57 protein-coding genes and 2 tRNA genes (1 of these 59 only partly in view) are annotated in these 55,421 nt (G+C 69.8%); 24 read left to right on the top strand and 35 right to left on the bottom strand.

Annotated features, from left to right (window positions below; all coding sequences use genetic code 11):
- On the top strand, positions 1-1,684 hold the 3' portion of the coding sequence (locus ACBR40_RS39325) for a hypothetical protein (RefSeq protein ID WP_344212560.1). It extends 26 nt beyond the left edge of the window; only the last 1,684 of its 1,710 coding nucleotides appear in the window; its start codon lies beyond the left edge, outside the window; it ends in the stop codon at positions 1,682-1,684.
- 17 nt (positions 1,685-1,701) lie between these two features.
- Here ACBR40_RS39325 and ACBR40_RS39320 read toward each other — a convergent pair whose 3' ends face one another.
- On the bottom strand, positions 1,702-3,633 hold the full coding sequence (locus tag ACBR40_RS39320; protein WP_371251988.1) for a Xaa-Pro dipeptidyl-peptidase: 1,932 nt from the start codon (positions 3,631-3,633) through the stop codon (positions 1,702-1,704).
- A 152-nt stretch (positions 3,634-3,785) separates the two neighbouring features.
- Here ACBR40_RS39320 and ACBR40_RS39315 point away from each other — a divergent pair, with 152 nt between their 5' ends.
- Entirely contained in the window at positions 3,786-4,445 is a 660-nt protein-coding gene (locus ACBR40_RS39315) for a FadR/GntR family transcriptional regulator (protein ID WP_344212564.1), read from the top strand.
- 12 nt (positions 4,446-4,457) lie between these two features.
- Here ACBR40_RS39315 and ACBR40_RS39310 read toward each other — a convergent pair whose 3' ends face one another.
- Positions 4,458-5,144, bottom strand: coding sequence for an LPXTG cell wall anchor domain-containing protein (locus ACBR40_RS39310; RefSeq protein WP_371251987.1), 687 nt, complete (start codon positions 5,142-5,144; stop codon positions 4,458-4,460).
- Positions 5,145-5,242: 98 nt separating this feature from the next.
- Here ACBR40_RS39310 and ACBR40_RS39305 point away from each other — a divergent pair, with 98 nt between their 5' ends.
- The gene (locus ACBR40_RS39305) at positions 5,243-5,488 is read left to right on the top strand and encodes a hypothetical protein (RefSeq protein WP_344212568.1); all 246 of its coding nucleotides are present in this window, start codon (positions 5,243-5,245) and stop codon (positions 5,486-5,488) included.
- A 4-nt stretch (positions 5,489-5,492) separates the two neighbouring features.
- Here the strand turns inward: ACBR40_RS39305 and ACBR40_RS39300 are convergent, their stop codons facing one another.
- The 8 genes from ACBR40_RS39300 to ACBR40_RS39265 all read right to left on the bottom strand — a co-directional run bounded on the left by ACBR40_RS39300 (position 5,493) and on the right by ACBR40_RS39265 (position 14,893).
- The gene (locus ACBR40_RS39300) at positions 5,493-6,143 is read right to left on the bottom strand and encodes a class I SAM-dependent methyltransferase (RefSeq protein ID WP_371251986.1); all 651 of its coding nucleotides are present in this window, start codon (positions 6,141-6,143) and stop codon (positions 5,493-5,495) included.
- Between the two features lie 14 nt (positions 6,144-6,157).
- The gene (locus ACBR40_RS39295) at positions 6,158-6,439 is read right to left on the bottom strand and encodes a metal-sensitive transcriptional regulator (protein ID WP_344212572.1); all 282 of its coding nucleotides are present in this window, start codon (positions 6,437-6,439) and stop codon (positions 6,158-6,160) included.
- Between the two features lie 73 nt (positions 6,440-6,512).
- On the bottom strand, positions 6,513-7,073 hold the full coding sequence (locus tag ACBR40_RS39290; protein WP_371251985.1) for a nuclear transport factor 2 family protein: 561 nt from the start codon (positions 7,071-7,073) through the stop codon (positions 6,513-6,515).
- 345 nt (positions 7,074-7,418) lie between these two features.
- Complete coding sequence (nirD, locus tag ACBR40_RS39285) at positions 7,419-7,745, bottom strand: nitrite reductase small subunit NirD (protein ID WP_364444019.1); 327 nt, start codon at positions 7,743-7,745, stop codon at positions 7,419-7,421.
- Positions 7,742-10,171, bottom strand: a complete 2,430-nt coding sequence (gene nirB / locus ACBR40_RS39280; RefSeq protein WP_371251984.1) for a nitrite reductase large subunit NirB — start codon at positions 10,169-10,171, stop codon at positions 7,742-7,744. The genes nirD and nirB overlap by 4 nt, the downstream gene beginning before the upstream one ends.
- Positions 10,168-11,562, bottom strand: a complete 1,395-nt coding sequence (locus ACBR40_RS39275; protein WP_364444015.1) for an FAD-dependent oxidoreductase — start codon at positions 11,560-11,562, stop codon at positions 10,168-10,170. The genes nirB and ACBR40_RS39275 overlap by 4 nt, the downstream gene beginning before the upstream one ends.
- Positions 11,559-13,580 (bottom strand): molybdopterin oxidoreductase family protein, encoded by a 2,022-nt coding sequence (locus ACBR40_RS39270; RefSeq protein ID WP_371251983.1) that lies wholly within the window; start codon positions 13,578-13,580, stop codon positions 11,559-11,561. The genes ACBR40_RS39275 and ACBR40_RS39270 overlap by 4 nt, the downstream gene beginning before the upstream one ends.
- Before the next feature lie 2 nt (positions 13,581-13,582).
- Positions 13,583-14,893, bottom strand: coding sequence for an MFS transporter (locus ACBR40_RS39265; RefSeq protein ID WP_344212584.1), 1,311 nt, complete (start codon positions 14,891-14,893; stop codon positions 13,583-13,585).
- Between the two features lie 202 nt (positions 14,894-15,095).
- Between ACBR40_RS39265 and ACBR40_RS39260 the strand changes: the two genes are divergently transcribed.
- The gene (locus ACBR40_RS39260; protein WP_344212586.1) at positions 15,096-15,386 is read left to right on the top strand and encodes a hypothetical protein; all 291 of its coding nucleotides are present in this window, start codon (positions 15,096-15,098) and stop codon (positions 15,384-15,386) included.
- Positions 15,387-15,435: 49 nt separating this feature from the next.
- Here ACBR40_RS39260 and ACBR40_RS39255 read toward each other — a convergent pair whose 3' ends face one another.
- From ACBR40_RS39255 to ACBR40_RS39245, 3 genes are all read right to left on the bottom strand, one after another.
- The gene (locus ACBR40_RS39255; protein ID WP_371251982.1) at positions 15,436-15,921 is read right to left on the bottom strand and encodes an N-acetyltransferase family protein; all 486 of its coding nucleotides are present in this window, start codon (positions 15,919-15,921) and stop codon (positions 15,436-15,438) included.
- Between the two features lie 49 nt (positions 15,922-15,970).
- Positions 15,971-16,948, bottom strand: a complete 978-nt coding sequence (locus ACBR40_RS39250; RefSeq protein WP_371251981.1) for an aldo/keto reductase — start codon at positions 16,946-16,948, stop codon at positions 15,971-15,973.
- Between the two features lie 95 nt (positions 16,949-17,043).
- Positions 17,044-18,981, bottom strand: coding sequence for a hypothetical protein (locus ACBR40_RS39245; protein ID WP_371251980.1), 1,938 nt, complete (start codon positions 18,979-18,981; stop codon positions 17,044-17,046).
- A 109-nt stretch (positions 18,982-19,090) separates the two neighbouring features.
- Between ACBR40_RS39245 and ACBR40_RS39240 the strand changes: the two genes are divergently transcribed.
- Together ACBR40_RS39240 and ACBR40_RS39235 are read left to right on the top strand one after the other, a co-directional pair.
- Entirely contained in the window at positions 19,091-19,258 is a 168-nt protein-coding gene (locus ACBR40_RS39240) for a hypothetical protein (RefSeq protein WP_371251979.1), read from the top strand.
- 92 nt (positions 19,259-19,350) lie between these two features.
- Positions 19,351-19,650, top strand: coding sequence for a hypothetical protein (locus ACBR40_RS39235; protein ID WP_371251978.1), 300 nt, complete (start codon positions 19,351-19,353; stop codon positions 19,648-19,650).
- A gap of 371 nt (positions 19,651-20,021) precedes the next feature.
- Here the strand turns inward: ACBR40_RS39235 and ACBR40_RS39230 are convergent, their stop codons facing one another.
- Positions 20,022-20,408, bottom strand: a complete 387-nt coding sequence (locus tag ACBR40_RS39230) for a DUF5997 family protein (RefSeq protein WP_344212600.1) — start codon at positions 20,406-20,408, stop codon at positions 20,022-20,024.
- Between the two features lie 54 nt (positions 20,409-20,462).
- Between ACBR40_RS39230 and ACBR40_RS39225 the strand changes: the two genes are divergently transcribed.
- Positions 20,463-21,203, top strand: coding sequence for a LysR family substrate-binding domain-containing protein (locus ACBR40_RS39225; RefSeq protein ID WP_371251977.1), 741 nt, complete (start codon positions 20,463-20,465; stop codon positions 21,201-21,203).
- 105 nt (positions 21,204-21,308) lie between these two features.
- On the opposite strand, the gene ACBR40_RS39220 is transcribed toward ACBR40_RS39225, so the two are convergent.
- The 10 genes from ACBR40_RS39220 to ACBR40_RS39175 all read right to left on the bottom strand — a co-directional run bounded on the left by ACBR40_RS39220 (position 21,309) and on the right by ACBR40_RS39175 (position 27,632).
- Positions 21,309-21,665, bottom strand: coding sequence for a hypothetical protein (locus ACBR40_RS39220; protein ID WP_371251976.1), 357 nt, complete (start codon positions 21,663-21,665; stop codon positions 21,309-21,311).
- A 189-nt stretch (positions 21,666-21,854) separates the two neighbouring features.
- Positions 21,855-21,992, bottom strand: a tRNA-OTHER gene (locus ACBR40_RS39215).
- Between the two features lie 108 nt (positions 21,993-22,100).
- A complete protein-coding gene (locus ACBR40_RS39210; protein ID WP_344212606.1) occupies positions 22,101-22,832 on the bottom strand; it encodes a hypothetical protein in 732 nt (243 codons plus the stop codon).
- Between the two features lie 102 nt (positions 22,833-22,934).
- The gene (locus ACBR40_RS39205; RefSeq protein ID WP_371251975.1) at positions 22,935-23,372 is read right to left on the bottom strand and encodes a hypothetical protein; all 438 of its coding nucleotides are present in this window, start codon (positions 23,370-23,372) and stop codon (positions 22,935-22,937) included.
- Positions 23,373-23,375: 3 nt separating this feature from the next.
- A complete protein-coding gene (locus tag ACBR40_RS39200) occupies positions 23,376-23,585 on the bottom strand; it encodes a hypothetical protein (protein ID WP_344212610.1) in 210 nt (69 codons plus the stop codon).
- Positions 23,586-23,746: 161 nt separating this feature from the next.
- Positions 23,747-24,928 carry an FAD-dependent oxidoreductase gene (locus ACBR40_RS39195; RefSeq protein WP_344212612.1) on the bottom strand — a complete coding sequence of 394 codons (1,182 nt, stop codon included), beginning with the start codon at positions 24,926-24,928 and terminating at the stop codon, positions 23,747-23,749.
- 81 nt (positions 24,929-25,009) lie between these two features.
- Complete coding sequence (locus ACBR40_RS39190; protein ID WP_371251974.1) at positions 25,010-25,954, bottom strand: RNA polymerase sigma-70 factor; 945 nt, start codon at positions 25,952-25,954, stop codon at positions 25,010-25,012.
- Positions 25,955-26,084: 130 nt separating this feature from the next.
- A complete protein-coding gene (locus tag ACBR40_RS39185; protein WP_371251973.1) occupies positions 26,085-26,324 on the bottom strand; it encodes a hypothetical protein in 240 nt (79 codons plus the stop codon).
- 56 nt (positions 26,325-26,380) lie between these two features.
- On the bottom strand, positions 26,381-26,920 hold the full coding sequence (locus ACBR40_RS39180) for a hypothetical protein (RefSeq protein WP_371251972.1): 540 nt from the start codon (positions 26,918-26,920) through the stop codon (positions 26,381-26,383).
- Positions 26,921-27,179: 259 nt separating this feature from the next.
- Positions 27,180-27,632, bottom strand: a complete 453-nt coding sequence (locus ACBR40_RS39175; protein WP_371251971.1) for a hypothetical protein — start codon at positions 27,630-27,632, stop codon at positions 27,180-27,182.
- A gap of 141 nt (positions 27,633-27,773) precedes the next feature.
- On the opposite strand from ACBR40_RS39175, the gene ACBR40_RS39170 reads away from it, so the two are divergent.
- On the top strand, positions 27,774-28,442 hold the full coding sequence (locus ACBR40_RS39170) for a hypothetical protein (protein ID WP_371251970.1): 669 nt from the start codon (positions 27,774-27,776) through the stop codon (positions 28,440-28,442).
- 341 nt (positions 28,443-28,783) lie between these two features.
- On the opposite strand, the gene ACBR40_RS39165 is transcribed toward ACBR40_RS39170, so the two are convergent.
- Positions 28,784-30,340: an alpha/beta hydrolase gene (locus tag ACBR40_RS39165; RefSeq protein ID WP_371251969.1), complete on the bottom strand. Its 1,557-nt coding sequence runs from the start codon at positions 30,338-30,340 to the stop codon at positions 28,784-28,786.
- Positions 30,341-30,529: 189 nt separating this feature from the next.
- Between ACBR40_RS39165 and ACBR40_RS39160 the strand changes: the two genes are divergently transcribed.
- The 3 genes from ACBR40_RS39160 (at position 30,530) to ACBR40_RS39150 (ending at position 33,241) form a co-directional block, all read left to right on the top strand.
- Positions 30,530-31,705 (top strand): sensor histidine kinase, encoded by a 1,176-nt coding sequence (locus tag ACBR40_RS39160; protein WP_371251968.1) that lies wholly within the window; start codon positions 30,530-30,532, stop codon positions 31,703-31,705.
- Positions 31,702-32,373 (top strand): response regulator, encoded by a 672-nt coding sequence (locus tag ACBR40_RS39155; RefSeq protein WP_371251967.1) that lies wholly within the window; start codon positions 31,702-31,704, stop codon positions 32,371-32,373. Before ACBR40_RS39160 ends, ACBR40_RS39155 begins: the two co-directional genes overlap by 4 nt.
- 478 nt (positions 32,374-32,851) lie before the next feature.
- A complete protein-coding gene (locus tag ACBR40_RS39150) occupies positions 32,852-33,241 on the top strand; it encodes a hypothetical protein (RefSeq protein ID WP_371251966.1) in 390 nt (129 codons plus the stop codon).
- 1,064 nt (positions 33,242-34,305) lie between these two features.
- On the opposite strand, the gene ACBR40_RS39145 is transcribed toward ACBR40_RS39150, so the two are convergent.
- Positions 34,306-35,601: a hypothetical protein gene (locus ACBR40_RS39145; protein ID WP_371251965.1), complete on the bottom strand. Its 1,296-nt coding sequence runs from the start codon at positions 35,599-35,601 to the stop codon at positions 34,306-34,308.
- Positions 35,602-35,931: 330 nt separating this feature from the next.
- Positions 35,932-37,221, bottom strand: coding sequence for a hypothetical protein (locus ACBR40_RS39140; RefSeq protein ID WP_371251964.1), 1,290 nt, complete (start codon positions 37,219-37,221; stop codon positions 35,932-35,934).
- 346 nt (positions 37,222-37,567) lie between these two features.
- Between ACBR40_RS39140 and ACBR40_RS39135 the strand changes: the two genes are divergently transcribed.
- Together ACBR40_RS39135 and ACBR40_RS39130 are read left to right on the top strand one after the other, a co-directional pair.
- The gene (locus tag ACBR40_RS39135) at positions 37,568-37,852 is read left to right on the top strand and encodes a hypothetical protein (RefSeq protein ID WP_371251963.1); all 285 of its coding nucleotides are present in this window, start codon (positions 37,568-37,570) and stop codon (positions 37,850-37,852) included.
- Positions 37,853-38,139: 287 nt separating this feature from the next.
- Complete coding sequence (locus ACBR40_RS39130) at positions 38,140-38,832, top strand: GntR family transcriptional regulator (protein ID WP_371251962.1); 693 nt, start codon at positions 38,140-38,142, stop codon at positions 38,830-38,832.
- A gap of 12 nt (positions 38,833-38,844) precedes the next feature.
- Here ACBR40_RS39130 and ACBR40_RS39125 read toward each other — a convergent pair whose 3' ends face one another.
- Positions 38,845-39,237 carry a hypothetical protein gene (locus tag ACBR40_RS39125; protein WP_371251961.1) on the bottom strand — a complete coding sequence of 131 codons (393 nt, stop codon included), beginning with the start codon at positions 39,235-39,237 and terminating at the stop codon, positions 38,845-38,847.
- 189 nt (positions 39,238-39,426) lie between these two features.
- On the opposite strand from ACBR40_RS39125, the gene ACBR40_RS39120 reads away from it, so the two are divergent.
- From ACBR40_RS39120 to ACBR40_RS39095, 6 genes are all read left to right on the top strand, one after another.
- On the top strand, positions 39,427-39,852 hold the full coding sequence (locus ACBR40_RS39120) for a plasmid replication, integration and excision activator (RefSeq protein ID WP_371251960.1): 426 nt from the start codon (positions 39,427-39,429) through the stop codon (positions 39,850-39,852).
- The gene (locus ACBR40_RS39115) at positions 39,853-40,119 is read left to right on the top strand and encodes a hypothetical protein (protein WP_371251959.1); all 267 of its coding nucleotides are present in this window, start codon (positions 39,853-39,855) and stop codon (positions 40,117-40,119) included.
- A complete protein-coding gene (locus ACBR40_RS39110; protein ID WP_371251958.1) occupies positions 40,116-40,448 on the top strand; it encodes a hypothetical protein in 333 nt (110 codons plus the stop codon). The genes ACBR40_RS39115 and ACBR40_RS39110 overlap by 4 nt, the downstream gene beginning before the upstream one ends.
- 87 nt (positions 40,449-40,535) lie before the next feature.
- The gene (locus ACBR40_RS39105; protein WP_371251957.1) at positions 40,536-41,954 is read left to right on the top strand and encodes an FtsK/SpoIIIE domain-containing protein; all 1,419 of its coding nucleotides are present in this window, start codon (positions 40,536-40,538) and stop codon (positions 41,952-41,954) included.
- Positions 41,951-43,561 carry a replication initiator gene (locus ACBR40_RS39100; protein WP_371251956.1) on the top strand — a complete coding sequence of 537 codons (1,611 nt, stop codon included), beginning with the start codon at positions 41,951-41,953 and terminating at the stop codon, positions 43,559-43,561. Before ACBR40_RS39105 ends, ACBR40_RS39100 begins: the two co-directional genes overlap by 4 nt.
- On the top strand, positions 43,561-44,721 hold the full coding sequence (locus tag ACBR40_RS39095) for a tyrosine-type recombinase/integrase (protein ID WP_371251955.1): 1,161 nt from the start codon (positions 43,561-43,563) through the stop codon (positions 44,719-44,721). Before ACBR40_RS39100 ends, ACBR40_RS39095 begins: the two co-directional genes overlap by 1 nt.
- A 57-nt stretch (positions 44,722-44,778) precedes the next feature.
- Here ACBR40_RS39095 and ACBR40_RS39090 read toward each other — a convergent pair.
- The 7 genes from ACBR40_RS39090 to ACBR40_RS39060 form a co-directional block, all read right to left on the bottom strand.
- Positions 44,779-44,853 (bottom strand) — tRNA-Val (locus ACBR40_RS39090).
- Positions 44,854-44,870: 17 nt separating this feature from the next.
- The gene (locus ACBR40_RS39085) at positions 44,871-45,839 is read right to left on the bottom strand and encodes an ROK family protein (protein ID WP_371251954.1); all 969 of its coding nucleotides are present in this window, start codon (positions 45,837-45,839) and stop codon (positions 44,871-44,873) included.
- 55 nt (positions 45,840-45,894) lie between these two features.
- The gene (locus ACBR40_RS39080) at positions 45,895-46,215 is read right to left on the bottom strand and encodes a hypothetical protein (protein ID WP_344212634.1); all 321 of its coding nucleotides are present in this window, start codon (positions 46,213-46,215) and stop codon (positions 45,895-45,897) included.
- A gap of 62 nt (positions 46,216-46,277) precedes the next feature.
- Positions 46,278-46,742: a peroxiredoxin gene (locus ACBR40_RS39075; protein WP_344212636.1), complete on the bottom strand. Its 465-nt coding sequence runs from the start codon at positions 46,740-46,742 to the stop codon at positions 46,278-46,280.
- A gap of 58 nt (positions 46,743-46,800) precedes the next feature.
- Positions 46,801-47,229 (bottom strand): DUF3052 domain-containing protein, encoded by a 429-nt coding sequence (locus ACBR40_RS39070; protein WP_329573581.1) that lies wholly within the window; start codon positions 47,227-47,229, stop codon positions 46,801-46,803.
- Positions 47,230-47,346: 117 nt separating this feature from the next.
- Positions 47,347-47,754 (bottom strand): secondary thiamine-phosphate synthase enzyme YjbQ, encoded by a 408-nt coding sequence (locus tag ACBR40_RS39065; protein WP_344212639.1) that lies wholly within the window; start codon positions 47,752-47,754, stop codon positions 47,347-47,349.
- 9 nt (positions 47,755-47,763) lie between these two features.
- A complete protein-coding gene (locus ACBR40_RS39060) occupies positions 47,764-47,946 on the bottom strand; it encodes a DUF1918 domain-containing protein (RefSeq protein ID WP_371251953.1) in 183 nt (60 codons plus the stop codon).
- A gap of 119 nt (positions 47,947-48,065) precedes the next feature.
- On the opposite strand from ACBR40_RS39060, the gene ACBR40_RS39055 reads away from it, so the two are divergent.
- From ACBR40_RS39055 to ACBR40_RS39035, 5 genes are all read left to right on the top strand, one after another.
- A complete protein-coding gene (locus ACBR40_RS39055) occupies positions 48,066-49,586 on the top strand; it encodes an ATP-binding protein (RefSeq protein ID WP_371251952.1) in 1,521 nt (506 codons plus the stop codon).
- Complete coding sequence (locus ACBR40_RS39050; RefSeq protein ID WP_329573573.1) at positions 49,583-50,239, top strand: response regulator transcription factor; 657 nt, start codon at positions 49,583-49,585, stop codon at positions 50,237-50,239. The genes ACBR40_RS39055 and ACBR40_RS39050 overlap by 4 nt, the downstream gene beginning before the upstream one ends.
- Before the next feature lie 357 nt (positions 50,240-50,596).
- Positions 50,597-53,344: a pyruvate dehydrogenase (acetyl-transferring), homodimeric type gene (gene aceE / locus ACBR40_RS39045; RefSeq protein WP_344212646.1), complete on the top strand. Its 2,748-nt coding sequence runs from the start codon at positions 50,597-50,599 to the stop codon at positions 53,342-53,344.
- Positions 53,345-53,517: 173 nt separating this feature from the next.
- The gene (locus tag ACBR40_RS39040) at positions 53,518-55,023 is read left to right on the top strand and encodes an alpha/beta hydrolase (protein WP_344212648.1); all 1,506 of its coding nucleotides are present in this window, start codon (positions 53,518-53,520) and stop codon (positions 55,021-55,023) included.
- A 10-nt stretch (positions 55,024-55,033) separates the two neighbouring features.
- The coding region (locus tag ACBR40_RS39035; RefSeq protein WP_371251951.1) for a maleylpyruvate isomerase family mycothiol-dependent enzyme at positions 55,034-55,421 on the top strand (388 nt) is incomplete at its 3' end.

Genomic DNA, 55,421 nt, shown 5'->3' with positions numbered 1-55,421 from the left:
GCGGCAGGCCATCCGTGACCTGTGCGACCAGCACGGGGCGCGCCTGTACGACTACTGCCGCACCGAGCTGGCCGAGGGCGACGCCGAGCAGGCGGTCGCCGGCGCGCTGCTGACGGCTCACCTGTACGCCGAGCGCGCGGGCGACCCGGCACTCAACCGGCCCTGGATGTACGCGCTGGCCCGCGCCCACCGCGCCGTCGTCGCCAAACCGGCGAGCATCGGCTCCTGGTCCCGCCCCGGCCGCATGTCGGAGCTGCTGCCCGAGGCCCTGCTGTCGCTGGAGCGGCCGCAGCGCGAGCTGCTGGACCTGTCCGTACGGCACGGCCTGGCCGACGCCGAGCTCGCCACGATCTTCGAGCTGGACGCGGCCGAGGTGCGCGCGATCGTGACCCGGGCCGCGGCCGGCCTGGAGGAGTGGTTCGCCGCGATCCTCGCCGCGCGCGGCCCCGACGGCTGCCCCGACCTGACCGCGCGGGTGTCGGCGTGGGTGGCCGCGCCCGGCCGCCGGGCCAGGGCGAGGCTCGGCCGCCACATCCAGTCCTGTGCGACCTGCCGGGCCGCGCCCAGGACCGTGACGGCGGCGGCGCTGCTGCGCCGGCTGCCGATCGCCACCGTGCCCGGCACCCTCGCTGACCGGCTGGCGTCCGCGCAGCCGCTGCCCGGAGAGGGTCCCCTCTGGCGGGCGGACGGCTTCCCCGTGCAGGCACGCACACTGGTGGAGACCGGTTCGGCGGAGACTGGCCGCTGGGCCGGCGCTCCACCGGTCGCCGACGCCACGCCGTCCGTCCCCGTCGCCGACCCCACGACGGCGACGCAGGGAAAGCCCTGGTCGGCGGCGGGCGCGGCCGCCGCCGACCAGGAGCTCCCCGCCGCTCCCGCGGCCCGCGGGCGGCATCCGTTCGCGCCGCAGAGCCGGACCAGGGCCTTCCGCGGGGGCGCGTACACCGACAAGCTCGTCTACAGCACCACGCTCAAGGGCGAGAGCAACGGCCACGCCCGGTCCCCCGACGCGATCATCCGCTACGGCGGCATCACGATGAGCGGCGAGCCGGACGGCGCGGGCAAGCAGTGGCAGGACTACTGGAAGGAGCCGCCGGGCGACGATCCGGAGGCGGGCGCCCCGATCCGGGCGGTGTCCCGGCTGGCGCTCGTCCTCGGCGTGGGCCTGCTGGCGGCCGGCCTGGTGTGGGCGCTGCTGAACGCCCGCGACCATCCGGCCGTGGTCACCAAGGCGGCGGCGCAGACGAACGTGCTGCTGGAGCGGCCGTCGAAGTGGGTGGCCGAGGTCACCGCGCCGACGGCGGAGCCGGTCCCCGCCGGAGGTTCCGGGCTGAGCAGCGTGCCGAGGACGGCTGAGCTGCCCAGGCCGGCGCCGCCGGTGGCGCGGCTGACGCCGGCGTCGATCTCGCTGGGCGCGGCCCGTGCCGGGTCGTTCGCGCTGGCGTGCACGGGCCGCTGCACGATCACCTCGGTCAGCGCCACGTCCGGCCTGTCGGTCTCCGGGCGCAACTTCCGCGTTCGCGAGGCCGCCGACTGCGGCGACCGGAACCGCAAAGGCCGGATCCTGGTCCGCTGGACCGGGACGGCCACCGGCGACGGCGTGCGCACCGGCGGCACGGCCACCGCGCGGGGCACGCTGGCCCTCGCCGTGAGCTGGACCACCGGCCGGGGCCCCTGCGAGTAGGGGCCCCGGGGGCGGGTCTAGAAGAAGGTGAACCCCTCCTCGGGCTGCGGCAGCTCGACGCGGTCAGGTCCGTGGAACCTGGCCTTGTCCTGCGGCACGTCCGCGAGCGGCGTCCCGAGCACGAACGGCACGGAGACGGAGCTCCGCGACAGGTCGACGGTGACGGTGGCGCCGGTCCCGCTCTCCGCGGTGTAGGTGGAGTCGGTGCCGGCGATCACCAGGCCGATCCTGTGGCCCTTCCTGAAGGTGTAGTCCTGCGGCAGCGTCAGCCACTTGACGGTGCCGTACGTGCCGGCCGGCAGCGGCTTCGCCTGGCTGAGCGAGTCACGGTTCTGCACGTCGATCCAGCCGCGGGCGACGATCTCCAGCGGGCGGGTGGCGACGTTCGTGACGACCTTGCGGTAGCAGCCGTCGTCGGCCGCGGTGCTCTCGCCCCAGCAGTCCTCCTCGGTGAGCGTGGTGATGCCCTGGCCGCGCCGCCAGTCGACGCGGGCGCTCTCGCCGAAGTCGACGAGCAGGGCGGTCAGGTTGGCGGTCGGCTTGTCCAGCTTGACCCGCAGGTCGGCGGTGGGCGTGCCGGACAGGCGCAGGTCCAGCGGGAGCGCGCCGGTCGTGAACGCGACCCGGCCCGGGTGGGCGGTGCCGACGTCGGCCACCATGTCGTTCTCGCTCATGGCGACGTCGGTGAAGGTCGCGGTGCTGTTCCTGGCGGCCGGGCGCAGGCCGAGCGAGCCGTCGGCGGCGGGCCGCAGCGACGCCTTGAGCGCGAGCGGCGCGGGCCAGTCGCGCTGCGTGATCCACTGGGCCGGGCCGATCTCCACGTCGGCGCGGGGCTCCTGCGCGATGCCGTTGCGCACGCCGTGCAGGTAGTGGTCGAACCAGCGGTGCAGGGTGTCCACCCAGAGCCCGCGCCGGCCCTCGAAGTCGAACGGGTCCACGTGCTGGGTCTGGCCGACCCAGATCTTGCGCGGCACGCCCCGGTCGGCGAGCGCCTTCCACCAGGTGGAGAAGTTGTCCGGCCGGACGTTGAGGTCGTTGACCGTGTGCACGGCGAACACGCTGGCCCGGACCTTCGAGGCGTCGCCGAGCAGGCCCTTGATGTAGTCGCGTTCGGCCCAGAACGCGTTGTAGTCGCCGGTGGCGTCGCCGTCCTCGGCGTCCATCCGGTCGCGGACCGCCTGGCACTTGGCCTCGGGGTCGGTGTCGACGTAGTTGGCGAGCCAGGAGGCGTAGTCGTAGTTGTAGATCACACCGTTCGAGCGCTGGTACTTGTACCAGGAGCTGATGGCCGAGATCGGCACGATCGTCTTCAGCCCGGCCACGCCGGTGGCGGCGACGGCGTTGGCCAGCGTGCCGTCGTACGACTTGCCGATCATGGCGGCGCTACCGGTGGTCCAGTCGGCGACGGCGGGGCTGCCGTCGGCCCTGGTGGCCTTGGCGCGGCCGTTCAGCCAGTCGATGACGGCCTTGCCGCCCAGCACGTCGGCCCTGCCGCCGACGTCGGGGCAGCCGTCGGACTTGGTGGTGCCGAGCATGTCGACGTTGAGCACGGCGTAGCCGCGGGGGACGAAGTAGTTGTCGTAGAAGAGCGGGAACTTCATGACGTTGCCCGCCGCGTCGTAGACCTTGCGCTCGCCTTCGTTGCCGCGGCCGGAGTTGTCGTAGTAGGGGCTCTCGTCGATGATCACCGGCACCTTGAGTCCGGGGCCGGACTCCTTGGGGCGGATGATGTCCACGCGTACCTTGTCGAGCGCGCCGTCGGCGTCGCTGTCGACGGGGGACTCGACGTACACGTGCTCGCGGACGGCGTCGGCGTAGGAGAAGACGGGTTGGGTGCGGCCGTTCTCGACGGTGATGGTCGGAGTGGCGGCGCGCGCGGGGAGCGCCGTGACGGTCGTGGTCGCCAGGGTGGCCGCGACGGCCACGAGGGCCGGACGTAAGGATGACACGCATGACCTCCAGAGGAGCATCCGGGACAAAACGCAATCTCTCAGACAGCCGGTGACGGTGACAAGATTTGACTCGCGGAGGTCGGGGCCGGATGCCCGGCGGGCGTACGGCTTAGGGTGAGAGTCCCCACCTGAAGGAGAAGAGGGGGCACATGCGCAACGTGGCGCGGACCTCGCTCGTCGACGCGGCGATCGGCGAGCTCCGCCGGGAGATCGCCGACGGCACCTGGCCGGTCGGGACGAAGATCCCGTCCGAGAGCCAGCTCGCCCAGAGCCTCGGCATGAGCCGCCTGTCGGTGCGCGAGGCGGTGCGCGTCCTCGTCCACGCCGGGCTCCTGCACACGCGGCAGGGCGACGGCACGTACGTCACCGCGACCGACGAGTCCAGGGTCGCGCTGCGCCGCCGCCTCGACACGGCGGCCGCCATGGACATCATCGACGTACGCCGCGGCCTCGACCTCGTGGCCGCCCGCCTGGCCGCCGGCCGCCGCACCGACGAGGACCTGCTCGCGCTGCGCGAGATCCTCGCCCGCAGGGCCGCCGCCGCCCGGGCCGGCGACCTCGACGGCTTCGCCGACGCCGACGTGGAGTTCCACGTACGGGTGGCCGACGCCGCCCACAACCCGCTCCTCGCCGACCTCTACCGGGGCATGAGCGACGCGCTGCGCGACAGCGTCCGCGACCAGGAGGAGGCGGCGCTGACGCCGGACACCTCGCACGAGGAGCTGCTGGGCGCGATCGAGGACGGCGACCCGGGGCGCGCGGTCGCCGTCTCGATCGCCATCCTCGACCAGCAGGCCCGCGAGCTCTGACGCGTCAGGGGCTCAGCCGGAGATCACGATGGTCTCGGCGGAGGGATCGCGCGGCGGCTCCTCGTCCTCGGTCTCCCGCCGCCTGACCAGCCACCACCCCGCGCCCGCGAGCGCCGCTCCCCCGGCCGCCGCGAGCGGCAGCGTCCACGCCGGCACCCCGGTGTCCTCCGCCACCCTGGACGGAGGGGGCGAAGGGGGCGGAGCGGACGCCGCGGCCGTGGCCCGCGCGACCGGCGCCGGCTCCGCGGGCAGGTCGGGGAAGCCCGGCGGCCGCACCGCGCCCCAGTAGTCCACCCCCTGCGCCACGAACCCCTCGATCGACTCCTCGCGCACCGGCTCGGCCTTCAGCCCGCCGGGCACGGACACCGTCCCGGCAAGGTACGGCGCGAACATCCCCTGCAGCCCCTCGATCTTCCAGTCGCCCTCCGGCAGCACCACGGAGGCGGCGTAGTGCCCGGCCTCCGGCAGCGGCGTGCCGGGGAAGGTCAGGCTCTCGCCGTCAGGTCGGGTGAAGCGCAGCCCGACCGGCGACAGCTCGCCCTCGTACGGATGGGTGCCGTGCTGCAGCACCCAGAACCCCAGCGTGTACGACGTCCCCGCCGCGAACCGCTGCGGCGCCGGGTCCAGGGACGTCTCGGCCCACGCCCCGCTCGCGCCGCCGAGCCAGCCGGCGACCAGCAGAGCCAGAATCCATTTCATACGCCGGATACACCGCCCGCCGGCCGGAGGTTCCGGGACAATCGACATTTCCTGATGGGAGGCGCGTCTTTTCCGTGCACCACGCGCACAATGAAAAGGTGTCCGCCGCCGGACGTCAGAATCTCGACGCGATGCTGGACGTGCTCGTCTACGAGAACGTGCTGGTGGCGTGGCGGCACGCGCCGCTGGGCGGCTACCTGATCGTCTCCCACGAGGGCGAGGAGATCAGGCTGACCGCGCAGCAGGCGGACATGTGGTCGCGGGGCGCGTTCGCCGTCTATCTGGCGCTGGTCGACGCCCGCAGGATCAGCCCGCGCATCCCCGGCGACGGCGCACGCCACTAGGGCGTCAGGGGTTGCGCGCGCGCCCCAGGATGTGGGTCAGCGTCGGCGACGACGGCAGCGCCTTGAAGGGGAAGCGCTCGCACTCCTCGATGACGAGCCCGCTGTCGCGGAGAGCGCGGGCGGTGTCGCGGTTGGGCCGGCAGTCGCCGGTCACCAGGCGCCACAGTGGCGTGACGGCGTGCTGGAGCAGGCCCACCGCCGGGCGGGGCGAGCGTACGTGCTCGAAGAAGCGCACCTCGCCGCCGGGCCGCAGCACGCGGCGCACCTCGGCCAGCGCGGCCCGCTGGTCCGGCACCGAGCACAGCACCAGCGACAGCACCACCGCGTCGCAGCCGCCGTCGGCGACCGGCAACGCCCCGTCGTGACCGGCCACCACGCGCACGGGCACCTTCGCGGCTCCCGCGGCCCGCTCGGCGTAGGCGCGCAGCACGTCGTCCGGCTCGACCGCGACGACCTCGCGCACCTCGGCCGGGTAGTGCGCGAAGTTCAGCCCGTTGCCCGCGCCGACCTCCACGACCCGCCCGGACAGGCCGGTCAGCAGGCGCCCGCGCAGCTCGCCGGTGGCGCGGGTCTCCGCCTCGGCGCTCAGCCTGGCGTAGGCGCGGGCGAAGCGCGGATGCTGGAACCGCGACAGGTCCTGCGGCAGATCACCCATGACCCCACCGTAGGTCAGGACCGCACGAGGCGCGCGATCGCGTCCGAGGCCTCCTTGACCTTGGCCTCGGCCTCGGCCCCGCCCTTGCGGGTGGCCTCGGCCACGCAGTGCGCCAGGTGCTCCTCCAGGAGGGACAGCGCGAACGACTGCAGCGCGCTGGTCGTGGCCGAGACCTGGGTGAGGACGTCGATGCAGTACTTGTCGTCCTCGACCATGCGCTGGAGCCCGCGCGCCTGTCCCTCGATGCGGCGCAGCCGCCGCAGGTGCTCCTGCTTGCTGTCGGTGTATCCGGGCATCACGGCCGTCCTTCCGCTCGCTACACCGACCGCAACGCCATACCCCCCTACCGTATTCCGGAGCCCGCTCCGGTCAGCCCGCCTTGTTGGTCATGAGGTCCGTGATCTTCCACTGGCCGCCCTGGTCGGCCAGCAGGAACAGCTCGCGGTAGGCGTCGCCGCCCTGCTTGCTGCGCGCGCGGACCACCGCGTACTGCTGGCCGAGGTCGCGCGAGTCCTCGATGGTGTGCGTGGCCTTGGACACGTCCTTGTTCTTGAACAGGTCCTGGTAGAGGCTGCGGATCGCGCTCCCGCCGGTGGCCGTGGCCTTGCCGGCGATGGCGACCACCGCGTCGTCGGAGAAGGAGTTGACGACCTTGTCCACGTTGCCCGACTTCAGCACGTCGAAGAAGCTCTGGACGGCCGAGCGCGCCTGGGCGGCGCCGGCGGTTCCGGTGGGCGAACCCGTCTCCATGGGCGATCCGGACTCCATGCCGGTGCCGGTCTCCATCGGCGACGTCATGCCGGTGGGCGAGGCGGGGCTCGCCTCGCCCTTCATGGCCTGCGAGTCGGTGCCCGCGGCGCAGCCCGCCACCAGCATGGCGGGAACGACGGCGGCCAACAGGAATGCTCTGCGGTGAGAAATCTTGCTCATGGCGGCTTTGATGCCCCGCCGGTCGATTAACGAATGCGTGGTTTAGGCACTTCCGACGGGTTCTTTACTCGGTCCGGTATTACTCGACGGAATGACCCGATATGCCGAGACCGTTCAGAGCTTCGATCGTTGCCGGGGCGAGACCAGCAAAGCGGGAGCCCCCGATACCGTCGCTTCAGTGCCGCAGACCCAGGCGAATCCGGACCCCCTTCCGCAGCGTGAGGACGCCGAGCGTTGCGACAGCTCCGAGACGGGACGCCGTTGCGTCCTGCCGGCGGGCCACCGCAGCCCACACGTCTTCCCACCGGTCGAGGAGCCCCTGCGCTGACGGCTACGTGCTGACGGCTACGTCCGCACCTCCACCGCCGCACCCGCCCGCCGCACCTCGTAGACCGGCACGCGCACGCCCCGCTCGTCCAGGCAGTGGCCGGTGGCCAGCGAGAACACCTGCTTGTGCAGCGGCGAGGCCACGGTCGGCTCGCCCTTCCTGGTGCCGACGATGCCGCGCGAGAGCACGTACGCCCCGCTGAACGGGTCGAGGTTGTCCAGCGCGTGCAGCCCGCCGTCCCAGGTGCGGAACAGCGCGACCTGCCGGCCCGCCACCAGCACGCACACGCCGCGCTCAGGCAGCAGGTCGTCGTAGCCGCAGACCGGCGTCCACGCGGCGCTCATCGGGCCATCACCGGCTTGATCTGGCCGCGCTCGCGCTCGAACACGATCGACGGGTCGGGGACGCCCGGCGCGTTGACGAAGCTGACGAACCGCCGCAGCTTGTCCGGGTCGTCCAGGGTGGCCGACCACTCGTCGGCGTACGTGGCGACGTGGTGCGCCATCTGCGCGTCGAGGTCGGCGCAGATGCCCAGCGAATCTTCCATGATCACCTCACGCAGGTGGTCGAGGCCGCCCTCCAGCGACTCCAGCCACGCGGAGGTGCGCTGGAGGCGGTCGGCGGTGCGGACGTAGTACATCAGGAACCGGTCGATGGTCCTGATCAGCTCCTCGGTGGACAGGTCGGCGGCCAGCAGGTCGGCGTGGCGGGGCTGGAAGCCGCCGTTGCCCGCGACGTACAGGTTCCAGCCCTTCTCGGTGGCGATGATCCCGAAGTCCTTCGAGCGGGCCTCGGCGCACTCGCGCGCGCAGCCGGAGACCGCGGACTTCAGCTTGTGCGGCGAGCGCAGGCCCCGGTAGCGCAGCTCCAGCTCGATCGCCAGGCCCACCGAGTCCTGCACCCCGTAGCGGCACCAGGTGGAGCCGACGCACGACTTCACCGTGCGCAGCGCCTTGCCGTAGGCGTGGCCGGACTCGAACCCGGCGTCCACGAGCCGCCGCCAGATCAGCGGAAGCTGCTCGACGCGGGCGCCGAACAGGTCGATGCGCTGGCCGCCGGTGATCTTCGTGTAGAGGCCGAAGTCGCGGGCCACCTCGCCGATCACGATGAGCTTCTCCGGCGTGATCTCGCCGCCGGGGATGCGCGGCACGACCGAGTACGTGCCGTTCTTCTGGATGTTGGCGAGGAAGGCGTCGTTGGTGTCCTGGAGCGCGGCCCGCTCGCCCTCCAGCACGTGCCCGTTGTGCAGCGAGGCCAGGATCGAGGCCACGGCCGGCTTGCAGACGTCGCAGCCCCTCCCCTGCCCGTGCTCGGCGATGAGCTGCGAGAACGTGGTGATGCGGCGGACCCGTACGATGTCGAACAGCTCGGCCCGCGAGTGCGCGAAGTGCTCGCACAGCGCCTTGCCGACCTCGACGCCCGACTTCTCCAGCAGCCGCTTCAGCATCGGCACGCACGAGCCGCACGTGGTGCCCGCCCGGGTGCACGCCTTGAGCCCCGGCACGTCGGTGACGCCCTGGTCGGCGACGGCGGTGCGGATGTCGTCCGCGCACACGTTGTTGCACGAGCAGACGAGCGCGTCGCCGGGCAGGTCCAGGCTCGCCCCCGCGCCGCTGAACAGCAGGTCGGACGGCGGGGCGGGCAGCTCCTTGCCCACGAACGGCCGCAGCGAGGCGTACGGCGCGGCGTCGCCCACGCAGATGCCGCCGAGCAGCGTCCGCGCGTCGTCGCTGATGAACAGCTTCTTGTAGACGCCGGCCACCGGGTCCATGTAGGTGACGTCGAGCGCCCCCGTCATGGCCCCGAACTGCGCGACCTCGACGCCGAGCAGCTTGAGCTTGGTGGACAGGTCCGCGCCCGTGAACGTCGCCGAGCCGCCCGTGATCCGGTCGGCGGCGACCTCCGCCATCGTGTTGCACGGCCCCACCAGGCCGTAGATCATGCCCCCGGCCAGCGCGCACTCGCCGATCGCGTAGATCGACGGGTCGGAGGTGCGCATCCCGGGATCGACGACGACGCCGCCCCGCTCGCCCACCTCCAGCCCGGCGGCGCGGGCCAGCTCGTCGCGCGGCCTGATGCCCGCCGAGAACACCACGACCTGCGCCTCCAGCAGCGTCCCGTCCGGCGTGCGCAGCCCGGCGACCCGGCCCGCGCCGTCCACGACGACCTCGCGTACGCCCGAGCCCGCGTGCACGCCGAGCCCCAGGCCCTCGATGTGCCGCCGGAGCACCGCGCCGCCGCCCTCGTCCACCTGCCGGGGCATGAGCCAGGGGCTCATCTCCACGATGTGCGCCTTCAGCCCGAGCGCCCGCAGCGCGTCGGCCGCCTCCAGCCCGAGCAGGCCGCCGCCGACCACGACGCCCTCGGCCGCGTCCTTGGCGGCGGTCCTGATGGCGTCCAGGTCCTCGATCGTGCGGTAGACGTGGGCGTGCTCGGCCCCCGGCACCGGCGGCACGAACGGCGCCGAGCCGGTGGCCAGCACCAGCACGTCGTACGGCAGCGCGCCCCCGTCGGCGGTGAACACCCGCCGCGCCTGCCTGTCGATGCCGGTGACGCGGGTCCCCAGCCGGGTGACCGTGCCCTCGGGCACCTCGTAGGCGAGGTCCTCGGCGCTGGTCCCGGACAGGTACGACGTCAGCCGCACCCGGTCGTAGGCCGGCCGCGGCTCCTCCCCGATCACCGTGACCCGCCCGCCGAAGCCTCTGTCCATGAGGCTTTCGACGAGCCGATGGGCGGCCGGCCCGAACCCGACCACGACGAGCTCCTTCATACGGAAATCCCTTCCTGCTCGCACAGCCAGCCGACGATGCCTTCCACGGCGTCGCGGCAGGTTCCGCATCCGGTGGTGGCGCGGGTGGCGGCGGCCACCCCGGCCAGGTCGCGCGCCCCCGCCTCCCAGCACGCCCTGATCTGGCCCTTGGTCACGTTGTTGCACTGGCAGACCCTGGCGGCGTCCGGCATGAGCGTCGGGCTGGCCGCCACGGGCGCCGCCGACAGCCCGGGGAACAGCAGCCCGGCCCGGTCGCCCGGCACCGGCCCGCCGCGGTCGAAGAGCTGGGTGAGCGTGCCGACGGCGTCGCTCTCTCCCAGCAGGATCGCGCCGACCAGGCGGCCGTCGCGGATGACGAGCTTGCGGTAGGTCCCGCGGGCCCGGTGGCTGAACCTGACCACCTCGGCGTGCTCCTCGGTGAGGTGCGTCTCGCCCATGGCGGCCAGCTCGACGCTGCGCGCCTTCAGCCGGGTCACCAGGCGGGAGCCGCGGTAGAGCGCCTTGCCGCCGGTGATGACGTCGGCGGCGACGGCGGCCTGCTCCCAGGCGGGGGCGACCAGGCCGTAGACGGTACCGTCGTGCTCGGCGCACTCCCCGATCGCGAAGATCGACGGGTCGTCGGTACGCAGCTCGTCGTCCACGACGACGCCCCTGCGCACCTCCAGCCCGGCCTCGGCGGCGAGGCCCGTGACGGGACGGACGCCGCAGGCCAGCACCACGAGCCCGGCCTCGACCAGCTCGCCCCCGGCCAGCCGGACGCCGTCCTCCAGCACCGCCTCGGCGGAGACGCCGGTCCGGGTCTCCACGCCGAGCCCGGCCAGCGTCTCGCCCAGCACCTCGCCGGCCTCGACGTCGAGCTGCCGCTCCATGAGGTGCCCGGCGAGGTGCAACAGCGTGACCGGCAGCCCGCGCCCGGCCAGGCCGCGGGCCGCCTCGACGCCGAGCAGCCCGCCGCCGACGACCACGGCCCGGCCGGCGTGCTCGGCCGCGGCGAGGATGCGCGCGCAGTCGTCCAGGGTGCGGAACGGCACGGCCCGCTCCACGCCGGGGATCGGCGGCACGACGGCGTCGCTGCCGGTGGCCAGCACCAGCAGGTCGTACGGCTGGCGGCGGCCGCTCGCGGTGACGACGTGCCTGGTCTCCCTGTCGAGGTGGGCGACGGCGTCGCCGAAGACGGCCTCGACGTCGTGGGCGGCGTACCAGGAGGCGTCGAGCAGCCGGACCTGGTCGGGGCGGGAGCCGCCGGCCAGCACCTCCGACAGCAGCACCCGGTTGTAGGGCCGGCACGACTCCGCGCCGAACACGGTGATCCTGATGTGGGGATCGCGGGCGCGCACCTCGCTGACGAGCCGCGACCCGGCCATCCCGTTGCCCACGACGACGAGCCTCATGAGTCCCTCTCCACCCTGACCGCGCAGACCTTGAACTCCGGCATCCTCGACGTCGGGTCGAGCGCCGGGTTGGTGAGCCGGTTGGCGCCCTCCCAGTGGAAGGGCATGAACACGGTGTCGCGCCTGATGGCGTCGCTGATCCTGGCGACGGCCTTGGCCTCGCCCCGCCTGCTGGTGAGCCGCACCATGTCCCCGGCGGCGATCTCCAGCCGCTCGGCGAGGTCGGGGTGCAGCTCGACGAAGGGCTCGGGGGCGGCCTGGACGAGCGGCGCGATCCTGCGCGTCTGCGCGCCGCTCTGGTAGTGGGCCAGCAGCCGGCCGGTGGTGAAGTGGACCGGGTAGTCGTCGTCCGGCTCCTCGGCGGCCGGCCGGTGCCGGACCGGCACGAACCTGGCCAGGCCGTCCGGGTGCGCGAAACGGTCGAGGAAGGGGCGCGGGGTGCCCGGGTGCCCCGGCTCGGGGCAGGGCCAGAAGACGCCCTTCTCCTCGGCGATGCGCTCGTAGGTGATGCCGGAGTAGTCGGCGGGCCCGCCCCGGCCGGCCCGCCGCAGCTCGTCGAACACCTCGGCCGGCTCGGTGGCGAACCGGTGCCCCAGCCGCGCGGCGAGGCCCGCGATGACCTCCAGGTCGCTCCGCACGCCGTCCGGCGGGGCGACCGCCTGGTTGCGCAGCAGCACGCGCCCTTCGAGGTTGGTCATGGTGCCGGACTCCTCGGCCCACTGCGTCACCGGGAACACCACGTCGGCCTGGGCGGCGGTCTCGGACAGGACGAAGTCGCAGGCCACGAGCAGGTCCAGGGCGGCGATCCGGGCGGCGATGTGCTCGGCGGCCGGGGCCGAGATCAGCGGGTTGGAGCCGAACACCAGCAGCGCCCTGGGCCCGCCGGGGGTGCCGAGGGCGTCAAGCAGCTCGTACGCCGACCGCCCCGGCCCCGGCAGCGACTCCGGCGGCACGCCCCACACGCCGGCCACGTGCGCCCGCGCCGCCGGGTCGTCGATCCTGCGGTAGCCGGGGAGCTGGTCGGCCTTCTGACCGTGCTCCCTGCCGCCCTGGCCGTTGCCCTGCCCGGTGACACAGCCGTAGCCGGAGCCCGCGCGGCCCGGCAGGCCGAGCGCGAGGGCGAGGTTGACGAAGGCGGTGACCGTGTCGGTGCCCTTGGCCTGCTGCTCGACGCCGCGGCCGGTCAGCACATATGCGTTCGACGCGGCGGCCAGAGCCCGCACCGCCTGCCGCATCCGGTGGACGGGCACGCCGGTGATCCGCTCCACCCGCTCGGGCCACCACTCCGCCAGCGAGGTCCGCACGTCCGCGAAGCCGGTGGTGCGGGCGGCCACGTACGCCTCGTCCACCAGGTTCTCGGCGACGACGAGGTGCAGCAGGCCGAGGGCGAGCGCCAGGTCGGTGCCGGGGGCGGGCTGCAGGTGCAGCCAGGCGAGCCGGGCGGTGGGGCTGCGGCGCGGGTCGATGACGATCAGGCGCGGCCCCTCCAGGTGGCGGACGAACGGCGGCATGGTCTCGGCCACGTTGCCGCCGGCCAGCAGGACGACGTCGGCCGCGGCCAGGTCGGTGACCGGGAACGGCATCCCCCGGTCCATCCCGAACGCCCGGACCGACGCGGCGGCGGCCGAGGACATGCAGAAGCGGCCGTTGTAGTCGATCTGGCTGGTGCCGAGCGCCACCCGGGCGAACTTGCCCAGCATGTACGCCTTCTCGTTGGTCAGGCCGCCGCCACCGAACACGGCCACGGCGTCGGGGCCGTGCTCGGCGCGGATCGCGGCCAGCCGGCGGGCCACGTGGTCGAGCGCCACGTCCCACTCCACCGGCTCGCCGTGCAGGAGGGGCGTGGTGAGCCGCTCGCCGCTGGTGAGCAGCTCACCCGCCGTCCAGCCCTTCTGGCAGAGCGCGCCCGAGGCGTTGGCGGGGATGTCCGTCCTCGGCCGGACGGCCAGCTCGGGACCGATCTCCATCCCGCACTGCAGGGCGCAGTACGGGCAGTGCGTCTTCACCGGCTCGCCCACGGTCAGACCCTGGCGTGGGCGAGGCTGGCCACGATCCGGACGCCCACCTTGCGGACGTAGCACCACCAGGTGAGCGCGAAGCAGGTGGCGTAGAACAGGCCGAAGGCGAGGAAGGCAGGGGCGGGCGAGCCGGAGGCGGCGAACGACATCCCGAACGCGCGGTTGATGAGGAAGCCGCCGAGCGCGCCGACCGCCGAGATGACGCCGATCGCGGCGCTGGCCTGCCGCTTGCCGTACAGCAGGGCCTCCTCGCCCTCGCCGCGCTCGGCCACGGCCTTGGCCTGGAAGATCGCGGGGATCATCCGGTACGTGGAGCCGTTGCCGATGCCCGAGGTGAGGAACAGCAGCTGGAAGGCCAGGAAGAACGGCCAGAAGCCGCCGCCCTCGCCGGCCGCCCAGACCAGCAGGACGCCGCCGCCCATCGCGGCGAAGTTCCACAGGGTGACCGGCGCGCCGCCCAGCCGGTCGGCCAGCCAGCCGCCGAACGGCCGGACGAGCGAGCCGAGGAGAGGCCCGGCGAAGGCGACGGCCGCGTACGGGGAGTCGGGGAACAGGCTCTTGCTGAGCAGCGGGAAGGCCGTGGAGTAGCCGATGAACGAGCCGAACGTGCCGATGTACAGGAACGACATGATCCACGTCTGGGCCTTGCCGGCCACCGCGATCTGCTCGCGCGGGTTGGCCCTGGCGGTGGTCAGGTTGTCCATGAAGAACCAGGCGCAGGCGGCGGCCACCACGATGAACGGGATCCAGAACCACCCGGCCGCGGCCAGCCCGAACGCGCCGATCACCAGCGGCATGACGAGCTGCACCGAGCTCACCCCGACGTTGCCGCCCGCGGCGTTGAGCCCGAGCGCCACCCCCTGCTTGGCACGGGGGTAGAAGTAGGTGATGTTGGCCATGCTGGAGGCGAAGTTCCCGCCGCCGACCCCGGCGAGCGCCGCGATCACCAGGAACAGCCAGTAGGGCGTGCCGGGGTTGTTCACCGCGACCGCCAGCAGCACCGCGGGGATCAGCAGCAGCAGCGCGCTGACCACGGTGAAGTTGCGCCCGCCGAACCTGGCGGGGCCGAAGGTGTAGGGCAGCCGCAGCGCCGAGCCGATCAGGTTGGGCAGCGCGACCAGCCAGAACAACTGGTCGGTGGTGAACTCGTAGGAGCCCATCCTGGTCGCGACGATGCTCCACAGGGTCCACACGGTGAAGCCGAGGTGCTCGGCGAGAATCGAGAAGATCAGGTTGCGCCGTGCGACGCGCCTTCCTGAGCTTTCCCAGAAAGCTGGGTCATCGGGGTGCCAGTCGGCGATCCAGCGCGCCATCGACCTCTCCTACGCTCGGCGTCCGGGGAGCTCCAACGTAGGAATCGGTCGTTACGCACGCGCACTTTCCGTGGCTGTGCATCCGTTACAGGTGATTCACCGCGGTAACAAGCCACGCACAAGCGTCACGCCGGAAACGTGCGCGTAACGCCTGGTTACTGCCGCCTTCCTGGGGTAACGACACTCAGCAAGGGGGGGAATCATGATCAAAACACTTCACAAGATGGGCATCAAGTCCAATCACATGTACGTGGCCGGGATCTGCTCGGTCGGCCTGGCCTTCGCTTCCTGGTTCGCGTCGAAGCAGACCGAGCATGCAGGGCTCGACCGCGCGGACCGATGGGGCATCTTCGTCGGGGAATGGGCGCCCACGTTCTTCGCGATGGGGGTCGCGCTGCGGATCGAGGAGACGCACCGCGAGCTGGAGGAGTCCGAGATGGAGTCCTTCGGCAGGTCCCAGGACATGCGCAGCCGGACGCACGCAGGGGTTTGACCGGCACGGCACGCGGGTCACGCCTGTGTGACCCGCGTGACCGCCGTTCTCACGCGGGATCGAGAGCGCGGTCCGCCAGCCGCCGCAACGGCTCGTCGGTGAGCCGGTACTTGTACCAGTCGTCCTGACGCACCGCGCCGAGGCCCTCGTAGAAGCCGATGCTCGGCTCGTTCCAGTCGAGCACCGCCCACTCCAGGCGCTGGTAGCCGCGCTCGGCGCAGATCCTGCCGAGCTCGCCCATGAGCGCCATCCCGAGGCCGCTGCCCCGGTGCTGCGGGCGCACGTAGAGGTCCTCCATGTAGACGCCGTGCACGCCGCGCCAGGTCGAGAAGGTCAGGAACCACAGGACGAAACCGGCGACCTCGCCGTCGATCTCGGCGATGTGGGCGAAGACGGCGGGCCGGTCGCCGAACAGCGCGGCGCGCAGGCCCTCCTCGGTGGCGCGCACCTCATGGGCGGCCTTCTCGTACTCCGCCAGCTCGCGGATCAGGTCGAGGATGACGGGCACGTCGTCGGGGGTAGCGGGACGAATCATGCCCACCAGGGTACGGCCAGGTCAGACCCGCCCCGCTCCCCGTTCCCCGCTACCAGCGGTCGTGGACCTGCGGGCGGATCAGCTCGTCGTAGACCCCGTTGACCGTCTCCAGCGTCGCGGCCGGCAGCGGGTCGAGCCCGGCCGCGGCCGCGTTGGCGGCGGCCTGCGCCGGGTTGCGGGCGCCGGGGATGACCACCGAGACCCCCTCCTGGTCGAGGATCCAGCGCAGCGCGAACTGCGCCATCGTCGCCCCCTCCGGCACCAGGGGAGCCAGCCGCCGCACCGCCTCCAGGCCGGTCGCGAAGTCGACGCCCGAGAACGTCTCCCCCACGTCGAACGCCTCGCCGTGCCGGTTGAAGTTGCGGTGGTCGTCGGGCGCGAAGGTGGTGTTCTCGTCGTAGCGGCCCGACAGCAGGCCGCTGGCCAGCGGGACGCGGGCGATGATGCCGACCCCGGCGGCGCGGGCCGCGGGCAGCACCCGCTCCAGGGGCTTCAGCCGGAAGGCGTTGAGGATGATCTGCACGCTCGCCACGTTGGGGCGGGCGATGGCGGTCAGGGCCTCCTCGCAGGTCTCCACGCTGACGCCGTACGCGGCGATCTTCTTCTCCGCGACCAGCGTGTCGAGGGCGTCGAAGACCGCGTCCGTCGAGTAGACCGGCGTCGGCGGGCAGTGCAGCTGCACCAGGTCGATGGTGTCCACGCCGAGGTTCTGGCGGGAGCGCTCGTTCCAGGCGCGGAAGTTGGACATCACGTAGTTGGCGGGGAGCTGCTCCATCCGCCGGCCCATCTTCGTGGCGACCGTCAGGCCGGGGCGGCCCTTGGCGAACCGGCCGACGATCTGCTCGCTGCGGCCGTCGCCGTACACGTCGGCGGTGTCGATGAAGGTGACGCCCGCGTCGGCGGCGGCGGACAGCGTGGCGAAGGCCTCGTCCTCGGAGACCTCGCCCCAGTCGGCGCCGAGCTGCCAGGCGCCGAGGCCGATGACGCCGACCTCACGACCGGTGCGTCCCAATATGCGGTGTTCCATCAGGGTGGCTCGCTTCCTTTTTGTGCTGCCTCATATTCCACCACGGCCCGCTCACGGCCTTCCGCTGACGGCATCCAGCGGGAGAGCCGGAGCCGTCACCGTGGCCGGTAGCAGCAGCGCAGTCCGGTCTGCACAGACGCGCGCAGTTCCTCCCCGATCACCGGATCCACCCCGGCGATCCGCGACAACGCCCGCCGGATCGCCTTGCCCACCGCGATCCTGGCCCGCTCCTCGCCGCCCGCGAACGGCCGCGCCCGCCCGCCGATCCCCGTGGCCGCCGTCAGCTCCCGCACCAGCCACTCGCGCTCCAGCCGCAGCGCCGACGCCCGTTCCAGGTCGTTCATCTCCTCCAGCTCGTCGATGTCGGCCTGGAGCTGCGTCAGCCGTTCGCGGTAGGAGTCCCGGGCGAGGTCGTCCAGCACGGGCTGCGCCGACGAGCCCTCGCCCTCCTGCGACCAGGTGCCCGCCGCCAGGTCGGCGGCCAGGATCTCGCGCCCGGGGTGGGCCACGAGCGCCGCCAGATGGGCCATGCCGACGCTGTGGTCCGCCACCGCGACCCGCCCGCCCAGCTCGATCCGCCAGTGCCGCCCGTCGCGGTGGAACCGGCACGTCCGCCGCACCTCGCCGGCCCCGCTCAAGACCGCGCTGCCGACCACGCCGGGCAGCGCCATCCCCAGGTCCCTGGCCTCCCGCGCCGCCGCGGCCAGCTCGGCGCGGGCCGCCGCGTCCCGCGGCCCGTCGCGCAACGCCAGCGCCTGCCCCAGACGGCACCGCGACAGCGCCGCCGCCGGCCAGTGCCCCAGCGCCAGGTTCGCCTGCACGGCGGCACGCAGATGCCGTACGGCCAGATCCAGGTCCCCCGTGGTCAGCGCGGCCATCCCCAGCGGGTGCTCCGCCGACCCGAAGCACACGACCCCGAGACTGCCGATCACCGGCAGCCCGGCGTACGGGCTGAGCAGCGCGTACGCCCGCGCCGCCGTCCCCGCGTCCTCCAGCAGGTGGGCCGTCTCGGCCACGAAGTACATCGAGACCAGCCAGGAGCTCGAACGGGGCAGCTCGGCGAGGTCCCGCCCCCGTACGCGGGCCAGGTGCCCGGCCGCCAGCCGATGATCCCCCGCGACGGCCGCGACCAGCGCCAGTCCCGCCAGGTAGGAGTTGTCGATCGGGCTGAGCGTGGGCGAGCTGGCCAGGTCGCGCAGTCCGGGCAGGAGCTCGGCGGCGCGCCCCTGGAACCAGCGGACGGCGCCGAGCTGGCCGCCGAGCCAGCCGGTGGCGTCCATGTCGCCGGCCTCGACGCCCCGCTCGAAGCACTGGCCGGCCAGCCTCTCCGCCTCGTCGAAGCGGCCCGCGCGGATGGCGAGCATGACCTCGACGGCGTCGACCACGTACCCGACCGCGAGGTAGGCGTGCTCGCGCAGCAGCCGGCGCAGCTCCTCCAGGCAGCGTTCGGCGTGCGGGTCGGCGGCCAGGAAGAGGTTCACGGTCCGCCACATCAGGCCCATCAGCAGGTCGCCGCGGCGCTCGGTGACCCCCGCCAGGCCGATCAGCTCATCGGCCAGCTCGCGCCTCAGCGCCGCGTGCTCGGGACCGAGCAGGCAGTGGTGCGCCAGGCTGAGCGCCTCCGCGACGGCGAGCGGGTCCCCCGCGTCCCGCGTCTCGCGGAGCAGCCGCAGGATCCCGTCGTGCGTGCCGTTCCGGTAGTCGTCCTCCCCCTGGAGCCGGATGCGCAGCCGGAGCGCCGTCGGCGAGGACGGGTCGAGCAGCGACAGCGCCCGTAACTGGCGCGTACGCACCCGCTCGGACTCCGCCGACGTCCGGTGCTCCCGCACCCAGCGCCCGCCGAGCCCCAGCGCCGCCAGCCCGAGCGCGACGGGGTCACCGGACTGCTCGGCCTGGCGGTAGGCGGCGTCGTACCAGCGCCGCGCGGTCTGCAGATCCCCGTTCACGTGCAGCGCCCGCTCCCCCAGGACGAGCGACAGCCTGGCATCCGAACTCGGGGCCGGCCACACCTCCGGCCGTTGTGCTACGCCCACACTCCGCTCCTGTCGGTCTCCTGGGCTGAGCCCGCGGACGGCCTCCCGGATACCGGGCGGTTCAATTGAGTCGAAACTGTCGGTGCCGCACGGAAGAATGCGAAGCACCATGATTCCTTTCAACGCCGTACGCACTCCGGGTGGCGACATCGTCGTCTTCTACGTGGGCTCCGAGCCCCGCCTGACCCCCGACCAGGCTCTCGCGTTCGCCGACCAGCTCCGCGCCCTCGCCGACGCCGGCCCCTGCCCGGCCCCCGCGATGGCCGCCGCCGTCTGACCCTTCCCGGTCCTGCCCGTCTTGATCTTCGTCGGCGCCGTACGGCACGATGGCCCCACCCCTGACCGACCCGATCCGAGGAGCCGGCGCACATGGACCTGACAACGACGGTGCTCAGGCTCGTGCCGGCGTGCGTCCTGGCCGCCCTCGGCATCCACACCCTGGCCACCGGGCGGATCCTCGTCGCGACGGAGCGTCAGCGCACGAAGCTCCGGTCACGCCCATACGGTCTGGGCCAGCTCCTCACGGGCCTCTGCTTAGTTCTCCTGCCACTGTCCAGCCTCGTGGCGGACCGGTCGCTGTACTACGTGGTGTTCTTCGCATCGATCGGATGCCTGGTGGCAGGGACCTGCTTCCTGGTGGCCGCGATGATCCCCCAGGACCGGCCCTAGCCCCGGCAGCGGCAGACCGCCCACAGAAGCGGCGGCAGAACGCCCACGGAGGCAGCGGCAGACCGCCCACGACACCTCCGGCAGAACGCCCACACAACCGCCTCTACCTGCGATGACAACAGCAGACCGGCACGAGCACGCGGGCGGCACGCCTCCGGCGAGGTGGTCGGGATCGAGGTCAAGGCAGCGGAGACCGTGCGCGGCGACGACTTCCGCGGCCTGCGCCATCTGGCCGACCGGCTCGGCGCACGGTTTCGTGCTCTACGCCGGGGAGCAGGCGCTGGCGTTCGCCGAGAAACTGCGGGCCCTTCCCATCGCGGCCTTGTGGACGCTCGGAAACGCTTAGGAGAGCCGGCGCGGCCGGCGCCAGGTCAGCCCTCCTGCGCTCGCTGCTGCTTGAGGCGGAGCGCCTCCTTGCGGGCCTCGGCCTGGACGGAGCGCTCGTGCTCCAGCCACGCCGGGTTCTCCGCCTTGATCTCGTCGATCTCGGCGGTGGTGAGCGGCTTGGTGATGCCGCTTCTGGCCAGCCCGGAGATGGAGACCCCGAGCTTGGCGGCCACGACCTGCTTGGGGTGGGGGCCGTTGCGGCGCAGGTCGGCGAGCCAGGCGGGCGGCTTCGCCTGCAGGGCGTTCAGCTCGTCCCTGGAGACCGGCCCGGCCTGGAACTCGGCGGGAGTAGCCGAGAGGAGGACCCCCAGCTTCTTCGCCGCGGTCTCGGGCTTCATCGTCTGGACGGTCTTCGGTTTGGGCGACGGCATGACGCCAAGCGTAGTCAGTCGGAACGGGTTCCCTGACATCGGTACGCTGAGGCGGTGACCGATGGCGAGAGCGGCAGGGCCTTCCGATTGGCGTACGCGCCCGGAGTGACACCCGCCAAATGGGTCAACATCTGGACCGAGCGGATGCCCGACGTACCACTCACCCTGGTCGCGGTCCCCGCCGCCGAGGTGGTGGCGCTCCTGCGCGACGGCGGCGCGGACGCCGGATTCGTCCGGCTGCCTGTCGATCGCGACGTGCTCAGCGTGATCCCCCTCTACGTGGAGACCACGGTGGTCGTGGTGCCCAAGGACCATGCGGTGACCGCCGCCGACGAGGTCACCCTCGCCGACCTGGCCGACGACGAGATCCTGCATCCCTTGGACGACACCCTGGAGTGGACGACCCGGCCGGGCCTGCCCGCGTTCACCCGCCCGGCGACGACGGGCGAGGCGGTCGAGCTGGTCGCGAGCGGCGCCGGGCTCCTGGTGGTCCCGCAGTCGCTGGCGCGCCTCCACCACCGCAGGGACCTCAAGTACCGGCCGCTGCTCGACGCGCCGCAGTCGCAGGTCGGCCTGGCCTGGCCCACCGACGCGACCACGGACCTGGTGGAGGACTTCATCGGCATCGTACGCGGCCGCACGGTCAACAGCTCTCGAGGCCGCACCCCCGCCCCCGCCGCCGCCGAGAAGCCGGCCCAGCGCCGCAAGGAACGCAAGCCCAGCCAGACCGCCTCCGGCCGCCGCGCCACGCCTCCGTCGCCGAACCGCAGAAGAAAAGGCAATCGAAGCCGCTGATCCGCAGGACGACGAAAAGCACTGGGAGCGACCGTCATCCCAAGCGAATCTCACCACGACGGCAGCGACCAATTCACCACGACCTGTACCGCTGACGGTCGTCGCCTATTCGACGGTGCGTGGGACGACGACCACTTGATCGTCGTCCGCGTAGATGATCCTGCCCGGGTCCGCCGATTCGAGGCGTACGCACTCCACGCCGTGCGCGGCGAGAATGGCCAGGTATCCCGGCACCCGCCGGATGAGGTGCCCGGCTGACGCCTTGAACCAGGCCGCCGCCTCCGGATTGACGGTGCGGTCGTAGACGGTGGGGTCCACGGTGGCGGGGTCGGTGAAGTTGGTGTCGTACCAGGCGTTGTTCTCGCGCCTGAAGGCTTCCTCCGCGTCCGACAGGCGTCCCTGCTCGGCCAGGGCGTTGACGAGGCCGAACACGCCCGGATATGTGCCTCGCCTGTTCGGCACGGGACTTTGGAACCGCACGTACATCTGTCCCCCCTTGACGGCTCGGCCCGGACAACGACGGCGGCCCCCCGGCGTTCCCAAGCCGGGGGGCCTTGAATGTTGCCGCCATATGTGAGGCCAGCAGCGTTTAAGAGAGCAGGTCAGCTATGACGAATGTGCGCTCTGCCATTGAGCCACCGCGGCATGAAGAGCCGCGGGCCGGATTCGAACCGGCATCTCAACAATCATGGCCTGCCCTCGGTCGATGTGGCTCTCGACGGTCAATGCTGAGCTTCGAGCGAGAATCTGATTGTGATCGGCTGCCTCTGCCGGTTGGGCTACCGCGGCGCGAACCGCGGGGAGGGCTCGAACCTCCGCTTGGGCCGTTCGTCAGCTTCAGCTTCAGCCTCAGCTTCGCGCTTTCGCGCACCCCGCGCTCAACGGGGAGTCTCTACGCTAGCCGAACAGGTAGGCGAACACCGCGTCGCCGACCCTGCGGTCCTCGACCTCGGCGCTGTTGGCCTCTTCACGGGCGTACTTCACGGCGTCCTGCAGCTTCTGCACCCGGGCCAGCAGCTCGTTGACGCGGCGGGCCGGCAGGGCGCCGGAGAACGCCGTCTTGGTCCAGTAGCCGACGACGATGTCCTCGGTGAACACCTGCACCTGCGCCGGATGCTTGTCGGTCGCCTCGGCGAGCACGTGGTTGCGCGGCACCTTCTTGGTGCGGGTCGTCTTGACCGGCTCCGTACGCCACGCGCCGGAGTTGTCGTCGAACGTCCACGTCTCGGCCGGGTCCAGGGTCGGCAGTTTGGCGATGAACGCGTACAGCTCGACCAGCTGCTTCTCCAGGAACAGCAGGTAGGTGACCGGCGCGCCTTCGATGAGGGTGGTCCCGTCCACGACGACGTCGGCCTTGGCGACGGTGTTCGTCCAGTCCTTGGTCGCCGTCACGTCGAACAGCTTCGTGAGCGCCTTGCCGACCTCGGCCAGCACCTCCTCCGCCTTCACCTGGACGCGGGTGGACTCCGGCGGAAGCTGCTCGCCCTCGTCGTCGATCGGCTGGTACGTGCGCGACAGGCCCGACAGCAGGGGGTGCTTCTGGATGGTGTGGTGGGCGTCGGCGACCGCGCGCTGGCTGCTGGCTTTGACGCCCTTCTCCACGGCGAGGATCTGGTTCAGCTTCGCCACGGCGAGGTCCGTTCATGCGAGGGGTTGACGGGATGAGGCGAAAGCGTACAGCGGCCCGCCCAAAGCCGCGCAACTCGTTAAATCGGTCACCTGAGACGACGCTCATCCACCTGGGCAGTCACTGTCGCCGCCGCTGTACTCGGCGCAGTAGCCGGACGGCAGAGGCGGCGGAGGACGGCGCAGCTCCGCCTGTCGCGCCTCCGTGTACAGACTCGCCAGGACGAAGAGGACACACGCCGTCGCGACGAGGCCGAAGATCCAGGCACGTACGACTCTGCCGGTGAAGACGCAGATGCCGGTGGCGAGGACGGGCGCGACAGTGAAGATCACCGCCGCCGCGGCCAGCCACGCGTTCGTGCCGCCACGATCGAGTTCGGCGCCACCCGTGAACGCGGTGGCGAGTGCCTGCCAGAGGCACAGCGGAACCCCGATGAACCAGATCACCGCCAGCAGGCCGAGGACCATGCCGCTGACCTCGCTTGGCTCCGTGCCCTTCGCTTTCACGACAAGGGACTGTTCCGTCCGCTCGTCATGACGCACAAGTCAGGAGTCAAGCTGCTTGCGTCCTTTGTCCGTCAGCGACGCCAGATGCACTGCCACGCCGAAGGTGGTGAAACCCGACCTGGCCGCGGCGGTGAACCCGGCGATCACCGCCTCCGACGGATGATCCCGGACCAGGACGTCATAGGCCGCGAACTCGTGGTCCCGGATGGCGGCGAGAACCATGTCCGTGGTCAACTCGGACTGACTCACGATCTCCTCCAGCAGGTCGCCCTGCCCCTTACAGTCTCACCGTCTGCCGACGGCGGTCTACCGTCTGTCCAGGATCGGGCACGAACAATCCTTCAGGCACAAGCTCGCGGGCAGCGCGCGGGCGAGCGGACCACCACGCTCGCCCGGCAGCGCTCGCTTCGTCATGCCTGCGTGAGAGGCCGGGCCTCCACGGCGCCGGTGCCCGCGAGGTGGCGGCGGCGGCTCGGCATCAGCATGGTCGGGTGCGAGATGCTCCAGGCCGCGCTCGCGCAGATCATCTCCTTGATGCGGGCGGCGGTCCGCCCGGTGAAGACGCTGGACGTGACCTGGTCGTCGGGGGTCACCCGCTGGATGATCCCGTCGCGGCGTCCGAGGCTGATGCACTGCACCGAGTAGCCGATCGTGGTCTCGGGAACCTTGCGACCGGTCAGGCGCGCGGCGATGACGTCGGCCGCCAGCCACGCCATCGGGTTCGCCGAGGCGCAGGACATCCGCAGCGGCTTGCCACCCGCTCCTTCTGCGTACGCGGCGTCGCCGACGGCGTACACGTCGGGGTGCGAGACCGATCGCATGCCGGCGTCGACGACGATCCGCCCGGTGTCGGACACCTTCAGGGTGGTGGCGGCCGCGATCGGGTGCACGCCGAACCCCGCGGTCCACACGGTCACCTCGGCCCGGATCTCGCTGCCCGCGGCGGTGACCACACCGTCCGCTTCGACGCGCGCGATGTCGACGTGGTCGTGAACCGTGATGCCGAGCCGGTCGAAAGCGCCGCGCAGGTGACGCTGGGCCTTGTCGCTGAGCCACCCGCCGACGCGGCCGCGGGCGGCGATCGCGACCTCGAGGTCCGGGTGGGCCTCGGCGATCTCGGTGGCCGCCTCGATGCCGGTCAGGCCGCCGCCCACGATCAGTACGGTCCCGCCGGGCTTCACCTCGTTCAGGCGCGCCCGCAGCCGGAGAGCGGCCTGCTTGCCGGCCACGTTGTAGGCGTGCTCGGCGACACCAGGGACGCCCTGGTCGGCGTGGGTGCTGCCCAGGGCGTACACGAGGGTGTCGTAGGCGAGGGTCTCGCCGCCGAGCTCGACGGTCTTGCCTTCCACATCGACGGCGGTGACCCGCGCGGTCCTGACCTGTACGCCGGTGCCCGCGAAGACGTCGCGCAGCGGGCGGGGCCGCAGATCCTGCCCGCTCGCCAGCTGGTGCATGCGGACCCGCTCGACGAACTCCGGGTCGCCGTTGACCAGGGTGATCTCGACGTCGTCGCGGTGCAGCCGCTTGGCGAGGCGGCCGGCGGCGTTGGCTCCGGCGTACCCGGCTCCCAGGACGACGATGCGGTGCTTCATGGCTACGCTCCTATCTGGTTGCTTTCACCTCCTGAACCGGACAGGCGCACGATCCCTGACAGGGACTTGATGTGATGTGGGTCACCAGCTCAACGGGACCGGGCGACGAGATCCATCGGCCGCCCACTGACGCGTGATGCGCTGGAGCTTGTCGGGGTTGACCTGGATGTGGATCGAGGCGAGGCCCTCAGGGGTCGTGTCGAGACAGATCACGCCGATGACCTGCGCGCCGACCTCGACCAGCACGGCAGGACCGCCGTTGACGACGACGGCGTAGAAGACGGGATCGCCGCCGACGAGGGTCCGCTTGGAGTCGCTCGGCTGGAACATGCCACGCAGGTACTGGGCGATGCCCAGGGCTCCGATGACCGGCGTCCTGCGCGCGACGACCTTCCCGCCGCCGTCGGCCACGCTGACCGCGTCGTCCGCGAGCAGCCGGATCAGCGGCTCGGTGTCGCCGCTGAGGGCCGCGGCGAGGAACTCCTCGACGATCTTCCGTGCGGCGGCGGCGTCGACCTCCGTACGGGATCGCTCGGCAGCCAGATGCTGCCTGGCCCGCCGGTAGATCTGCTGGCAGTTCGACTCCGTGATGTCCAGGATCTCGGCGATCTCTCGGTGCGCGTACCCGAACGCCTCGCGCAGCACGTACACGACGCGCTCGTTGGGCGTCAGCCGCTCCATCAGCGTGAGCATCGCCATGGAGACCGACTCGCGCTGCTCGAAGGTGTCGGCGGGACCGAGCATCCGGTCCCCGTCCAGCACCGGCTCGGGAAGCCACTGCCCCACGTACGTCTCCCGCCTGGCCCGCGCCGAGGTGAGCTGGTTGAGGCAGAGATTGGTGAGCACTTTGGTCAGCCAGGCCTCGGGCGTCTCGATGCGTTCCCGGTCCGCCGCGTGCCAGCGCAGGTACGTGTCCTGCACCGCGTCCTCCGCATCCCCGGCAGATCCCAGCAGCCGGTAGGCAATCGCCTCCAAACGGCCCCTAGAGCTCTCGAACAGATCGGTTTCGTACACGCGGAGCGACATGGCCTTATGATCGGCCATCCGTCCAGGTCACGCCACACCGCCCCGGCTATTACCCGCCGGAACGCCCGGGCCAGAGACGTTCATCCTGGTGCGGCTCAGGCCCGCGTCCTCTCAGCTGCGCTGCCGGGCCTCATGCCATAGACGGAAACCTCACCGTGACTTTGACGTTGCCGCGCGGGTCAGCCTTGCCCAACTCCTCCGAGAGCGCCTCATGGGAGAGACCGGGCGGCCCATAGCGGGCGTACCACTTCTGACCGTCGATCGTGGAGACGGACATGCGTTGCTCATCGTGGATGAGAGCCGCTTCGCTCACCTGGCCTTCACGCACGGGCCACGGCAACTCTTTCACTCGGCTGGTCACCTGTGCCATGCACCTTCATGCGTTCTTCTGTCGTGAACCCGAATGGCTGAAGTCCGTCGCCCTGCTTACTTGTCGCCGGCGCTGTTCGCGATGTAGACATAGCCGGTGCGATGGCGTCGCGTCACCTGGTGCCACGTCGCCGCGTCACAGAATCCTGCGACGCGCCGAATCGCCTGATCCCAGATGAAGTAGCTCTCCCCCAGGTCGAGCCAGCTGTCTTCCCGTGCTCGCTTGTCCCAACTTCTCGTTGGTATCTGTATGCATTCATACCGATGCGACTTGTTTTTGCTGGTGATTTTCAGCACATCCACGCCCTGCTCATGGGTGCGTATCACAAGACAAGGGCGGTCTTTCCAGCCTGGACGATCCGCGAACTGTAGGGACGCCCAGCAAATCTGACCTGGGTGAACCCGGGATCTCCAGGACGCGTCCGGGGGCTCCAAGTGAACCGAGGGGCGCGTGGCGGCCCGGCGCTCGGCGATATAGCGGATGAGCTGCGTCAGAAGGGCCAGGCCGCCTACGAAGACGATCAGGCCAAGGATCACGGCGAGAGCGGATGGCGCTGTGCCCGAGATGGCCATCGCGTAAGGGAGTGTGCCCATCACCGGAGGCACCTTACATACAGGTCGAACATCACGGTAGCGTTTCCTCCGTTTCATGCCGAATAACTGCTTCGGGAGGGCGCGCCCCGATCACCAGAGGCGCACGTGGTCCGGAATATGTTGCGACTTCCGGCTGCCGGCGATCGGTTCAGGGAATGCAGGGCTGGGTGGTGGCACCCGGTTTTGAGGAGCGTGGCCGCCAGGGCGGCGAGGGCGGCTGCCCGTGCCCAGGTCGTTGTCGTGGTCATCGAGACTTCCTCGATCAACGTACGCAGGTGATGGAGGGGCCGCGCACGGTCGAGGTGCGACTCTGGGCGCCGGCGAGAGACACGTTGATGGTGATGTCGCCGTGGTACCGCTTGCCGGACTGGCACGCCGAGGGCGTCTCCAGCGTGGTGTTGATGCCGGCCTGCGCGGGGTCCCGGAAGCTGTCGAACTGGTACGACGTCTCGACCGCGTCCAGGAGTCCGCCCCGGTGTCGCTTCAGGGCTAATGTGACCTTGACGTACCGAATACGACGGTTATTGCATGAAAAGTAGTAATTTACCCCGACTCGCTGGCTCACCACGATGTGCGGGTCCGGTCGATAAAGGCGACATCCGGGAACGGATGTCCCTTCTGCGGCCGCCGCCGCTTCCGTGGCCGTTGCCCCCATGGTGCCGATCGCCAGAACCATGGCCGCGAAGAGGGCTTTGCCCCTGCTGTTTGTGTTCATGCCCCGACATTCGCGCCTCGGGAAGCCGGCGGGCAAGGGGTTTCGTGTCCGCGGACAGAGTGCGGACAGAGCCCTCCCCATCAATGCCGAAATTGCGGCACTATCTCAGACATACCGGCGGCTTCGGGATTGGACAGGCGAGTGGATACCGGACAACACACTGATTATCGCCAGGTTCTTCGCCAGTTCTATGCTGATCTCAAAGAGCTGCGCAAATCCGCCAATTCGCCCAGTACGCGAAAAATCGCCGGTGATATCAACCGCAGCAAGACCGTGATCGGCGATCTCTTCTCCGGTCGCGGCATCCCACCGGAACCGGCCGTGCGGGACATCATCGAATATCTGGGCGGCGACTGGCGCGAGTGGGAGCAGCGCGTCCGCGAGGCACGACAGGCTGAAGCGAGAGCGCGGACCGAAGAGCGGTCCCCGCGACCTGACCACCCATGGCTGCGGCACCTCGCCATCGCGTCGGTCAGCGCGGTGCTCGTCGCCGGGGTGAGCCAACTCATCAACGCCGCACTGGAGCCGAAGACGACGGCCCAGGCGCCGAGCCTCGCCCGGATGCCCATCGTGGGGCGTCAGCACTGCGCCGTGGTGATCGTCGACTCGGCCCCCGTCTACCACCTGCCGGACCCACAGGCAGGCATTCTCAGGGAGAAGACCAGGCAGCAGCTCATCACGTACGACGACAAATACCCCGACAAATGGGCGAACGGCGTTCTGTTCCGCGCCGTACGGACGCCGAACGACCGGCCTCAGTACCACTGGATGATGGCCGACCACCTCAAGGTCACGGCATGCGCTTCCTGAGGGGCGCCGATCTCCTTGCGCTCTTCGGGCTTGGTCACGAAGCTGCCCACGCCGGGCTCCGTACGGATCAGCCCGTCCGCGCGAAGGGCGCGCATGACCAGCGGGCCGGAGGTCTCGTCCGGCGTACTGTCCAGCACAGCACAGGGCACGTGATGGCACGACAGCCCCGTAGCGAGATCGCTACGGGGCTTCCCGGTGCAGGTGGGCGGTACTGGATGCGATCCAGTGACCCCTCGCCGGCAGGGAGCGAAGATCGTTCCCGTCGGTGCGCCGGCCTGTGGGCCGGCCTGGGGAACCACTTCCCCGCTGACCGTCTCCGCGCTGCCCCGATGGCATGACGGTCAGGGCCGGGGGCCCGCACAGGAGACGTTCTTGGCCGGCAGGGTTCCCTTGATCAGGAACGCGACGGTGGCCTTGTCGGCGCAGGTCGAGCCGGTGCCGTAGACGAAGTGGCCGCCGTGCTCGACACCGAGGAAGCCGGCGCGGTCACCCAGGGCCCTGTGCATGCCCCGGCCCGCGGCCCACGGCGTGGCGTTGTCGCGGCGGTTCTGCAGGATCAGGATGTTACGCGGACCGTGCGAGGTGACCTTGACCACCGGCTCGATCGGCTTCTGCGACCAGAACGCGCACGGCAGGATGTTGTTGGGCATGCCCGCGCTCAGCGGGTACTTCGCGCGGGCGGCCGCGGTGGCGTCGGCGTAGGAGCCCACCTCTCGCGACCAGGTGGTGTCCCCGCAGAGCATGGCCAGGACCATGGTCGCCTGGTTGTCCGCAGGCACGCCCTTCACAGCCGGGGTGTCGGCGAGAATCTGCCGGAGCACGGCGGCGTCCGCGTCCGCCAGGGCCTTGCCCGCGGACAGGTCGGCCGCCGCCTTCCAGAATCGGGTGAGCGGCGCGAGCATCTCGTTGCGCTGCAACATCTGGTACGTGACGCCGCGCAGCAGCGCACCGCTGATGGCCACCGGTGTGCCCGGCATCATGGCCGGCTTCCGGTCGAGGCGGTCGGCCAGCGCGATGAAGGTGTCGGTGACCTCGCCGGCGGTGCCGCCCAGCCCGAGGTCGGCGTCGGCCGCCGCGGCCACGCGGGCGGCGTCCGGGAACCGGTCGTTCATGCCCTGGTTCCAGGTGTTCAGCATCTTCGCCCACACCTTGTTCGGGTCGACGTTGCCCTCCAGCACCATCCGGTCGGTGTTGCGGGGGAACAGCGAGGCGTAGACCGCGCCGAGGTAGGTGCCGAAGGACTGGCCCCAGTAGGAGATCTTCCGCGCCCCGAGGGCCTGGCGGATGCGATCCATGTCGCGCGCTGTGTTCGCGCTGTTGAAGAAGCGGAGCTTGTCACCGATCGTGGCGCACTGCCGGGCAACGGCGCGCGCGGTGGTGACGTTGCCCTCGATCGAGCCGCCGGCGCCGGGGTAGGGGAAGATGGTGACAAGGCTGGGGCCGGACAGACCGCAGCTCATCGGGGTGCTGTGGCCGACGCCGCGCGCGTCGAACCCGATCAGGTCGTAGGAGTCCCGCACCTCCTTCGGGAGAGTGAGTGCCATCTGGCCAGGCATGTCCAGGCCCTGCAGTCCCGGACCGCCCGGGTTGAACAGCAGGTCGCCGCGCTTCTTGCCGTGCTTGGCGGTGGCGATCCTGGAGACCGCGACGGTGATGGTCTCTCCGTCGGGGCGGCGGTAGTCCAGAGGCACTTTGACAGTGCCGCAGGTTTGCCTGGGGTCCCGTTCGGCGCCTGGCGCGAGTTGGGGGCACTGACCCCACTTGATCGAAGTCTGGACGTGACCGGCGGTCGCCACGGCCCTGGCGCCGGCCGGCTGCCCACCGATCACTGCCCCCGCTGCCGCGACCGTGGTCAGGGCGCCGGCGACGATGACGCGTACGCGGATGGTGTTTCCCATGGTGCTGTCCTCCGAATGACCGATGTGCCGTGATCTGGCTTCGCGGTTGACCGTGGTTGTCGGCCGCTGACGAGAAAGGTAGGGATGGAAGGCCCTGTCCCGAATCACCGCGTTGTGGACATTCCGTGTAGCTCACATGAGGGACAAGCACGGCAACATCGGGGATCAGGGATCGCTAGGCTCTGGGCCATGTCGGGGACCTGGGCCGGCGACCGCTTACGAAGGTTGCGGAAGGTGTGGCGCGTCTACGACGCCACGGTGTGGGACCGGTGGCTGGCCGTCGTGACCACCGGGCTGGCGTTCGTGCCGGCGCTGTCGATCATGAGCGTCGAGTTCGGCAACCTGTCAGGACGCCCGGCCGACGCGTTCCAGATCGTCCTGATCCTGGCCCAGACGGTGCCTCTGGCCGTGCGTACCCGATGGCCCGCCGCGTGTCTGGCGATCAACGGCACGGCTTTCATGATCCACGAGACGCTCGGCTACCCGATGCAGTTCGGCACCGTGACGGTGTACATCGCGCTGTACTCGGTGGGCGCGCACCAGGAGCGGTTCCGGGGCGTCATCGCCGTCGTGGCATCGGTCGCGTACGTCGTGCTGTGCGTGGCCGTGGTCCTGCTCGGCTCACCGGTTCTGCAGAGCGAGTTCCTGGTGTTCTACCTGCTTTTCGCCGCGTGCTGGCTGGGCGGCGCCTTCGTACGCGGGCAGCGGCTCCAGGAGGCCGAGCGACGGCGGCTCGCCACCGAGGCCGCGGCCGCCGCAGAGCGGGCGCGCATCGCGCGGGAGCTGCATGACGTGGTGACCCACCACGTCACCGCCATCGTCGTGCAGGCCGACGCCACGCAGTTCGTGGCCACGTCACCGGAGCGCGTGGCCACGGCACTGTCCACGATCGGCGGCGCCGGCCGCCGAGCCCTGGCCGAACTGCGGTATCTGCTGGACGTGCTGGAGGCGACCGGAGAGTCGGCCACGCCCGTCGTGGGCAGCGTGCGAGACCTGGTCGAACACATGCGAAGCGGCGGCCAGCCCATCGAACTGGTGGAGGACGGCGACCAGCCCTCGCTCCCGGTCGGCGTGGGGCTGGCCGTGTACCGGACGGTGCAGGAGGGCCTGACGAACGCCGTCAAGTACGCCCAAGGCCGCCCCACCACCGTGCGCATCGGCTACCGGGATGACCGCGTGGAGGTCGAGGTGACGAACGCCGCTGCCGCGGTCCCCGTCGGCGCGAGAAGCAGCCTCTCCGGCGGCCGCGGCCTGGCCGGACTGCGCGACCGGATAGGCGCGCTGGGCGGCGAGCTGGCCACAGGCGAGCAACCGGACGGCGGTTTCCGAGTCTCCGCGTCGATCCCCGTAGGCGGTGCCAGATGACCATCCGCGTCGTGATCTGCGAGGACCAGGAGATCGTCCGTGCCGGTTACGTGACGGCGTTCGACGCGCAGCCGGACATGGCGGTGGTCGGCGTGGCCGCCGACGGCCTGGCCGCGGTCGAGGCGGTCACCAGCCTGAAGCCCGACGTGGTGGTCATGGACATCCACATGCCGCTGATGGACGGCATCGAGGTGACGAGGCGCATCGCCGGCCCCGGTGTCGTGGCGCCGCCGAAGGTACTGGTGGTGACCACGTTCAACGTGGACAAGTACGTCTACGAGGCGCTGCGTGCCGGAGCCAGCGGCTTCCTGCTGAAGGACGCCCCTCTCCTGGACCTGGTGAACGGCGTCCGCACCGTCGCCCGCGGAGAGTCCCTGCTGTCCCCCACCGTGACCCGTACCCTGATAGGTCGCTTCGCCGACCGCCTCCGCCCGGCCGTCCCCACCCCCGACGAGGATCCGCTGGCCGTCCTGGCTCCCCGCGAACGCGAGGTGCTGCGGCTGATCGCCCGTGGCCTCTCCAACGCCGAGATAGCCGCAGAACTGGTGATCAGCTTCGAGACCGTCCGAACCTACGTCTCCCGGATCCTCACCAAACTGGACCTACGCGACCGCGTCCAAGCCGTGGTCTTCGCCTACCGCACAGGCTTCGCCGACGACGACCGCTGAAACCGGCGATCGCCTTTCCGAGGCCGGACGAGCAAGATCCCCACTGCTCGGGCACATGACGGGGCGAACGGCGGAGGTTCCGGATCATTCACAGCCTCGACCTCACGCCAGGGGGACTGCCTTCAGCTGGCGGCTGAGGCAGCGATGGCGCACCTGCTCGGGAGCGATGGTCTCGGCTTCCAACAGCGAGGCCATCGCGTCGTCGGCACGGTCCCACAGGCACAAGGCGTACGCCACGGCCAGGCCATGACAAGCGCGCCCGCTCGCTGATATCCAGCTTCGGCCCGAGTTCCACAACCGCCTGGATGTCTCCCAGCTCGCCTGCCGTGGCCACCTGATGGATAGGGACGTTCGTCGGCCCGAACGCGGGGGCGTGCCGACTGTTTGCCAGGCCATCGATTGAGCCAGATGCTCCCCATTTGTCACATGGGTATCTGCTGTATGCCCTGACCACGGCACTCACAGACAAGGAAGCAAGATGATCTCACCGAAGCGCGCGGTCTCCTTGGCCACAACCACCTTGGCGGGAGCCATCCTGGCCGCCTCGTTCCAGGCACCGGCGTCCGCTTACGACAACCCAGAGCGCGACAACATCTTCAGGCACGACAAGCCGATCATCGGGCACGAGATCGTCCGTGCCGAGATCACTCTGCGCCCTAACAGTCTGGTCAGCGGAGAAGTCAGATGCCCTGCAGGGAAGAAGGTTCTCGGCGGAGGCTACCACCTGCCTGGGATCCTCCCGAATCCTGAGGTGGTAGACGATCACGCCACAGATGACGGGAGGGGGTGGCTGGTCTCGATCTTCAGTCCTCTCGGGTCCTCCGGGGGCACCGCCATCATTTCCGCCCAGTGCGCCTTCGCGCGATAGACCTGTTCGGCCCCAGACGACGAGGACCGTCCCCGGTCACTGAAACGGGACGGCCTCGCTGAGATCCGACGTCAGGAACAGCACCCGGTACGCCAGTGGCGGAGTGTCTGCCCTTGGGCATTCCGGTGCCGTCACCCGGACCCACCGCACCGCCGCTCGAAGCCCCGCTGGCTCCTTCGACAGGCGCCCGTCCTCCTTCGTGGACGGCGGGCGCTTCCTCGCGTCATGACGTCCCCATCGAGGACACTCTTTCTGCTGGTGGGCGGTACTGGGTTCGAACCAGTGACCCCTCGCTTGTAAGGAGCCAAGATCGGCGTCGCGTGCCGTCGACCTGGTCACTCCCACGTGAATGCCGCCCATCCGCGAGCCGTTGGACAGAAGCTAATGGCACGCTAATGGCACGGTGATCATGCCTCTCTGGCCTGCGTCCATGCCGACCGACCAGCGCTTTCCCATCACTCTCGGATCACTGAATGGCACGGGTATGGCACGCACGCGTACGCGCGTACCCACTGGCCTTGGTGCCTGTTGCGCTCACTGCGGGGAGCACCAACGGCGCCAGCACCGAGCCCGATGATCAGCCACATTGCTCCGTGGGCCAGGGCTGAGGAACGAAGCCCTGGACCTTCGATCGCCCCCAGCCACGAACGGCGATCAACCATGCCGTGGCGATCGTAGGGCTGCATCTGTGCGGCGGCGCGGCAACCCCGAACGGAGCGTTCGGTCCGTGCGGTGGGGTGGGCGTACGGCGGCCGGCCCGCAGTCCCGCGCCGTCCGGGACCGGCCCCCAGGCCGCATGCCCGGACGGCGGGCGGGTGGCGGGCCGGAGGCACGACGGCGCGCTGCGCCGCCGCTTGATGCCTATAAGCATAATTCAGCAAAGTGCGAGTTGACGAATCGCGTGACGTTGCGGCGCAAAGCCTGGACCGTCTACATTTTGCCGTCTCTCTTCGGAGGGTCGATCAGCCTGCACGCCCCTTTGCTTGCAGGCAACAATTGCGCGCACGTAGCCTGCTGATAGGCTCGTATGGTTGCTGGTTGCAGAGCGCTGGCTTCTGCTTGAGCTAGCGATGCTTTCCAAGTCGCGCGACCTTCCACAAAAAATACATATCCGAAGTTTCCACCGCCCCTCTCTCGTCGAAGTATTTATAGATATGAGTGAGAACAGTTGCCCCAGCGGCAACACCGGTAGCGAGGACTAGAGGCATGGAACTCATAACGCCGGCCGACGCAACGGCGGTACCGACCGCAATGCTTGTGCCAGACTTGCGCGCAAGCAATTTTTGATTGATTCTTAGACGTCTATCTATGTCGGCAATGGCCGGCTCAATGTATTCCCGAGTGACAGCTTTGGCGATCTCATCAGGTGCAGCCGATTCTCGCCTGCCTATCTGCTCTGTGATAGCACTGCTGAGAGCGGATCGAAATACTTGAAAACATTCCCTCTCGTCGTTGCGGAGTTTAACCAGGTCTCCCAGCGAGACTGATTCCGGCACTGGAAGTCTGAGATTTAGCGCAACAAGGGATGAGTGGTCGACGGGCTTCGATTTGCCGCCCATCCACGAAGCACGAAACGCCTGCGCAAGCGGGAGGCGCAATCGCGATGCAGTACTCACGTCGGATTGCATCAAGAAGGAGTAGTAATCAACTATGGACTTAGCCACTTCTTCTCTCGAGGGACGCTTTGACTTCTTCCCCTTCATGGACATACGCGCAGGATCCGAGAAAAATTCGTGCTCGACGTCAAAATACCAGGCCCCATTAGACCATCGTGCTGCGACTTTTGCTTCGGCGGCAAGCCGCGATATGGCCTTATCTACAACGTCCCGGGGAAGGTAAGGCGCAGGCTTAGGGCTTTCCCTCAACTCCTTGCTATGCTTCTCGCAAAGAGCCAACCCCTTCGACTGAAAGAGGACATGTTTATCGATACCCTCATTTCTGAAATAGAGGAGCATTTTAATGGCTTCGCCCACTCTATAAAAGAGTCGCCCGACATCCTTTTTGGCGATCCCTTCAAGCTCTGACAAAAAACTTGCCGGAGCTACTCCCTCAGCAACTACATAATCGAAGTAGGTAAGTATTCTTGCATACGAGAGGTCAACGTCATGCCGCACGCACTCGTAGCCGAAGCATCCCACTTCTCCCGACATGTCTATACCGCGACCCGCCAAGATCGCCCCTTCAGGCATTGTCGGCATACATAGGCGATCAGTAGCCGCAGCCTGCGCCAGTTCCTCTAGACGCTTAATAGGTCCCGGAAAATGCATGGCACGATGAAAGTCGTCGGAAGACTTGATTGAATACTCATCTATAAATGAGTAGAGCCAATGCTCTTGCGACTGATATTCCGCTGCCTTCATCGGTTCCTCGCGTAACCCAGGAGTCGACAACTGCTCGTTCGGGCAACTCTACGCAATTCTAGCTGGCAAAACGGGCCGAAGAGGGCAAGAGTTCCCAACCGGCACAGAGACTTAAAGTTCGCAGGTCACTGGGCCTGCGCCTTGACGGCACTGATCGTGCGTAGCCAGAGTGGCGGTAGGCGAGGAACCTCCGCACGTGCCTGGTCGCCGCAGGAGCGTTCTCATCCGCAGATGCAAGGACCGCTTTGGTAACCGGCAGGCTGCCCCACGGGCTACGCAGATACTCGGGACGAGCAGTAAGGACCTTGCAGCGCAGGTCACATCCTCAACTCAGTCGAGCAGGTCTGGACGACGGTTGGTGAGGGCTCTACGGGCGGTCACGAATCGTTCGTGGAATTCTTCAGTAAGGGCTTCCCTGCGATAGCGTTGTCGTAGCACCCGGTCGAGGTCTCCGGCGCGATTGACGAGGTCAGTGAGAGATCGTCGGTCGATGTCGAATGCGGCCATGCCTTCGTCCACCGCCGCATCGAGATCGCCACGTCGGGCATGGACGATGCCAAGGTCTATGTGCGCGTCAGCAACTCGCATGGGGGCGTTGGAGGTACCATCGGGGCGGGTGTGCATCTGAATGGTTTCGCGGGCGTGTTCTTCGGCGCGATCGTCGTCGGCGAGCCAGGTGTAGCAGGTGGCGGCGTAGAAGACCCACTTGGCATGGTCGAAGACGAAGTGGTGGTCTGGGTGCTCGGGCATGGGCAGGCTGCTGAGGACTTCGGCTCCGCGGGTGAGGGCGCGGTCGGCTTCGCGGCGGTCGCCGATGCGGGCCAGGCCGCGGGCTTCTTGGAGGGTGAGTTGGACCATGGCGCTGCTGGTGCCAGCCATGGCTTGGCCCATGCGGGCGGCGGTGACAACGTCTTCGTAGCGGCCTTCGACGAGGGCGAACCAGGCTGACATTTCGTGTGCCCAGCCCATGAGTTCGCCGTGTCCGACCTGGCGGCCCATCTCGAAGGCTGCGCGTCGGGTTGTTTCGGCCTCTTCTCGCTCGCCCAGATCGTAGTGGACGCAGCCCAGCAGGGCGGTGAGCCAGCCGGTGATGACGAGCAGTTCGCGGTGCTGGTTCAAGGTGAGGCGACCAGCGAGCAGACGATTGATCTGTGCCAGGCGTTTTTGAGTGCGGTCGCGTAGCGTGCCTGCGGGCACAACGGGATAGGCGCGGCACAGGAGATCGACGGCCTCGGCAAGGGCCTCCAAAGTTCCGGCTCCCACGTCGGATGCCTGAAGCTGTTGGGCGAGTTCCATGGTGCCGTACAGTTCGGCCTCGGCGCGGAGGGCGTCGGCAGGGATCAGGCGGGCCTCGATGAGGCCGCTGCTGGTCTGTTTGGTCTGGGAGAACCCGAGTGCTTCCGGCTCCAGGCCGGTCAGTTGCGTGAGCGCCAACCGGTATGGCGTGCGTGGCCACCGGACCTCGCCGGCCTCCCAGCGTCGTACGCGCTCCTCGTCACACGTCAGCCTTTCGGCGATGCCTACCGGTGTGGCGTTGATGCGGTCGGCCATGTCGGCGCGGGTGAGGCGATGCTCGTTGCGCCAGGCGCGGAGGCGAACGTTCGGGATGTAGTCGGGCATCTTCGGGTCTTCCTCCCGGCTGGGGGCTCGAAAGGGGAAACAAGGGGGCCGATCAGGGGTCCTGCTCGAACGCGGTTGCCGGTGGACTTGTCATCAATCAACCACGCTACGTCACGCGGCCTCCCGCCACAGGGAACGCCGGATGAACGAGGAGATTGGCGACGGTGACCCGGCCAGACGAGACATGCAAGACGTCGCCCTGCCCCGCTTGCCGGGGACGCGGGATCAAGCTGCGCAACTCGCGCCGTGCGCTCCTCATCGGCGACGACAGCGGAGATCAGCTTTCGAGTGAGGAGCGGCGGTGTCTCGACTGCCTCGGCGGCGGCCAGGCCGAAGGGAGCGAAAGATGAATTCGATCATGCAGGCGGCTGCGGCTGGCTTCGCGCAGAACCAGGACGAGGGGGACATGCTCGTCCGGCTGCGTGACCGGCTCGTGGCTCTCGGCGTCAATGCCGAGCTGCGCGACAACAACAGCGCGCTCATGGTGCACAAGCCGGATCCGGGTCTGCCGGTGTGGGTGTTCGTCGGGTACGGCGGGGCCTACTACTCCTGGCAGAACGCCGAGCGGCGGCATCCGACCAACGATCCGGCGGGTGCGGCGAACGTCCTGGCCGAGTACATCGCCAGGTGATGACGGGGCGCGGCGGGACAAGCGCGGTTCTTCTCGGAGGGGGGTGGAGCCGTTGCTGTGTCTCGTCGCGCCTCTCTCCGGCAGGCAGTCGCAGGGACCGCCACCGCGGCATCCTTCCCAGCCGCCGCTGCGCTGCCTGCCGGATCTGGCGTTCGCGGCTCCGTTGTCGCCAACCGCATGGACAGAGAGTGGCGAGCCGGATACGCTCAAACTTGGTAAAACAACTTGTCGGCTGTTGGACGGTCATGATGTCGCTAGAGTCCGTGCCGCCTAAGTATGCGCAGCTTGTGCAGACTCTTCAGCGGCGCATCGAGTCGGGAGACTATCCACCGGGCAAGCTCCTCCCGAGCGAGAACCAACTCATTCAGGAGTTCAGTGTCTCCCGTCCTACCGTGGTCGCCGCCCTGCGCGTGCTGCGTGAGCAAGGCTGGATCGAGTCCCAGCAGGGCAAGGGGCGCTTCGTGCGCGGCCGTCCGGCCATGGCCTCCATCGAGCAGAAACGTCCCGGGCAGGCGTACCTGACCAAGCCTGAGTCCGACACCACCGGCGATGTTGTCGAAGTGGGCGCTGTGACCGCCCCGAACCGCGTTAGCGTGCTGCTCGACGTGCAGCCCAAGAGCAAGGTGTTCGTTCGGCGGCGGCTCATCGTGCGTGATGGCGAGCCGACCGAACTGGTGTCGCTGTGGCTGCCGTTGGATCTTTCCGAAGGTACGGATCTCACCAGTGGTGAGCCGTTGCGGCAGGGGTTCCGGGAGCATCTTCAGGCGCGTAAGGGCGTACGGTTCGATCACATCGTGGAGCAGATCACCGCGCGCATGCCCTCGGCCGATGAGGCCATGCAACTGGGCATGCCCAGGAACGTCCCGCTCCTGGCGGTGTTCGGCGCCGTCCGTGATGCCTCCGGCCGGCCCTTTGCTGTCGTCGAGGTCTTGCTTCCTGCCGACCGGCACGAGTTGGAAGACGCCTACCCGATCACGTGATCCGGCTGCCGTCTATGCGCAGCGGATGTCCCCGTCGCTGGCGCTGAGGTCGCTGAACTCCACTACGACGGCTCTACCGTCTTCGGTGTCCTCGCCCCATTTCAGGCGGACCTCAGCTGGGTCGTCAACTCCGGCAATGGCGGCCTTGCGATAGTAGGCGCCGATCTCCCCGGCCGACAGACCAGTGGTGAGAGGCAGTCGGATCTCGTAGTGGCAGTAGTCGCCATTTCCACTGCCGTTCTTGCTGAATTCGGCTTCGCTGTCGCCGTTGCTGCGTGTCTGAGGCGGTAGCGGGATGGCCAGCACGCGCTCATGAAGGTCGTCGAGCCGGGCATCGTCACGCCACACCGGCATCATGATCAGCAGGAACAGCCCGACCAGCGGGGCGATCACGACCACGGCCAAGCAGCCCCACAGGATTCGCACTAAATCCTCCCCCATACGCCGGGCCATCGGCTTGGGCGACTGTCTATCTCATTGGTGACACGCACGTCACCTCGCACCTAGTCACTTGACCTAGCAAGCTACGCACACAGTTATCGTCTAGCTACTCGATAGGTCGAGTGCCTGTCATCCAAGAGAGGAACCAACGTTATGGCTCTGCAAGGTCCCATCCCCGTCACCTTCGACATGGTCTTCCCGCACGGCTGCTACGTCGTCGGTGAGGTCGAGCCCGTCAAGGACTTCGACGCCTCGTCCAACGGCCGGTTCGTGCAGGCCCGCGACAAGCAGACTCAAGAGCTGGTCTGGCAGGTCGCGGTCATGGACGGTGACCCGACCCTCAAGCCCGCCCAGAAGACGGTGGCGGTCAAGATCCTCGCCCCGGTCCAGCCGGTGCCCCCGCAGCCGATGCCGGGGCTGCCGTTCACGCCGGTCGAGTTCGACGGCATGTCCGTCACGCCGTACGTCAACGCTTCCAGCCGTCTCGCGTACTCGATCAAGGTCCGCGAGATGCACGCACCCCGCCCGACCAACCAGCCCGCCCAGAGCAAGACCCCGGCCGGAAAGGACGCCGCCTAAATGACCCGACGCCGTACCCCGCGCAACAGCGTGATCCGACTGACCACCGGGCACGCCGCCCGCACGCTCAACCACCCGTTCCCACGTCGTGAGCCCGTTCTGGCGCTCGACTTCGGCGCCACCTGCGTCCTGGTCACGACCAGCGGGCCGGTCACGGTGGAGGACCTGGAGTTCGCGCGCCAGCTCGCCCGTGAGGCATCGCGCTTCGCCCGCTCCCTGGAGCGCAGCTTCTACGGCCTGCCCGACGGGCGCGGGGTGGCGGCATGAGCGAGCACCGGCCCTACACCTACGTCACCTTGTCCCTGCGGCCCGACTCCGAGCCGCAAGTCCGGGTCTCCTTCCACACGCCGCGCCTCCAGGCCGGCGCAGGGCTGCTGCTCGACGACCCGCGCCCGTTCCTGGAGTTCACCTCCGACGAGGCGAACGTGCACATCTCCACCACCAGTGCCGGTCCCGTCACCGACGCCGATCTGGCCACCGCTCGCGAGATCTTCACCGCTGCCGCTCGCTACCTGGCCGACTGCGAGCAGTTGCACGCCGAACAGACGGCCGACGACAAGGACGCCACCCCGGACGCCACCGGCCCGGCGGCCTGACACAAGTAGGCGGGGCCGCTGGAAGCGGCAACTTCCGGCGGCCCCTCGGTTCTCCCACGACTCCACATCACGAGAGGTTCCTAGCTTATGTTCAAGCGGCTGCCTGGAGACGAGGCGCGCAATCTTGTCTCCACCACGCCCGACACGGCCGGCGTCTTCCGCCCGGCCGTGCTCAAGACACCCGCCATCGTCACCTTCATCGTCTACGGCTGGCGCTTCCTGGCCGCCCTCGTCCGCACCACCTGGCGTCATCCCGTCGCGGTCGCCGTCCCGCTCGCCCTCGGCGTCGTCTGGAACGGCTACGGCTGGCCCGCTGCGGCATCCACGCTCGGCTTCGCCGTGCTGTCCCTGCTCGCCTGGGCCTGCACCGCGCCCGGCTCCTTCGCCCGGCTCGTCGGCTGGCGACTGCTGGCCTGGTGGCGGCTCATGTCCGTTTACCGCCGACACTGGCAGTCCGTCATGGACGTCTCCGGCCTGGCCAAGCGCGTCAACGGACACGTCTACATGCCGCGCCTGCTCCGCGTCACCTGTGACGGCTGGGCCGACCGGGTCACCGTCCGGATGCTCGGCGGCCAGGCGGTCAAGGACTGGACCGACCGCATCGACAATCTCGCCCAAGGCTTCGGCTCCGCTTCCTGCCGCATCGCGCTCCTCAAGGGCGGCAGGCTGCTGGTCACCTTCCCACGCACCGATCCACTCGCCGCACCCATGCCGGCACTGCCCATCCCCAACGAACCAACCGTGGGACCGGTCGAGATCGGCAAGCAGGAGGACGGCAAGCCACTCCGGCTCAAGGTGCACGGCACGCACGTCCTGATCGCGGGCGCGACCGGGGCCGGCAAGGGCTCCTTCCTCTGGGACACGATCCGCGGACTGCTCCCCGCTATGCGCGCAGGCCTGTGCGAGGTCTGGGCGCTCGATCCCAAGCTGATGGAGCTCTCCTTCGGGCGGGAGCTGTTCCAAGGCCGGTACGCCGCCGATCCGGCCGAGTGCGCCGACCTGCTGGACGAGGCGGTCAGCGTCATGCAGAAGCGCGCCACCCGCTTCGCCGGCCTCCAGCGCTCCCACACCCCGACCGTGGACGACCCGTTCGTCCTGGTGATCGTCGACGAGGTGGCGTTCCTGACCGCCTATCAGCCTGACCGTCAGCTCCGCCAGCGGACCTCCGCCGCCTTGGCCACGCTCGCCACGCAAGGCCGCTCGGTCGGCGTCGGCGTCATGGCCGCACTTCAGGACCCGCGCAAGGAGGTCATGAACATCCGCAACCTGTTCCCCGACAAGATCGCCCTGCGGCTGGACGAGTCCGAACAGGTGGACATGGTCCTCGGCGACGGCGCACGCGACCGGGGCGCCCTGGCCGATCACATCTCACCAGTGCCCGAGCTGGGCGCGGGCGTCGCCTATATGCGCCTGGAGACCTCGCCCGAACCGATCCGCGTCCGCGCCGCCTACGTCTCTGACAACGACATCCGCGCCATGGTCGCCTACCACGGGCAGGCCGCATGACTCATGCCCACGACCGCGCCCTTCCTCGGGCCGTCCGCCAGGCCATGCCGATGGCCCGGGATGTGCTCGTGGAGGTCGCCAAGCAGCACGGCGTCTGCATCAGGCCCATCCCACTCAAGCGTCTCGACACGCACACCGGTAAGTGGGAGATCATCGACGTCCCGTGCGGGGCCACCCTCGACAGCAAGTGCCCGCCGTGTGCCAAGCGCAACAAGCAGCTCCGTAAGGCTCAGTGCCGGGAGGGCTGGCACCTTGACGCCGAACCCGTCATCACGCCGAACCAGCCGGACGAGGAACAGCGCTGGCTGGTGGAGTTCCGCGCCGACGTCCACGCCCAGCGTGAGGCCGCCGAGAAGGCCGGCGATGACACTTCCGAGTTGGACGAGCTGATCAGCGGTCTGGACGAGGAGATCAACGCCGCCGGGATGCGCGGCAATGTCCTCGGTCGTACCGCCGCCAAGCGCTCCCGCTCCACCCGGCGGCGGCAGGATGCGCCGGACCTGCCCAAGCGCAAGATGGCTCACACCACCCTGGGACGCACCTTCCACGGCACGGACGGGAAGGTCTACCGGCCGTCGCTGTTTGTGACGCTCACCCTGCCCTCGTACGGCAAGGTTCGCGACGGCGTACCGATCGACCCGGACGTCTACGACTACCAGCGTGCCGCTCGGGACGCGCTGCACTTCTCCAAGCTCGTGGACCGGTTCGTGCAGAACCTGCGCCGCGTCGCGGGCTACGACGTGCAGTACTTCGCCTCAGTGGAACCTCAGAAGCGGCTCGCCCCGCACCTGCACATGGCCATCCGTGGAACGCTCCCGCGCGCGGAGCTCAAGCAGATCGCCGCCGCCACCTACCATCAGGTCTGGTGGCCACAGGCCGACGAAGTCGTTTTCGACGGCGCCCACATGCCCGTCTGGCAGGACGGCACCGGCTACCTGAACCCAGTCACCGGCGAAGTCCTGCCCACCTGGGACGAAGCCCTCGACGCGCTCGACGAGGACGCCGAACCGCTGCACGTCATCCGCTTCGGCGAACAGATCGACGTCCAAGGAGTCTTGGCCGGCACCCCAGACGCCGACCAGTGCATCCGCTACCTGTCCAAGTACCTCACCAAGTCCCTCGGCGACGCCCTCGACGGCGGCCAGGCCCAGCGCGAGCACGCCGCCCGCATGCTCGACGCTCTCCGCTACGAACCCTGCTCGCCCACCTGCCCGAACTGGCTCCGCTACGGCGTCCAGCCCAAGGGAGCCAAACCCGGCATGCAGCCCGGCCGCTGCCGTGGCAAGGCCCACAAGCCCGACCACCTCGGCTACGCCGGACGCCGCGTCCTGGTCTCCCGCAAGTGGTCCAACAAGACCCTCGCCGAGCACAAGCAGGACCGCCGTACCTGGGTCCTGGAGGCCCTCGGCCAGACCGACGAACCCACCGACCCGCACCGCTACATCTGGCGACCCGTCCCGGCCGGCGACGGCAACGTGCCACCCCTCACCGTTCGACTGCTCCGCTCCGTCCACGAACGCCAACGCTGGCGAGCCCACCTCAGAGAGCTGGAAGCCAGAGCAGCCGGACAAGACCTTTCGGCAATCGACCTAGGAAGGGCGGCCTGATGGCGAACAAGCCAGGAAAGCGGCGCTTCGGCAGCATCCGTCAACTCCCGTCCGGCAGGTTCCAGATCCGCTACCCCGGTCCCGACGGCAAGATCCGCGTGGGCGAGACCACCTATGCCCGCGAGCGCGACGCTGAAAGGGCTCTCTCGCTGATCGAGGCCAAGCTGGTCACGGGCGACTGGACCGACCCACAGCGCGCCAAGGTCAAGCTCGGCGACTACGCGGAGAAGTGGATCTCGGAACGCACGAACCTCCGCCCTCGAACCGTCGAGATCTACAGAGGGCTGCTCAAGCGCTACATCCGTCCCCAGCTCGGCGGCATGCCCATCGGCAAGGTGGACACGGCTGCCATCCGCGAGTGGCGGGTCCTGCTGCTCGGCAACGGCGTCGGCCAGTCCGAGGTGGCCAAGGCGTACCGTTTCCTGCGGGCCGTCCTCATTACGGCGGCAGACGACCAGATCATCCCGCGCAACCCGTGCCGCATCCGTGGGGCCGGCGAGGAGAAGCCGGAAGAGCGGCCGGTTCTCACCGTGGCGAAGGTGTTCGAGCTGGCCGGCCTCATGCCGGAACGCCTCCGCGCCCTGGTCCTCCTCGCCACCTTCGCCAGCCTGCGTTGGGGTGAGGTGGTGGCCCTGCGTCGGATGGACCTGGATCTCATCGCCCGGACCGTCAGCGTTCGGCAACAGCACGTCGAGCTCGACACGGGCGAACTCCTCGTCGGCCCGCCCAAGTCCCGCGCGGGGGTCCGTACGATCGCCGTCCCTGAAGCGATCATCGGGGCACTTCGCGAACACCTCGACCAGTTCACGGAACCAGAAGCCGACGCGCTGATCTTCACAGGCGCACGAGGCGGCATCCTCCGCCGCAGCAACTTCCGGCGCGCGGCCAAGTGGGACGTGAGCACAAAGAAGATCGGCTTTCCTGGCCTGCACTTCCACGATCTCCGACACACCGGCAACACGATCGCCGCCAGCTCCGGTGCGAGCCTCAAGGACCTCATGCAGCGGATGGGACATGACTCGGTCCGCGCCGCCCTGATCTACCAACACAGCACAGCGGAAGCCGACCGCAAGATCGCCGATTCCATCGACGACAAGATCAACCAGAGCAACCCGGACGACGACGATGGATCTTCAGGAGTGCCCGCCCGCGTGAGCTAATGGCACGTTAATGGCACGAAGCCCCGTTTCCATGATCGGAAACGGGGCTCTTTCTGCTGGTGGGCGGTACTGGGTTCGAACCAGTGACCCCTCGCTTGTAAGGCGAGTGCTCTACCGCTGAGCTAACCGCCCCTGATCGGCACTACACCTTACGACACCAAGGGGCCCGACCGCACATCCACGTCCCACCCGGGCCCCAGCTCCGGCCGGCCCGCGGCGCGCCAGCCCAGGAGGGCGGCGCCGAGCATGCCGGCGTCGACGCCCAGCGCGGCCGGGATCAGGGGCGGGGCGTCGCGGAAGGCCAGGCGCTTGAGCAGGCGCGTGCGTACGGGGTCGAACAGGGCCGGGCCGGCCTCGGCGAGGCCGCCCCCGAGGACGATGGCCGAGGGGTCCAGCAGCAGCGTGTACGTGGCCAGGGCGAGCGACAGCGCCTCCACGGCCTCGTCCCAGATCTCGATGGCGATCGGGTCGTCGGAGGTGACGACCTGTTCGGCCCTGACGCCTTCGAGGCCGGCCCGCTGGCTGTAGCGGCGGCCCACGGAGGCGGCCGACGCGTACGTCTCCAGGCAGCCGAACTGGCCGCAGGCGCACTGTTCGCCGTCAGGGAAGACCGGGGTGTGGCCGATCTCGCCGGCCCAGCCGGAGGAGCCGCCGTACGGCTCGCCGCGGATGACGGTGGCGCCGGCGATGCCGGTGCCGATGGGGAGGAAGAGGAAGTCGGCCACGTCGCGGCCGGCGCCGAGCACGCTCTCGGCGAGGCCGCCCGTACGGACGTCGTGGCCCAGCATGACCGGGATGTCCAGCGTGGTGAACGCCGAGGCGGGGACGTCCCGCCAGCCGAGGTTGGTCGCGTAGACGGCGGCGTGCTCGGTGACCAGGCCGGGCACGGCGAGGCCCACGCCGGCCGGCTCCCCGTCGCCCGCGGCGGCGAGGTGGCCGATGAAGTCGGAGATGGCGGCCACGACCGCGTCCCCGCCCTCGGTGCGCGGGGTGGGGCGCCGCTCGCTCAGCAGCACCTTGCCTGAGTCGCTGACCAGGCCGCCCTTCATGGACGTGCCACCCACGTCGAGCGCGACGACGAACGACGAGCTACTCGACGTACTACTCAATGCGGACACGGTAGGAGACGATAGCGCAGCTCATCCGACGGCGGTGAAGCCCCCCGGCGGGAGGTCAGGCGCGGCCGAGCACGCGGTTGAGCGCGGCCTCCACCTCCGCCGACAGCCCCGGCGGCGTCTCCATCGCGGGCGGCCGGCCCGGCGTGCCGCCGGAGCGGGCCATCCAGACGGCTCCGCAGGACCGGCACTCCACCTCGCCGAGCCGGCAGATGAGCGCCGTGGACCGGCAGGTGCCGCAGTGGTCCAGGTCGAGGTCGTGCAGGCGTTGACAGTCCGGGCAGATCAGCACCTGGGACTCCGCGCGCACCCCGCGCTGCCACGGGCTGGAGCCGCGGACCGGGTCCGTCTGCCGGGCCCCGCAGCGGTAGCAGGGCATCGTTGCCTCCGAAGTGAGTGCCGGGGTCGGGATCAGTGCCAGTGTCGATGTCGGTGTCAGGGTCAGTGGATGTCGGCGAGCGCCTTGACGTAGTCGGCGACGTCGCGCGCGGCGGAGATCGGGTTGATCACCGACCAGCGGATCACGCCCTCGCCGTCGATGATGAAGGTGCCCCTGCGTGCGAGCCCCTTCGCATCGTCGAACACACCGTACGCCTGCGCGACCTGTCCGTGTGGCCAGAAATCGGAGAGCAGCGAGAAGGGATAACCCTCGCGATCCGCCCAGGCGCGGAGGGTGAAGACGGAGTCGACCGAGACCGTCAGCACCCGTACGTCGTCGCCGAACGCCGTGTCGCGCAGCGCGTCCAGCTCGCTGCCGCAGATGCCGCTGAAGGCAAGCGGATAGAAGACCAGCACGACCTTGCGGCCCCTGAGCCGGGACAGGCGCACCGGAGCGCCGTGCTGGTCCTGCAGCTCGAAGTCCGGAGCCGGGGCGCCGACCTCGACAGGATGTGCGTTCACGCCCATATCCTGCCGCATGGCGGACGCCGTGACTCCCTGGGTGGTCGAAGCTCTCTGCGGGTCCTTACCTCCGGCCCTTGGGCGTCACGAGCCGGGTGCCGGACCAGTCGGGTGCCGCCGAGATGCTGCTGGTCTGCGACAGGCCCGCGGTGGCGGCGTCCTCTCCGATGTCGCTCGGCTCCACATGGCCCTCGCGTCCGGACTTAGGGGTGAGCAGCCAGATCTGGCCGCCCTCGGCGAGTGCACGCATGGCGTTGGTCAGCGTGTCGAACAGATCGCCGTCGCCGTCGCGCCACCACAGCAGCACCACGTCCACGACCTCGTCGCTTTCCTCGTCCAGCAGCTCGGTGCCGGTCAGGTTCTCGATGGAGTCGCGAAGATCGTCGTCGACGTCCTCGTCCCAGCCGATCTCCTGCACCACCTGACCCGGCTTGAGGCCGAGTCGTTCGGCCAGGCCGCGCTCGCCCTGCGCCTGACCCGCGGTCGCGCTCACGTTTATCCCTCCTGCTTGAGTGGCCCCGCTTATGCGGTTTATCGCTTCGGGACAGTCCACACGCTGTGACCCTCAGTCGTCAACGGTCGCCACGGGTACGGCCGTACTCGGCCAGATTCAATGCGACAAAAACGACAGGCGAACCTGGCGTTGCGCGTTGTCGACGTTCAGGTCCACGACGGCGATGGACTGCCACGTGCCGAGCGCCAACTGCCCGCCGAGCACCGGTACGGTCGCGTACGGCGGAATCAGCGCGGGCATGACGTGCGACCTGCCGTGACCGCGTGAGCCGTGCCGATGACGCCATCGGTCGTCGGCCGGCAGCAGCTCCCGCAGCGCCGCGAGCAGGTCGTCGTCGCTGCCGGAGCCCAGCTCCAGCAGGGCGACCCCCGCGGTGGCGTGCGGCACGAATATGTGCAACAGGCCGTCTTCGCCCTGACCGCGTACGAATTCGGCGCACTGGCCGGTGATGTCGTGCACGGTCTCTCGCGAACCTGTGGCCACAGAGATGATTTCTGATCTCACGAGCTGATCTTACGTAGACACATCGACGGCATCAGGGCCGGCGAACACCGGCCCGCCGTGCCCGTCGCCGGAGCGCGCCACGCGGTGCGGCTCTCCGTACGAGCCCTGAACCTCCCTGATGACGCGGCTCCTGTCCTTTTCCTCCACGCCGTCGGCGTGGGCCAGGAGACGGTCTCCTGCCGTTGCCTTCATACCTCCCACACTGGGCCCCGGAAAGCCGGACGAAAAGACCATTTCCCTAGAACGAACGATTTTTACCTCCCTCTCCTGGGGGAGGACCCGGGCCTGACCCGGGCGTTACGCTGCGAAAGGTGTGGGGTTCCGGGCTGCGCGGGCGGATGGCGGCCTCGTACGTGCTGGTCACGACCACCGCCGTGTTCCTGGTCGAGGCCGTGATCGCGGCGACGTTCCTGATCCCGCAGGCCAACGCCTCCGACCTCGCGGAGGTGCTGCGGGAGCAGGCGTCGAGCGACGCGCAGGCGATCGGCCTGGAGGTGACGCGGCTGAGCGGCCCCGCCCCCGTCCGCAGGGAGATCACCATTCCCGATATTCCCGATATTCCGGACGTCCCGGGCGAGGCCGTGAGAAGAGCCGGCGCGGACGGCCGCGAGCTGCTGCGGGCGGCCGTGGCGGCAGCCGGGGGACGTACGGTCGCGGGCGGCGCCCGGCCGCACGCCGAGCCGGGCCTCGCCATGCTGGAGACCGTCGTGGACGTGAACGGTGTGATCCTGGCGGCCAGCGCCCCCGGCATCCACCGCCTCGGCGCCAAGCTGGACGTGCCGCTGCCGCCGCTCGGCCGGGAGAACGCGGGCGGCGGCCGCACCGTGACGGGGCGGACGGTCTGGCACGTCAGCCCCGTCCTGCGCAAGGAGCCGGTGGGGCCGCACGGGTTCGAGGTGATCGGGTACGTGCACGTCCAGGCCCCCGCCGACGCCGAGGTCGCGTCCGTGCCGAGCCTCACGCCCATGATCGTCCCGACGCTGCTGGTGCTGGGCCTGGTGCTTCCGGTGGGGCTGGTGTTCGGGCTGCTGAGCACCCGGCGGCTGATCGGCCGCCTGCGCCGGCTGGCCGCGGTCACGACGGCGGTGGCGGCGGGCGACTTCCGGCCCCGGGTCGAGGTCTCGGGCTCGGACGAGGTGAGCACGCTGGAGCAGTCGTTCAACGTCATGACCGACCGGCTCGGCGCGGCGGTCGAGTCGGCCAGCCTCACCGCGCGCACCGAGGCCAGGCAGGCCGAGCGCGGCAGGATCGCGCGGGAGCTGCACGACTCCATCTCCCAGGACCTGTTCTCGCTGAGCCTGCTGGCCGCGGGCATGCGCAGGGCGGCTCCCGAGGGGCTGCGCGGTCAGGCGGAGGCGATGGAGCGGACCTCCGCCCGCGCGATGCGCGAGATGCAGGCGCTGCTGCTGGAGCTGCGGCCGGTGGCGCTGGAGGACGCCGGGCTGGTGCCCGCACTGGAGGAGCTGTGCCGGGCGTACGAGACCAGGCTCGGCGTACGGGTCGAGGCGGTGCTGGAGGAGGTCGCGCTGGAGGCGGCGGCCGAGCACGCGGTGCTGCGGCTGGTCCAGGAGGCGCTCGGCAACGCGGTCAAGCACGCCGCCCCCTCCCGGGTGGAGGTGCGGCTGGGCCGGGGCGCGGGCGGCGCGGTCACCGTCTCGGTGTCGGACGACGGCTCGGGCTTCGACCCGGCGGACGTGGCCGGGCGGCACGGGATGGGGCTGACGCTGATGCGCGAGCGGGTGACGGAGCTCGGCGGCCGTCTCGACGTCCGCAGCGACGGCGACGGGACGACGGTGACGGCGACGATAGCCGGGGCGGTGAGCCACGCGTGAGCGTCCGGGTGCTGATCGTGGACGACCACGAGGTGGTCAGGCAGGGCCTGCGCTTCGTCCTGGAGCAGGAGGACGGGATCGAGGTCGTGGGCGAGGCGGGCGACGGCGAGGCCGCCCTGCGGGCCGTACGCGCCCTGCGGCCGGACGTGATGCTCCTCGACCTCGTCATGCCCGGCATGGACGGGCTGCGGGCTCTGGAGGCCCTCAGGGAGGCCGGCGACGGCCCGGCGCCCGCGGTCATCGTGCTGACGTCCTTCCAGGAGGAGGACCGGGTGGTGGAGGCGGTGCGGCTCGGCGCGCTGTCGTATTTGTCGAAGACGAGCGCGGTGGACCGGGTCGTCGAGGCGGTCCGGGCGGCGGCGCGCGGCGGCAGCGTGCTGGAGCCGGGCATCGCGGCGCTGCTGGTCCGCCAGGTGCGGCGCGCCGAGCGTCCCCGCCCGCTCGACACGCTCACGCCGAGGGAGCGGGACGTGCTGGCCGCGCTGGCCCGCGGCCGCTCGAACGCCGAGATCGCCCGCGACCTGCGCATGGGAAGGGAGACGGTCAAGTCGCATGTCAGCAGCATCCTCGCCAAGCTCGGCGTGTCGGACCGCACCCAGGCCGCCATTTACGCCCTCCAGCAGGGGCTCGTGCCGCTCGACGAGGCTCTTTGACGGCCCGGCGAGGAGCCCGGCGGCGGCCTGCGGGAGTCGTGACCGCTAGACTCGGCCGGCCGCCCGGTGACGGCCCTGTCCCCTGAGGGAAGGGCGGGCGCGGCGGGCAGGGCCCCGTGGAGCAGGACCGGGACACGCGAGCGAAATTTCGTTCATTTTGCTGTCTTGTTAAAATGCTCCTGGGATGTAACCTTTGACTGCGAATCGTCCTACCATCGGTGGTCTAGGCCATCGGAGAGGTCCCTGCCAGCAGGGACACGCTGGTTACCGGCCAGTAGAGATGCGTTTTCTACGGCTAGAGACCAGGATGGAAGACGACCAGACCAGACATCAGTCATTCTCGGAAGGCGAGACCCAGTGGCTTCCGGACGCCAGCGATTCTCGATCATCAGCGACGGCCTACCCAGCCAGCTGCCTGATGTCGACCCCAGTGAGACCAACGAGTGGCTCGAGTCTCTCGACAACGTCGTCAAGACCGAAGGCCGCACCAGAGCCCGCTACCTGATGCTGCGCATGCTGGAGCGGGCCCGCGAGCACCAGGTCGGCGTGCCGGGCCTGCGGAGCACCGACTACATCAACACCATCCCGCCGGAGCGCGAGCCCTGGTTCCCCGGTGACGAGCACGTCGAGCGCCGCATCCGCGCCTACATCCGCTGGAACGCGGCGGTCATGGTGTCCCGGGCCAACGCCCGCACCAACGTCGGCGGTCACATCGCGACCTACGCCTCCGCCGCGTCGCTCTACGAGGTGGGCTTCAACCACTTCTTCCGCGGCAAGGACCACGGCGAGTCGGGCGACCAGGTCTTCTTCCAGGGCCACGCCGCGCCGGGCATCTACGCCCGCGCCTACCTGGAGGGCCGGCTCAACGAGGCGCAGCTCGACGCGTTCCGCCAGGAGCTCTCGCACGGTTTCCACGGGCTGCCCTCCTACCCGCACCCGCGGCTCATGCCCGACTTCTGGGAGTTCCCGACCGTCTCCATGGGTCTCGGCCCGATCGGCGCGATCTACCAGGCGCGGTTCAACCGCTACCTGCTCAACCGCCAGATCAAGGACACCAGCCGCAGCCACGTGTGGGCCTTCCTCGGTGACGGCGAGATGGACGAGCCCGAGTCGCTCGGCGCCATCGGCGTGGCCGCCCGTGAGGAGCTGGACAACCTCACGTTCGTCATCAACTGCAACCTGCAGCGGCTCGACGGCCCCGTACGCGGCAACGGCAAGATCATCCAGGAGCTGGAGTCCTACTTCCGCGGCGCCGGCTGGAACGTCATCAAGGTCGTCTGGGGCCGCGACTGGGACCCGCTGCTCGCCGCCGACGTCGACGGCGTGCTGGTCAACCAGATGAACACCACGCCCGACGGACAGTTCCAGACCTACTCGGTCGAGTCGGGCGCCTACATCCGCGACAACTTCTTCGGCTCCGACCCGCGCCTGCGCAAGATGGTCGAGCACCTGTCCGACGACGACATCCGCAAGCTGTCGCGCGGCGGCCACGACTACCGCAAGGTCTACGCGGCCTTCAAGGCGGCCCGCGAGCACGTCGGCCAGCCGACCGTGATCCTCGCCCAGACCATCAAGGGCTGGACCCTCGGCAAGGACTTCGAGGCGCGCAACGCCACGCACCAGATGAAGAAGCTCACCAAGGCCGAGCTCAAGGAGTTCAGGGACCGGCTCTACCTGCCGATCCCCGACTCGGCGCTGGAAGGCGACCTGCCGCCCTACTTCCACCCGGGCGAGAACGACGAAGAGATCCAGTACATGAAGGAGCGCCGGGCGGCGCTCGGCGGCGTGCTGCCCAAGCGGGTCCAGCGGGCCAAGCCGATCAAGCTGCCCGGCGACGAGGTCTACAAGAGCTTCGGCAAGGGCTCGGGCAAGCAGCAGGTGGCCACCACCATGGCCTTCGTCCGGCTGCTCAAGGACCTCATGCGCGACAAGGAGATCGGCCACCGGTTCGTGCCGATCATCCCCGACGAGGCGCGCACGTTCGGCATGGACGCCATGTTCCCGTCGGCGAAGATCTACTCGCCGCACGGCCAGACGTACGAGGCCGTCGACAGGGAGCTGCTGCTGTCGTACAAGGAGGCCGTGCAGGGCCAGATCCTGCACGAGGGCATCAGCGAGTCGGGCTCGATGGCCTCGGCGATCGCCGCCGGCACCTCCTACGCCACGCACGGCGAGCACATGATCCCGATCTACATCTTCTACTCGATGTTCGGCTGGCAGCGGACCGGCGACCAGATGTGGCAGATGGCCGACCAGATGACGCGCGGCTTCCTGCTGGGCGCCACGGCCGGCCGCACCACGCTCAACGGTGAGGGCCTGCAGCACGAGGACGGCCACACGCCGCTCATCGCCTCCACCAACCCGGCCGCGATCTCCTACGACCCGTCCTGGGCGTTCGAGGTGGCCCACATCGTCAAGGACGGCCTGCGTCGCATGTACGGCGACCAGCCGGAGGACGTCTTCTACTACCTGACCGTCTACAACGAGCCCTACCTGCAGCCCGCCGAGCCGGCCAACCTCGACGTGCAGGGCCTGCTCAAGGGCCTCTACAAGTTCGCCGACGGGCCGCAGACGCAGGGCCCGAAGGCCAACATCCTGTGCTCGGGCGTGGCGGGCCCGTGGGCGATGGAGGCGCAGCGCCTGCTCGCCGAGGACTGGGGCGTCTCCGCCGACGTGTGGTCGGCCACGTCCTGGTCGGAGCTGCGCCGCGAGGCGCTGGCCTGCGAGGAGCACAACCTGCTCAACCCGGAGGCCGAGCAGCGCGTCCCCTACGTCACCCAGGCGCTGTCCGGCGCCCAGGGGCCGTTCGTGGGCGTCAGCGACTACATGAAGGCCGTCCAGGACCAGATCGCGCAGTGGGTGCCGGGTGACTGGTCCTCGCTGGGCACCGACGGGTTCGGCCTGTCCGACACGCGCTCGGCGCTGCGCCGCCACTTCCACGTGGACGCGGCCTCGATCACGCTGGCGGTGCTGACGCAGCTCGTACGCCGCAAGGAGCTCGACGGCGAGGTGCTGCGCGAGGCCATCGCCCGCTACCACCTCAAGAACGGCGTCACCGAGGCCGGCGGCGCGGAGAGCAACGACACCCAGTCGATGGGCGTCTGACACATCCATCAGGGACGCTCCCGCGAATGTCCTCGCGGGGGCGTCCCCGTGTTCGGGGGACGGGCGGGTGAGGCGGCACGTTAGGAGGGGTACGGGCCGCCTCACCCACGTTTGGTGCGAGGTCGCGTATTGTGGGCACTCTTCCCCCGAGTAGACGAGGGGAAGTTTGTGCCATGCGAGGTGTCCTAGCCGTCGCCCTGCTCGTCGGGGCAGTCGGTTGTTCCGCCGTTCCGGCCGAGCCCGCCGCACAGTCCGTCCCAGGGCTTCAGAGCAGCGCCGACCAGGTCGAATGGGGCCCGTGCACCGACATCAAGCGCCCTGACGGCGCGCCACCGGCCCGTCAGGACAGCTCGGTGCGGTGCGGCAAGCTCGCGGTGCCGCTCGACTACGACAAACCGGACGGCGAGAAGATCCAGCTGGCGCTGATCAAGATGCCGGCCACCGGGCAGCGGCTCGGCTCGATGGTGTTCAACTTCGGCGGCCCTGGAGCCTCCGGGGTGGACACGCTGGACCAGGCGGGCAAGGCGCTCGCCCCGCTGCGCACCCGCTACGACCTGGTCAGCTTCGACCCGCGCGGGGTCGAGCGCAGCTCCGGCGTGCGGTGCGGCAACGGCGCCGAGATGGACCGGTTCACCGCCCTCGACACGCTGCCGCCCAACGACCAGACGCACCGCGAGGGCGAGCAGATGAACAAGCAGTTCGCCGCGCTGTGCCAGAAGAACTCCGGCAAGATCCTGCCCTACGTCGGCACCGTGAACGCCGCCCGCGACATGGACCGCATCCGCGCCGCCGTCGGCGACCCGAAGCTCAACTACGTCGGCATGTCGTACGGCACCCAGCTCGGCGCCGTCTACGCCACCCTGTTCCCCAAGAACGTGGGCCGCATGGTGCTGGACGCGCCGCTCGACCCGACGATCACCTTCGAGCAGCGCACGGTCGCCCAGACGCGCGGCTTCCAGCACGCCTACGACAGCTTCCTGAAGGCGTGCGTGAAGGACGGCTCGTGCGCGGTCGGCAAGGACGTCGCGACGGCCAACACCAACGTCGAGAACCTCATGAACGAGCTGACCGCCAAGCCCATCAAGGTCAGGGACCGCGAGCTCACCCAGGGGCTAGCCTCGACGGGCGTGGCGGCCGCGCTGTACTCCGAGCTGACCTGGCCGTTCCTGGAGCAGGCGCTCGGCGAGGCGCTCCAGGGGCACGGCGAGGCCCTGCTCTACCTGGCCGACACCTACACCGGGCGGTCCACCGACGGCAGCTACTCGACGCAGATGACCAGCTTCCCCGCCATCACCTGCGTGGACACCGCCGAACGGCCGAGCGAGGCCGACCTGCGGCGCACCGAGCAGCAGGCGCTGCAGATCTCGCCGCTGTTCGGGAGCGAGGGCTCCGGCGGGCTGTGCCGGGTGTGGCCGGTCAAGGGCAGCGACCAGGCGCGGCACGTGGACGCGACCGGCTCGGCGCCGATCGTGGTGGTCGGCGGCAAGGGCGACCCTGCCACGCCGTACGAGTGGGCGCCCAAGCTGACGGCCCAGCTCAAGACCGCGACGCTGGTGACGTACGAGGGCGAGGGGCACGGCGCCTACCTGTCGGGCAGCAAGTGCATCCGGGCGCTCGTCGACAGTTACCTCATCAACGGAAAAGTGCCGCAGAAGGGCGCCACCTGCCCGGCGGCCTAGTCTGGTGCGGGTGAACTACGAGCCGCTGATCGAGCAGGAGACCGAACGCCTGGCGGAGCTCACGGAGCTCGCCGGTGACCTGTCCGCGCCCGTACCCTCCTGCCCGGGGTGGACGATGGCCGAGCTGGTCACGCACGTCGGCCAGACGCACCGCTGGGCGGCGCACGTGCTGCGCGACCGGGTGCAGGAGCGCATCTGGTCGCGCCAGGTGCCGAGCGGGCTGCCCGAGGGGCGTAGCGGGGACGCCGGATGGCTGCGGGCCGGTGCGGCCGAGCTGGTGCGCACGCTGCGCGAGACGGACCCGGACACGCCGGTCTGGACCTGGGGCCCGGACCGGCGGGCGGCCTGGTGGCCGCGGCGGATGGCGTACGAGCTGGTCGTGCACCGGGTCGAGGCCC

The organism is Nonomuraea sp. AD125B, from assembly GCF_041402765.1.
Lineage (GTDB): Bacteria > Actinomycetota > Actinomycetes > Streptosporangiales > Streptosporangiaceae > Nonomuraea > Nonomuraea bangladeshensis.
This window is presented reverse-complemented; position numbering and strand designations above follow the sequence as displayed.

Bases quoted from the DNA above. Each gene is read 5' to 3' on its own strand.
- ACBR40_RS39175 (WP_371251971.1), bottom strand. From the start codon at position 27,632: ATGAACACAAACAGCAGGGGCAAAGCCCTCTTCGCGGCCATGGTTCTG.
- ACBR40_RS39295 (WP_344212572.1), bottom strand. From the start codon at position 6,439: ATGCCCGGATACACCGACAGCAAGCAGGAGCACCTGCGGCGGCTGCGC.
- ACBR40_RS39235 (WP_371251978.1), top strand. From the start codon at position 19,351: ATGGACCTGACAACGACGGTGCTCAGGCTCGTGCCGGCGTGCGTCCTG.
- ACBR40_RS39040 (WP_344212648.1), top strand. From the start codon at position 53,518: ATGCGAGGTGTCCTAGCCGTCGCCCTGCTCGTCGGGGCAGTCGGTTGT.
- ACBR40_RS39260 (WP_344212586.1), top strand. From the start codon at position 15,096: ATGATCAAAACACTTCACAAGATGGGCATCAAGTCCAATCACATGTAC.
- ACBR40_RS39150 (WP_371251966.1), top strand. From the start codon at position 32,852: ATGATCTCACCGAAGCGCGCGGTCTCCTTGGCCACAACCACCTTGGCG.
- ACBR40_RS39315 (WP_344212564.1), top strand. From the start codon at position 3,786: ATGCGCAACGTGGCGCGGACCTCGCTCGTCGACGCGGCGATCGGCGAG.
- ACBR40_RS39195 (WP_344212612.1), bottom strand. From the start codon at position 24,928: ATGAAGCACCGCATCGTCGTCCTGGGAGCCGGGTACGCCGGAGCCAAC.
- ACBR40_RS39160 (WP_371251968.1), top strand. From the start codon at position 30,530: ATGTCGGGGACCTGGGCCGGCGACCGCTTACGAAGGTTGCGGAAGGTG.
- ACBR40_RS39105 (WP_371251957.1), top strand. From the start codon at position 40,536: ATGTTCAAGCGGCTGCCTGGAGACGAGGCGCGCAATCTTGTCTCCACC.
- ACBR40_RS39300 (WP_371251986.1), bottom strand. From the start codon at position 6,143: ATGGGTGATCTGCCGCAGGACCTGTCGCGGTTCCAGCATCCGCGCTTC.
- ACBR40_RS39140 (WP_371251964.1), bottom strand. From the start codon at position 37,221: ATGCCCGACTACATCCCGAACGTTCGCCTCCGCGCCTGGCGCAACGAG.
- ACBR40_RS39100 (WP_371251956.1), top strand. From the start codon at position 41,951: ATGACTCATGCCCACGACCGCGCCCTTCCTCGGGCCGTCCGCCAGGCC.
- ACBR40_RS39250 (WP_371251981.1), bottom strand. From the start codon at position 16,948: ATGGAACACCGCATATTGGGACGCACCGGTCGTGAGGTCGGCGTCATC.
- ACBR40_RS39290 (WP_371251985.1), bottom strand. From the start codon at position 7,073: ATGAGCAAGATTTCTCACCGCAGAGCATTCCTGTTGGCCGCCGTCGTT.
- nirB (WP_371251984.1), bottom strand. From the start codon at position 10,171: ATGAAGGAGCTCGTCGTGGTCGGGTTCGGGCCGGCCGCCCATCGGCTC.
- ACBR40_RS39240 (WP_371251979.1), top strand. From the start codon at position 19,091: ATGATTCCTTTCAACGCCGTACGCACTCCGGGTGGCGACATCGTCGTC.
- ACBR40_RS39060 (WP_371251953.1), bottom strand. From the start codon at position 47,946: ATGAAGGCAACGGCAGGAGACCGTCTCCTGGCCCACGCCGACGGCGTG.
- ACBR40_RS39080 (WP_344212634.1), bottom strand. From the start codon at position 46,215: ATGCCCTGCTACCGCTGCGGGGCCCGGCAGACGGACCCGGTCCGCGGC.
- ACBR40_RS39310 (WP_371251987.1), bottom strand. From the start codon at position 5,144: ATGAAATGGATTCTGGCTCTGCTGGTCGCCGGCTGGCTCGGCGGCGCG.
- ACBR40_RS39120 (WP_371251960.1), top strand. From the start codon at position 39,427: ATGGCTCTGCAAGGTCCCATCCCCGTCACCTTCGACATGGTCTTCCCG.
- ACBR40_RS39275 (WP_364444015.1), bottom strand. From the start codon at position 11,562: ATGAGGCTCGTCGTCGTGGGCAACGGGATGGCCGGGTCGCGGCTCGTC.
- ACBR40_RS39255 (WP_371251982.1), bottom strand. From the start codon at position 15,921: ATGATTCGTCCCGCTACCCCCGACGACGTGCCCGTCATCCTCGACCTG.
- ACBR40_RS39075 (WP_344212636.1), bottom strand. From the start codon at position 46,742: ATGGGCGTGAACGCACATCCTGTCGAGGTCGGCGCCCCGGCTCCGGAC.
- ACBR40_RS39230 (WP_344212600.1), bottom strand. From the start codon at position 20,408: ATGCCGTCGCCCAAACCGAAGACCGTCCAGACGATGAAGCCCGAGACC.
- nirD (WP_364444019.1), bottom strand. From the start codon at position 7,745: ATGAGCGCCGCGTGGACGCCGGTCTGCGGCTACGACGACCTGCTGCCT.
- ACBR40_RS39135 (WP_371251963.1), top strand. From the start codon at position 37,568: ATGAATTCGATCATGCAGGCGGCTGCGGCTGGCTTCGCGCAGAACCAG.
- ACBR40_RS39265 (WP_344212584.1), bottom strand. From the start codon at position 14,893: ATGGCGCGCTGGATCGCCGACTGGCACCCCGATGACCCAGCTTTCTGG.
- ACBR40_RS39185 (WP_371251973.1), bottom strand. From the start codon at position 26,324: ATGGCACAGGTGACCAGCCGAGTGAAAGAGTTGCCGTGGCCCGTGCGT.
- ACBR40_RS39165 (WP_371251969.1), bottom strand. From the start codon at position 30,340: ATGGGAAACACCATCCGCGTACGCGTCATCGTCGCCGGCGCCCTGACC.
- ACBR40_RS39145 (WP_371251965.1), bottom strand. From the start codon at position 35,601: ATGAAGGCAGCGGAATATCAGTCGCAAGAGCATTGGCTCTACTCATTT.
- ACBR40_RS39110 (WP_371251958.1), top strand. From the start codon at position 40,116: ATGAGCGAGCACCGGCCCTACACCTACGTCACCTTGTCCCTGCGGCCC.
- ACBR40_RS39095 (WP_371251955.1), top strand. From the start codon at position 43,561: ATGGCGAACAAGCCAGGAAAGCGGCGCTTCGGCAGCATCCGTCAACTC.
- ACBR40_RS39190 (WP_371251974.1), bottom strand. From the start codon at position 25,954: ATGTCGCTCCGCGTGTACGAAACCGATCTGTTCGAGAGCTCTAGGGGC.
- ACBR40_RS39155 (WP_371251967.1), top strand. From the start codon at position 31,702: ATGACCATCCGCGTCGTGATCTGCGAGGACCAGGAGATCGTCCGTGCC.
- ACBR40_RS39115 (WP_371251959.1), top strand. From the start codon at position 39,853: ATGACCCGACGCCGTACCCCGCGCAACAGCGTGATCCGACTGACCACC.